Annotated in this window: 38 protein-coding genes and 1 pseudogene; 6 read left to right on the top strand and 33 right to left on the bottom strand. The window is 40.2% G+C overall.

Annotated features, from left to right (window positions below; all coding sequences use genetic code 11):
- Nucleotides 1-50: 50 nt before the first annotated feature.
- The 22 genes from AACS98_RS17570 to AACS98_RS17465 form a co-directional block, all read right to left on the bottom strand.
- The gene (locus AACS98_RS17570) at nt 51-1,436 is read right to left on the bottom strand and encodes an MFS transporter (RefSeq protein WP_232317169.1); all 1,386 of its coding nucleotides are present in this window, start codon (nt 1,434-1,436) and stop codon (nt 51-53) included.
- Nucleotides 1,437-1,438: 2 nt separating this feature from the next.
- Entirely contained in the window at nt 1,439-2,686 is a 1,248-nt protein-coding gene (locus AACS98_RS17565; RefSeq protein WP_066382153.1) for a glycosyltransferase family 4 protein, read from the bottom strand.
- Between the two features lie 254 nt (nt 2,687-2,940).
- On the bottom strand, nt 2,941-4,455 hold the full coding sequence (locus AACS98_RS17560; RefSeq protein WP_066382152.1) for an MBOAT family O-acyltransferase: 1,515 nt from the start codon (nt 4,453-4,455) through the stop codon (nt 2,941-2,943).
- A gap of 13 nt (nt 4,456-4,468) precedes the next feature.
- On the bottom strand, nt 4,469-4,735 hold the full coding sequence (locus AACS98_RS17555) for an acyl carrier protein (protein ID WP_066382151.1): 267 nt from the start codon (nt 4,733-4,735) through the stop codon (nt 4,469-4,471).
- Nucleotides 4,736-4,740: 5 nt separating this feature from the next.
- Nucleotides 4,741-6,372, bottom strand: a complete 1,632-nt coding sequence (locus tag AACS98_RS17550) for an amino acid adenylation domain-containing protein (protein WP_066382149.1) — start codon at nt 6,370-6,372, stop codon at nt 4,741-4,743.
- Nucleotides 6,373-6,442: 70 nt separating this feature from the next.
- Nucleotides 6,443-7,087 carry a hypothetical protein gene (locus AACS98_RS17545; RefSeq protein WP_066382147.1) on the bottom strand — a complete coding sequence of 215 codons (645 nt, stop codon included), beginning with the start codon at nt 7,085-7,087 and terminating at the stop codon, nt 6,443-6,445.
- Nucleotides 7,088-7,144: 57 nt separating this feature from the next.
- Nucleotides 7,145-8,257: a hypothetical protein gene (locus AACS98_RS17540; RefSeq protein WP_066382146.1), complete on the bottom strand. Its 1,113-nt coding sequence runs from the start codon at nt 8,255-8,257 to the stop codon at nt 7,145-7,147.
- A gap of 39 nt (nt 8,258-8,296) precedes the next feature.
- On the bottom strand, nt 8,297-10,099 hold the full coding sequence (locus AACS98_RS17535; RefSeq protein ID WP_066382144.1) for an ABC transporter substrate-binding protein: 1,803 nt from the start codon (nt 10,097-10,099) through the stop codon (nt 8,297-8,299).
- Nucleotides 10,100-10,260: 161 nt separating this feature from the next.
- Nucleotides 10,261-11,037 (bottom strand): SDR family NAD(P)-dependent oxidoreductase, encoded by a 777-nt coding sequence (locus tag AACS98_RS17530; RefSeq protein ID WP_066382142.1) that lies wholly within the window; start codon nt 11,035-11,037, stop codon nt 10,261-10,263.
- 131 nt (nt 11,038-11,168) lie between these two features.
- Nucleotides 11,169-16,085, bottom strand: coding sequence for a non-ribosomal peptide synthetase (locus AACS98_RS17525; RefSeq protein ID WP_066382141.1), 4,917 nt, complete (start codon nt 16,083-16,085; stop codon nt 11,169-11,171).
- A gap of 50 nt (nt 16,086-16,135) precedes the next feature.
- Entirely contained in the window at nt 16,136-16,930 is a 795-nt protein-coding gene (locus AACS98_RS17520) for an SDR family oxidoreductase (RefSeq protein ID WP_066382140.1), read from the bottom strand.
- 13 nt (nt 16,931-16,943) lie between these two features.
- Nucleotides 16,944-17,651, bottom strand: coding sequence for a cupin domain-containing protein (locus AACS98_RS17515; RefSeq protein ID WP_084386932.1), 708 nt, complete (start codon nt 17,649-17,651; stop codon nt 16,944-16,946).
- Nucleotides 17,651-18,253 carry a LysR family transcriptional regulator gene (locus tag AACS98_RS17510; protein WP_157087533.1) on the bottom strand — a complete coding sequence of 201 codons (603 nt, stop codon included), beginning with the start codon at nt 18,251-18,253 and terminating at the stop codon, nt 17,651-17,653. The genes AACS98_RS17515 and AACS98_RS17510 overlap by 1 nt, the downstream gene beginning before the upstream one ends.
- Before the next feature lie 52 nt (nt 18,254-18,305).
- Entirely contained in the window at nt 18,306-19,211 is a 906-nt protein-coding gene (locus tag AACS98_RS17505) for a DMT family transporter (protein WP_066382139.1), read from the bottom strand.
- 123 nt (nt 19,212-19,334) lie between these two features.
- A complete protein-coding gene (fni, locus tag AACS98_RS17500; protein WP_066382138.1) occupies nt 19,335-20,396 on the bottom strand; it encodes a type 2 isopentenyl-diphosphate Delta-isomerase in 1,062 nt (353 codons plus the stop codon).
- On the bottom strand, nt 20,393-22,555 hold the full coding sequence (locus tag AACS98_RS17495) for a Rieske 2Fe-2S domain-containing protein (protein ID WP_066382136.1): 2,163 nt from the start codon (nt 22,553-22,555) through the stop codon (nt 20,393-20,395). Before AACS98_RS17495 ends, fni begins: the two co-directional genes overlap by 4 nt.
- A gap of 174 nt (nt 22,556-22,729) precedes the next feature.
- Nucleotides 22,730-23,305 carry an adenylyl-sulfate kinase gene (gene cysC / locus AACS98_RS17490; RefSeq protein ID WP_066382383.1) on the bottom strand — a complete coding sequence of 192 codons (576 nt, stop codon included), beginning with the start codon at nt 23,303-23,305 and terminating at the stop codon, nt 22,730-22,732.
- A gap of 21 nt (nt 23,306-23,326) precedes the next feature.
- A complete protein-coding gene (locus tag AACS98_RS17485; RefSeq protein WP_066382135.1) occupies nt 23,327-23,707 on the bottom strand; it encodes a nuclear transport factor 2 family protein in 381 nt (126 codons plus the stop codon).
- Nucleotides 23,708-23,821: 114 nt separating this feature from the next.
- Nucleotides 23,822-24,484, bottom strand: a complete 663-nt coding sequence (locus AACS98_RS17480) for a hypothetical protein (RefSeq protein WP_066382133.1) — start codon at nt 24,482-24,484, stop codon at nt 23,822-23,824.
- 252 nt (nt 24,485-24,736) lie between these two features.
- Nucleotides 24,737-33,355 (bottom strand): non-ribosomal peptide synthetase, encoded by an 8,619-nt coding sequence (locus tag AACS98_RS17475; RefSeq protein WP_066382131.1) that lies wholly within the window; start codon nt 33,353-33,355, stop codon nt 24,737-24,739.
- A 1,455-nt stretch (nt 33,356-34,810) separates the two neighbouring features.
- Entirely contained in the window at nt 34,811-37,570 is a 2,760-nt protein-coding gene (locus AACS98_RS17470) for a GAF domain-containing sensor histidine kinase (protein ID WP_066382130.1), read from the bottom strand.
- A 1,091-nt stretch (nt 37,571-38,661) separates the two neighbouring features.
- Nucleotides 38,662-39,153, bottom strand: coding sequence for an NADAR family protein (locus tag AACS98_RS17465; RefSeq protein ID WP_066382129.1), 492 nt, complete (start codon nt 39,151-39,153; stop codon nt 38,662-38,664).
- A gap of 173 nt (nt 39,154-39,326) precedes the next feature.
- On the opposite strand from AACS98_RS17465, the pseudogene AACS98_RS23645 reads away from it, so the two are divergent.
- Nucleotides 39,327-39,458, top strand: a pseudogene (locus tag AACS98_RS23645) (DUF2243 domain-containing protein); the annotation flags it as partial.
- A gap of 70 nt (nt 39,459-39,528) precedes the next feature.
- Here AACS98_RS23645 and AACS98_RS17460 read toward each other — a convergent pair.
- The 9 genes from AACS98_RS17460 to AACS98_RS17420 form a co-directional block, all read right to left on the bottom strand.
- Nucleotides 39,529-40,317, bottom strand: coding sequence for an ADP-ribosylglycohydrolase family protein (locus AACS98_RS17460; protein WP_066382128.1), 789 nt, complete (start codon nt 40,315-40,317; stop codon nt 39,529-39,531).
- Nucleotides 40,318-40,683: 366 nt separating this feature from the next.
- Nucleotides 40,684-42,039: a (Fe-S)-binding protein gene (locus AACS98_RS17455; protein WP_066382126.1), complete on the bottom strand. Its 1,356-nt coding sequence runs from the start codon at nt 42,037-42,039 to the stop codon at nt 40,684-40,686.
- A gap of 39 nt (nt 42,040-42,078) precedes the next feature.
- Nucleotides 42,079-43,344 carry an FAD-binding oxidoreductase gene (locus AACS98_RS17450; RefSeq protein ID WP_066382124.1) on the bottom strand — a complete coding sequence of 422 codons (1,266 nt, stop codon included), beginning with the start codon at nt 43,342-43,344 and terminating at the stop codon, nt 42,079-42,081.
- 59 nt (nt 43,345-43,403) lie between these two features.
- On the bottom strand, nt 43,404-43,817 hold the full coding sequence (locus tag AACS98_RS17445) for a PIN domain-containing protein (RefSeq protein ID WP_066382122.1): 414 nt from the start codon (nt 43,815-43,817) through the stop codon (nt 43,404-43,406).
- Entirely contained in the window at nt 43,817-44,044 is a 228-nt protein-coding gene (locus AACS98_RS17440) for a hypothetical protein (RefSeq protein WP_066382120.1), read from the bottom strand. The genes AACS98_RS17445 and AACS98_RS17440 overlap by 1 nt, the downstream gene beginning before the upstream one ends.
- 291 nt (nt 44,045-44,335) lie before the next feature.
- Nucleotides 44,336-45,754 carry a hypothetical protein gene (locus tag AACS98_RS17435; protein ID WP_066382117.1) on the bottom strand — a complete coding sequence of 473 codons (1,419 nt, stop codon included), beginning with the start codon at nt 45,752-45,754 and terminating at the stop codon, nt 44,336-44,338.
- A 91-nt stretch (nt 45,755-45,845) separates the two neighbouring features.
- The gene (locus AACS98_RS17430) at nt 45,846-46,211 is read right to left on the bottom strand and encodes a hypothetical protein (RefSeq protein WP_066382115.1); all 366 of its coding nucleotides are present in this window, start codon (nt 46,209-46,211) and stop codon (nt 45,846-45,848) included.
- A gap of 266 nt (nt 46,212-46,477) precedes the next feature.
- Nucleotides 46,478-47,845 carry an NAD(P)/FAD-dependent oxidoreductase gene (locus AACS98_RS17425; protein WP_066382113.1) on the bottom strand — a complete coding sequence of 456 codons (1,368 nt, stop codon included), beginning with the start codon at nt 47,843-47,845 and terminating at the stop codon, nt 46,478-46,480.
- 346 nt (nt 47,846-48,191) lie between these two features.
- Nucleotides 48,192-49,553, bottom strand: a complete 1,362-nt coding sequence (locus AACS98_RS17420) for an NAD(P)/FAD-dependent oxidoreductase (protein WP_066382109.1) — start codon at nt 49,551-49,553, stop codon at nt 48,192-48,194.
- A 470-nt stretch (nt 49,554-50,023) separates the two neighbouring features.
- On the opposite strand from AACS98_RS17420, the gene AACS98_RS17415 reads away from it, so the two are divergent.
- The 4 genes from AACS98_RS17415 (at nt 50,024) to AACS98_RS17400 (ending at nt 54,100) form a co-directional block, all read left to right on the top strand.
- Nucleotides 50,024-50,608: a TetR/AcrR family transcriptional regulator gene (locus AACS98_RS17415; RefSeq protein WP_066382107.1), complete on the top strand. Its 585-nt coding sequence runs from the start codon at nt 50,024-50,026 to the stop codon at nt 50,606-50,608.
- 122 nt (nt 50,609-50,730) lie between these two features.
- Nucleotides 50,731-52,023 carry an ABC exporter membrane fusion protein gene (locus AACS98_RS17410; RefSeq protein WP_066382105.1) on the top strand — a complete coding sequence of 431 codons (1,293 nt, stop codon included), beginning with the start codon at nt 50,731-50,733 and terminating at the stop codon, nt 52,021-52,023.
- A gap of 85 nt (nt 52,024-52,108) precedes the next feature.
- Complete coding sequence (gene devC, locus AACS98_RS17405; protein ID WP_066382099.1) at nt 52,109-53,275, top strand: ABC transporter permease DevC; 1,167 nt, start codon at nt 52,109-52,111, stop codon at nt 53,273-53,275.
- A gap of 72 nt (nt 53,276-53,347) precedes the next feature.
- Nucleotides 53,348-54,100, top strand: coding sequence for a DevA family ABC transporter ATP-binding protein (locus tag AACS98_RS17400; RefSeq protein WP_066382098.1), 753 nt, complete (start codon nt 53,348-53,350; stop codon nt 54,098-54,100).
- Nucleotides 54,101-54,228: 128 nt separating this feature from the next.
- Here AACS98_RS17400 and AACS98_RS17395 read toward each other — a convergent pair whose 3' ends face one another.
- Both AACS98_RS17395 and AACS98_RS17390 read right to left on the bottom strand, forming a co-directional pair.
- Complete coding sequence (locus AACS98_RS17395; protein WP_066382097.1) at nt 54,229-55,443, bottom strand: FAD-dependent oxidoreductase; 1,215 nt, start codon at nt 55,441-55,443, stop codon at nt 54,229-54,231.
- Nucleotides 55,444-55,500: 57 nt separating this feature from the next.
- Complete coding sequence (locus AACS98_RS17390) at nt 55,501-57,039, bottom strand: phytoene desaturase family protein (RefSeq protein WP_066382096.1); 1,539 nt, start codon at nt 57,037-57,039, stop codon at nt 55,501-55,503.
- Between the two features lie 378 nt (nt 57,040-57,417).
- Here AACS98_RS17390 and AACS98_RS17385 point away from each other — a divergent pair.
- Nucleotides 57,418-57,671, top strand: a 254-nt coding sequence (locus AACS98_RS17385; protein WP_157087538.1) for a LysR family transcriptional regulator, incomplete at its 3' end; no start/stop codon positions are given.

Genomic DNA, 57,671 nt, shown 5'->3' with positions numbered 1-57,671 from the left:
CATCGTAAGAGAAGCAAGCTATATCTGCGTGCATCTGCGTGCATCTGCGTTTAATTCTGACTTCCCACTGTGGGTCTAGCAGAAATACTTACGTCTGGTGTTGCTAAAGTCACCTCATGAGTAATATCAGGTAGTTCATCTTCTACAAGTCTCAGACGAGGATAGAAGTAAGCAATACAGGTTGTCGAAATAGTTAAAATTCCCGTGATGACTAACAAAAGTCCCATACCGCGACCTGTACCGACACCAATAACCTGTCCGATACTACCTGCTAACAAACCGTCACTAGACATCAAGGGTTCAAAAACCTTTTCTGCTAGGGGGCCAATGGTAATGTAGCCCAGAGGTAAACCTACAGCTTCGATCGCACCTTTGATCGAAAATACTCTACCCTGTACTAATGGTTCTACCTTCGACTGAAAAATCGCTTGAGTTGAACTAGCAATTATTGGTCGAATCAAAAAGAATAAAAAGATACCCGCAATAAAAACCACAATAGAAGCTTGAAAACCAGCTATCATCAATAACGCACCCGTGAGCAGCATACAGGTGTATATCACATTCATGTAATTTTCCATACCTCCCCAAATACCCATGAGCAAGCCTCCTGCTAAAATGGCTACGCCAAAGAGGGAAATAATAGTTCCCAACACTGTTACAGGCGCAAAAGATAATACTAGGGGTGTAGTGATCACCTGAACAGTTCCGACTAGAAAAAGGCTATAAGCTGAGATGATTAACAATCCTAGTAGTCCTGGTCTAGCTAATAAATAGGTGAAGCCATAAGTTGTTTCTTTAAAAAAAGAACTTTCTTCACTGGTAACAGCAGCGTTGGATTTTGGGAACTGAACCAACAACAGGAAACCAAGACTCAACAAGACAGTGGTAATATGCAGTATAATAATTCCTTGCAGAGAAATCAGACCTAACAGCACACCGCCTAAAGGTGGAGCGATAACCCGCGCTGTACCGTTCATAAAACTGAGCATTCCATTAGCCCTACCGAGGTGTTGTTTTGGAACTAGGAGGGTGATGGAAGCAATGAAAGCTGGCATCTGAAAAGCCATGAACACAGCACTTAACGTATTGGCTAAGTAAATTTGCCACATTTCCAACCGACCGAGGAGCAATAAACCTGCGATCGCCACAGTTGGTAAAATTGCCAGTAAGTCACTGATAATCATTGTCCATTTACGATCCCACCGATCCACAAATAACCCAGCTACGGGCGCAAGTAAAATCAGAGGTAAAGTATTAGCCAGGGAAATCAAAGCAAATTGAGTCACAGAACCAGTTTGTTCATAAACCCAAACATCCAAAGCAAATGCGCTCACGGTGCTACCAATGGATGCTATCAGTTGTCCCACCCAAACAATGATAAACAGTTTCATCTCACGGAAAATAGTCAGTGGCATTTTTTCCAAACTTGCCAACATGATCAACCCCTCATTGTCTGATAGTGGTGTAACAGTTGTTGCGCCTGATGATCCCAATCAAACTTTTCTACTGCTTGCTGCCTGCCTGCTTCACCCATTGCTTGACGCAGATTATCATCTAAAAGCAGTTGCAGCATAGCCTCAGCTAAATCATCTACATCCCCACGTTCCACTAATAACCCTGTTTTTCCATCCTTCACCAGTTCAGGAAAAGCACCCCCACGGGTAGCAATCACAGGTAATCCCATTGACATCGCTTCCACAACAGGCATCCCAAACGGCTCATTCCAGACAGAGGGAAAAACGAATATATCAGCTTGTTGATAATATTCCAATAGTTGGAAATGGGGAATTTTACCCAAAAAATCAACTGAACTAGCGGCGTTATCAGCAATTCGCTTTTGCAATTGCGATTTATAGCTACCTTGATAATAAGGACGCAGATTTTGAGTTTGTGGGTCTTGTTTATCAAGCATATACCACGGTACTAATGCGTTTTCTGCACCAACAAGTTTTAGTTGTACTTGGGGATAACGAGATACTAATTTATTAAAGGCATCAATTAAAATATGTACACCCTTTTCTGGGGAAATTCTGCCGACAAATAGAATTTGTTTAATATCTTTTTTATCTGTTTCTCTATTATAATTATTTGGGATAGTAAAGTGACGAGTATCTACGCCATTATAAAGAGTTTGGCTATTAACTTGAGGTAAGTATTTACGAACTTGATTTATTACGTAATTGCTACATCCAACTACCAAATCAACTGATTTAAGGTGCTGTTCTACCATTACTGGCTCTAGCAACGGCAGAAAATCACTATGTATATGTAAGACTATTTTTGCGTGGGGATTATAAGCACGCATCATGGGAACAAATTGAGAAACAATGTTGATATGGATGACATCACATTGTTGTGCTTGAATATCCTGAGCGATTTGGCGGTAAAATTCAGGAAAAAACAATTTAGAAGCATAAAAAGGTCGTTGAGAATTGGAGATATTCCAACTATCAACAACACTTAATAAGTCTAAAATTTTATCGAGCCGTGATTCCGGGATGCGACGATAGGTGATGCCATCTTCTTGATATTCCCATTCTTGATAGTGACCTTTTGCACCATAGAATAAAACCTGATGCCCAGCACGAGCTAAACGCAGTGCCAAGGCATAGGATACGAGTCTTACTCCCCCAGTTTTCGGGGGTTCAGCTAGGGTAATTGGATAATCAAAGAAGGCGATTTTCATAATTTTGATGACTTGCTTGAGAATTGGTAAATTCCCTATTTGCTCTCATTGAGAACAGTTAAATTATTTTTTACCAAATCTGCAATTTTCTGCTTGTAATATTCCTTGGTAATAATTAGTTCTCTTGATTAAACGCAGAAGAGCGCATTCGCGTAGCGTCTCGCAGAGAAGTTAGCGCGGAGGTACGCTGAGTTAGGCTCAATTTCATCGGTTACTTAGGAGAAAGACTAATTCTTTAATCCCTGTTTGGCTCACTAAAACTGAAAGTAGACAAAGGGTTGAGGACTGATAGCTATCAGCCTGAGTATGGTTGAAACTAACACCCCGTAGAAAACCGCAAAACTCCATTGAGGAATTTTTTCCCACCAATCTTTGAACCAATTTTTATAGGCTGCCCAGTGTATGATAATTAAGGGGATAAAAATTAATCCAATTTGCAGGTCTAGATTTTGCGAGCCTGGAGAATTGAGCAAAACAAAAGATTTGGTAATTTGCAAACCACTGGCTAAATCGTTACTTCGCAAGAAGATTGTTGAGGCACAAACCCAATAAAATGTTAAAGGGATACCGAGAATTTTTCTTAATGGTAAAAGTTGTTTGTAGGGAGCAATCCACATTGACCATTGCTTGTGAAAAATTAAAGCTATGCCATTCAATCCTCCCCATATTACAAAATGCCAAGCTGCTCCATGCCATAAGCCTGATAGGAGCATTGTAATTAAAATATTGGCGTATGCTAGCAGTTCTATGTGTTGACTTTTGCGGAATTTAATCATCAACGGGAAGTAAACATAGTCTCGCAGCCAACTGTAGAGGGTGATGTGCCAACGTTGCCAAAAATCTGTGATATTGCTGGAAAAGTAGGGAAAATTAAAGTTTAGCGGTAGCTTGTATCCCAGTAACCCTGCACAGGCGATCGCCATATCTGAATAGCCAGAAAAGTCGCAGTATACTTGTATAGCAAAAGCAATCACTGCTAACCAACAACTCAAGGCTGTATAAATTTCTGGATGAGCAAAATACTGATCTGCTAAGGGCGAAAGATTGTCTGCAATACAAGCTTTCTTAAAATATCCCACGAAAAACAGTATTAAATATCCCCTGATATCAACCTCATCTAAGGTTTTTGGTGTTAGCAGTTGCGGTAAAAAGCTGGATGCACGCACAATTGGCCCTGCAACAAGTTGCGGGAAAAAAGATACAAACAGAGCGAAATCAGCAAAATTTCGGGTAGTTTTGAGTTTACCTAAATAGACATCAAAGCAATAACTCAGAATTTGAAAAGTGTAAAAACTAATCCCTACTGGCAAAATGATTTCCAGAGTTTTTACGCTAACAGGTATCCCCAAAAAAGTTAATAAATTTGCGGCTGAGTCAGCAAAAAAATTATAGTATTTAAAAAATCCTAATATTCCCAGATTCCAGACTAAACAGAATGCTAACCATGCTTGGCGTTGCTGTTGATTCAGTGGTTTAGCCAGCAGTGCATCCCAATTCAGAGAAACTAGGTTTATCCATCTATTCTGAGTTTTTCCATTCTCTCCTAATTGGCTCTCTTGCTCCTGTGGTTTAGACAGAATTAAACCGACAAAGTAGCCAATGGCTGTTGAGAGAAATAGTAAAGAAAGAAAACGCCAGTCCCAAGCACCGTAGAAGATATAGCTACAGACTAGCAACCAAAATTTTCGATGATTGTGTTTTTGCAAAGCCCAATAGATGCAAAACACCATCAAAAAGCACAATAAAAACCGAAATTCTGTAAATACCATGTTTATTTAGGGCTTACATTTTTTTGACAACTAAAGACTTGACAGCATTAACTGTTGCAAAGTTATCTGTCACAAATTCGTCAGGATTTAATGTAAATCCAAACTTTTCTTCCAGAAACCCAGCCAGTTTAAAAAGACTCATTGAGTCAATAATTCCTTCGGCAATTAAGGGTAAATCATTGTCCAAGTTAACATGAGGTTGATTGTACATAAACTTTTGTACAATATGGTCTTTAATTATTTGCTCTATTTGTGAATCGGTGTAATTGTTGATTGCCATAATTCTTACTTTCCTTGTCCAACTGTGTTCAACACTTTTGTAGGTTTTTCAATTGCTTCTGTACGCAGTAAATTTCTATCAATTTTACCTGTGATGGTTTTCGGCAAAGAGTTAAGCCGAAATTCAATTTTCTCAGGAATCATGTATTTTGGCAGACGCTCTGCACAAAAATATTGTAAATCATGTTCTTGGAGATTGCTTCCTTGTTTGGTAACAACTACAGCCTCAATGCGATTGTTGATTTGCTCATCAGGAATAGCAATCACTACTGCTTCTTCAATATCGGGATGACTGTAAAGGGTAGTTTCAATTTCTCCTAATTCAATCCGATATCCACGACTCTTGATTTGATGGTCACGACGACCTATATAAATATAGTTGCCATTTGTATCTTGTTGGACAATATCGCCAGTACGAAAGACAATTTCTGCACCTAGATGGGGATTGATGACATAAGGAATCAAAACTTCTTTGGTTTTTTCTGGGTTTTTCCAGTATCCTTTCATCAGTGATGAACCTCGCATACAAAGTTCTCCACTTTCTCCAGGCTGAACAATTTGATTGTTGTCATTCATGACGAATAAATCAATATTAGGAAAGGCTTTCCCAATCGGAATTTTCGTCATGTCTGGGGAAATATTTTCAATGAGATAGCAGGTACGCGGGAATGCCTCGGTTGAACCGTAAAGTTGATAATATTTAGCTTGAGGAATTGACTGCATCAGTTGATGAAGATATTTTTGGGGGAAGGGTTCACCACCAAATATAATGATTCTCAAATCGGGAAATTGATATTGGTCTATATTTCCTCGGAGTACAAGTTGGGTGAGCAATGATGATACTGAAGACCAAATAGTAATTTGCTGGTTGACAGTAAATTTGCTTAATTCTACTGGCAAAACGGCGAGTTCTGGGGGAACTAAAACTAGGGTAGCACCTGCCTTAATTGGCAGAAAAATATCAAAAACTGAGCCGATGAAATAGATAGAAAATAACCCGGCTATCCGATCAGTAGGCTGGATATCAAAACCTTGATATAGACAGTTAACAGAAGTCAGCAAAGCTCGATGACTAATCATCACGCCTTTAGGTTGACCTGTTGAGCCGGAAGTGTAGATAATAGTGGCTAAATCTTGGTCTATTAGACCAGTTGGTGATAGGGGAGTGTCAGGCGATCGCAACATTTCCTCCCATGTCACTACTTTGGCTGGGGAAAACTCGCTTGCTATCTTACCTCCATCTTCAAGGATGACGCATTTTAGATGTTGAGAAACATCATCTGCTGCATCTTTATAGAGGTTGGTAAGCTTGGTGCTGGTAGTTACTAGAGCTTTTAGCTCACAATCTGTAATCAAAAATTTCAGCCGCTTGACTGGAGCTAATGGATCTATGGGAACATAAGCAGCACCAGATTTTAGTATGCCGTAAATAGTGGCTACTGCTGCAATGGATTTGTTGAGACAAACCCCCACGCGATCGCCTTTACCTATTCCCGCATCATTAAGTACACGCGCTAACTGATTAGAAACTTTATCTAGATTCTGATAAGTAATGCTTTGATTTTTATAAATTACAGCTTCCTTATCTGGATAATGATTTGCACTGATTTCTAAAATCTGTTGCAGTAAATATGCCATGCTTATCTTCCTAAAAGGTAGTTGTTATATGCAGGATTTATTACCAATTTCTCCTTCATACTCTGTAGATTTATCTTGCATAGGTTTGATATTCTAATCTTCTGTATTCACTGTAATTACTAGAGATACCAAATTTTTTCCCTAAATTCAGCATTAAGCAGCGATTAGATGTGACAGCAGAGTGAAACACACCTTGAGGAATCACCAGAATGGGAATATTATTAACATCCAATTCTTGGGGCGCGGCTAATTCAATGATTCTAGTAAATCCAGCTTCTTTAAGTTCTTGGTAACTCTGATAGTTAGTCGCTTGAAGGCTAGCAAGGTTAATAGGCTTGTCTTGGGATTTTAAATACATCACATCTTGGTAGACAGATTTTAAATCAATTTTTGGTAATTCAATTACTTCAACCTTGTGTGTGCCTTGCAATAAAGCTAACCAGTCTTCCTGCAATCCATGCCAATCAAAATCAGCGTTATCTCCTCCAGATATTTGCACCCAATTTTGAATATTTCCGGGATGATTGGCACAAAAAAGCTCCAGTAACAATTCTCCTTTTTCAATTTTAAAATTAGTGCAGTATTCCGCAGGAGTAGTTACGTAAGCTTTCGGAGATACAATTTCTTTCAATAAATACTCATTGAGAATAACTTCACAATCTACTCGGTTTTTATCTTGGTTATATATGCTATTGTTTTTTTCTTCGGTTTTCATAGTTTTTCACTCAAATTACAGAACTACATTTTCAGAATTTGTAAACATCAATTAAAGCTATTGCAGGTGTTGAGCAAACTTTTCAGCCAAAGTCAGCGTAAATTCTTGCGCCCCTTTGTGATTTAGATGTCTACCATCACTGCGGTTATCAAGATTATAGAAATTAGGGAAAGTATTAGGATTATTGAAAGCCAACAGGGTGGGAATATACCCTAAATCGTAAGCTTTCATAATAGCAGCATGATCTACATCGGCCTCTAAAATTGGAGGAATAAAGAAAATAGCCTCAACTTGATTGTTGCTAATCTTCTCAAAGTTCTCAATTCTGTCAACAATATTCTTTATTATTTTGATTCCATAAGAGTCAGGTGTTAATGTATTATTTTGTTCATAATCTCCTAATTTCGCTTGTTCTAATCTCTTTAGATATCCGTCTAAATACTTGGTTTGAAAAGTTTTTTGCCATTTTTCACTATTTTCCATCCAATCCATTGCATAATATCCCTCTTCCTGGAGCATTTTGTCAGTGGATGCTATTTTTTGCAGCCCCTCTGGTAAGTTTTCTTCTTGATGATGTTGCCAAAAGTTATAAAAATAACCAATGCCTAACCATCGATAAATAAAGCTTGTTGAGTTGGCATAAATGCCGCTTATTTTTTCTTTTAAAGAATAGTTAGAACTGAGAATAACTTGAAAATTTTCTATCGTTTGTAAAGGTGTATGCCAATAAACATTTCTAGCGGAAGTGGGAGCAATTAAAATAAAATCATTAACTAAACAGTCTAAAAATATCCATTTTAATTTTGCTGGTTTTAAATCTAAAACTTTTTGCAAATAGAAATCTAATTCGGCTACATTGGCAGCCATGATCCCAAAATTGAATGATTTGATATTCTTACCATTCGCTGTCATTGCTTCATCAAATATTTTGGGAATAACTTCCTGATATGTGGTACTTGCTCCAAAAAAAACGGCATCATAATCATCTTTGTGTTCAGTAAAGTATTGCCATTTAATAGCGATATCTTCAAGATTATGCGGATTGTTATAAGCTTGTGAAACTATATTGATAAATCCAGAAGTAAAAATCAAAGTTAGCATAAAGATTATGCTATAAAAAAACATGATGACTGGTTTCGGCAAGACTTTTTTCAAAATATATACATTCATGGTGAATTATCTAAATATTATTAAAGAATCTTATTCTGATTAAGAAGATGCTTTTAAAGAATTGATTTTCAACTCATAAACATTCCAAAATGTTCCTTGTAAAGACGAGTGTTTCACCCCCTGAATGCGATTTTTAACAGACACCATTGATAAAGAGTTCACGAGATAAATAAACGGTAGATATTCCTGACTGAGCTTTTGAGTTTCTGCATAAATTTGTTTTCTTTCTGCTTCATTTGCTGCTGCACCTTGAATATAAAGGTCAGAAATTTTTTGTTCCCAATCTGCTACTTGCTGTCCAGTAATCGGTATTTGTCCCGCTTGGGGTTGACGATTAAAAAAGTGCCAATTTCCTTGAGTAGACCAAAAATTGATGGTTTCGTGGGGTTCTATTGTCATCGGAAAACCATCAAGAAGATGACAATCCCAATTTAAACGATTTGTTAATTTGTCTACAATCAATCCCACTGGAATTAAATTTACATCTACTTGTATCCCTATCTGACGCAAATCTTCTTCAATCAAAAGAGCAATGTTCTGCATAACTTTATTAGCAACATTGGCGGTGAGTGTAAACCGGACGCGATGTCCATCGCTATCGAATAATTCACCTTGATTGTTGTATCGAAAACCTGCTTTGATTAGTAATGCTTTGGCTTTTTGTGGGTTATATTCGTAGACTGGTAAACCTGCTTGTGGAGCAAGATAGTAAGGGCTTTGTGCTGCTATCGGCGAGTTTTGCATGGCTCCCACCCCCGCAAATATGTTGTTAATCATCCGGGGGCGATTGATGCTATATGCAACAGCTTGGCGGAATTCTACTGTATTGAACCAGCGTGATTTAATTGGATCAACTAAAGGCTGACCGTTTCTCACGCCTGTATTCAAATTAAACATCATTGCTGTAGTTCCTAGTTGAGAACCACCGTTATAAATTGTGAATTTACCCCTTTTTTCTTCTCGTTTTAATAAGGAAAAATATCTGGAATTTACATCTATATAATCCAGTCCACCAGAACGAAATTGAATTAATGAAGTATCATTATTATTGACGGTACTGATAATAATGCGTTCAATATAGGGCTGAGATTGATTGTGAATATCTTTACGCCAGTAATAAGGATTTTTACGTACAATTATCCGCTCACCGGGAATATAAGAATCTAATTTATAAGCACCGTTGCTGACAATTTGGTTGGGTGGTGTATTTGTACCCCAAGTTGAGAGAAATAACGGTCTACCTGCGGAGTCTTTTTTGATGATACTATCTCGTAGAATATGAGCAGGTAAAATTTCTAGTTTTGTTGTTCGCAGAAAGGGTGCAAAAGGTTCTGGAAGGGTAAACTCAACACTCCAAGTATCCAGTTTTTTGACGGTGGGAAAACTGCGATTTTTGCCTATTTGTAAAAAATCTTTGGCATAGGAAGGAATAGCAGGGTTAGTGTAAATATCTTTATAAGTAAAGACCACATCATCAGCAGTTAGGGGTTGACCGTCTGACCATTTTAGCCCTTTTCTGAGTGTGAAAGTAATGCGCTTTTGGTCTGCGGAAATGTCCCAAGATTCGGCTAAGGCTGGTTTAATTTCTCCTTGTCCATTTTCCCTAATTAACCCTTCATAGAGTAAATTTAAAATACCAACTCCCTGTTCCATGAGTTGGGGATTAAAAGTGTTAGGTTCAACGGGACTACTGAGAATGATTTGAGAGTCGTTGACTGGTTTGGCTAACAGTTGAGTAGGCACACAACTATTTACTGCGATCGCCACAATTCCCAGGATGAATCCTAGTATAATTGGCAATCGCCAACGGCGATTAGAAGTAAATTTCCTCAATCTTGCCATAGTTGTGTTCCCAAAAATTTCAGTTATGCCAATTTGAGAAAAGAATGCAACAGATACACAGCCCTAACTCCTTGTGATGTTTCGATTTTTTAGAGTAAGTTTTCAGCCATCCTCTTAATTTTGAATTTTGAATTTTGAATTTTGAATTTGTATTACCTGCCCTACATGGCACTGTATCCCCCATCCACCATCAAAATTTCTCCTGTGACATAAGAAGCTGCTTCTGAGGCGAGAAATATGACAGGGCCGATCAGTTCCTCTGGTTTACCTCGTCGCCGCATGGGAATTACCGCATTTAGATGTTGCTGATCTTCTGCTGGTGGACGGCGAAATACTTCTGTACCTTCCATAATGTTGTCGATATAACCGGGAGCAAAAGCATTAACGCGAATATGATGATCTGCCCATTCTAGTGCTAGCGATCGCACTAATAAATTTACACCTCCTTTTGATGCTGTATAAGCCGCCGAGCCACTAATACCCACTACACCACCAATGGAGGAGTTCATAATAATTGAGCCGCCTGTTCCTTGTTCAATCATTTGTTTAGCGGCTAATTGAGCGCAGTGAAAATACCCTTTAAGATTGATGTTAATGATGTTATCCCACTCCAATTCTTCTAACAAAGCTGCGGATTTGATGATATCAATTCCGGCATTACACACCATAATGTCAAGTTGATGATAATTGGCGATAGTTTGCTCAATTAGGTGTACACAATCTTGACGATTTCTGACATCGGTGGGGATAGCGATCGCTTCGCCTCCAGCCTCCTGAATCATTTGGGCAGTTTGTTCGGCTTCTGCTGCTTTAATATCAGCAACTACCACCTTTGTACCTACAGATGCTAATCCTTGTGCGATCGCTCTGCCGATACCTCGTGCAGATCCGGTGATAATGGCTACTTTACCTGTTAGGTCAAAAAGGGAGGGTTTCACGGTTTTTTAGTTTGAATAAGGGTGATTTAAAGATTATTTATCACGCAGAGACGCGGAGGCGCAGAGAGAGTATTAATATTGTGTCAATTCTCAGTTTTCCACTCTTTTTCTTCCCCTCTTGAAATAAATATTTATCCCAAAGGTTCACTATTTAGTAAATGGCTGATGGTTTCTGCTTGTTGAACAATGGTAGGTTTTTCAAATGGGAAAGTTAAGGGTAACTCTATTTGCAAAGCTTGCTGTAATTTATAGATGACTTGTAAAACTAGGGCTGAATGTCCTCCAATTTCAAAAAAGTTATCTTCGGTGCTGATGTGTTCTAATCCTAAAACTTCTTGCCAAATAGTTAATATGACTTCTTCAATTGAGTTACTTGGTTGAGTAAATTCTTTGACAGTTTTGTTGTTAGCTAGTGGTAATTGATGATTTTGAATTGGTAATTTCTTACCTTCATTTAAAAAGGGCAGTTCCCCAAGTCGTTGGTTAGGATTAGTAACTATATGTTCTAGCAATTTTTGAAATACTTCTACCATTCTGGTAATAGTAGTATCTGCAAATAAATCGGTTTTGTAGACTAACGCGCCTTCAATTCCCGCAGATGTTTCTTGCAGGGTTAAATTTAAGTCAAATTCGGCTGTGTCTTTGGTATCTGTGGCTATAAACTCCTCTTTTAAAGTTAAATTGGCGAGTTTTAAATCATCTTCTGGAGTGTTTTGGAAGACAAACATCACTTGAGCTAGTAGTGTGTGACTAGCATCTCTGACTGGTTGCATTTCTTCTACTAGCTTGATGAAGGGCATTTCTTGATGTGCATACACTCCTAAAGCTACTTCTCGCACTCGCCGCAGTAGTTCTCTGAAGGTGGGATTTCCTGCTAAATTCGTGCAGAATGGTAGTAAGTGGACAAAGAAACCAATCAATCCTTCTGTTTCTGGGCGGGTACGATTAGCAACTGTGCTACTAACAATGATGTCTGGTTGTCCTGTGTAGCAGAAAAGCAATGTCTTGAGTGCTGCTAATAAGGTCATAAATAGGGTTACGCCTTCCTCCTGACTCACGTTTTTTAATGCTTTGGTTAAGTCGGGAGAAATTACCAAGGGATGACGCGCACCTGTGAAGGTTCTCTGTTGTGGGCGTGGATAGTCTGTTGGTAGCTGTAAGATGGGAGGGGTAACACCTAGATGTTGTCGCCAAAATTGCATTTGTGATTGTAAAATTTCCCCCTGTAATAATTGCCGTTGCCAATGGGCAAAGTCTGCATATTGTATGGGTAACTCTGTAAGTGGGGAAGGTTTACCTTGAGCAAATGCTTCATAAAGGGTTGCCAATTCTTGAGTCAATACACTAAAAGACCAACCATCAGCGACAATATGGTGGGTAGTGACAATCAATAAATGCTCGGTTTCACTTAATCGCCACAGTTTACTCCGCAATAATGACCCTTGTGCTAAATCGAAAGGCTGTTTAATCTCTTTTTCTGCTTGTCGTTTTACTTCGGTTTCGGAAATGGTTTGTGCATCTATAACTGCAAAGTCAAATACAGGTTGAGGGGAAATTGCATAAACCACTTGTCCGTTTGCAACTTTAAAGGTGGTTCGTAATGTTGCGTGTCTTCTGACAATTTCCTTTAAACTCTGCTCTAAAGCTTGCACATCCAGCCTACCTGTGACACGATAAACTAGGGGCAAGTTGTATACAGGATTACCGGGGTAGAATTGCTCGAAAAACCAAAACTCTAACTGAGTTAAGGAAATTGGTAGGATTGTGTCTTCTGTGCGCTCGACTTGCACAGGTACAATTTCCGGCAAAGATTCTTGCTGAATAGCTGTTTCGACGGTTTTGGCTAAGGTGGCGATCGCCGGATATTCAAATAAACTCCTCAGAGGTAATTCTATCTTAAAGGCTTTGCGTGTCAGTGAAATTACTTGAGTAGCTAGTAAAGAATGTCCACCTAAGTTAAAAAAGTTGTCGTAAATACCAACTTGTTCTAACCCTAAAACATCCCGCCAAATACCCGCTAAAATTTCTTCTGTGGGAGTACGGGGTGCAACAAAGGTTTGCGCTAATTCTGGTCTGCTAGCGGTTGGTTCTTTTAAAGCGCGACGATTAACTTTACCATTAGCAGTTAAGGGAAATGACTCTACCTGCACAAAAGCCGATGGAATCATGTAATCTGGTAACTGGTCTTGCAGAAAATCACGCAACTGTTCAACAGTAATTGTCTGTCCTTGAATGGGGACAAAGTAAGCAACTAAATATTTTTCTCTGGCACTTTGTCCGAATACCTTAGCAACGGCTTGGTTGATTTGGGGATGTTTGCTCAATACCGCTTCTACTTCCCCAAGTTCCACCCGAAAACCCCGGACTTTGACTAAATCATCTATCCGTCCCAAAAATTCGATGTTGCCATCTGGTAAATATTTAGCTAAGTCGCCTGTTTTGTATAGTCTTTTGCCTTGGAGGGTGTAGGGGGAAAAACCTTCTGCCTCCTGCCTCCTGCCTTCTGCCTTCTCAAAGGGATTGGGAATAAACTTCTGTTGTGTCAAATCTGGGCGGTTGAGGTAGCCACGGGCTAAACCGTCACCGCTAACGTAGATTTCCCCAGGGACACCAATTGGTACGGGTTGCAGATTGCGGTCTAATAGATAAACTTGGACGTTAACGGCAGGTTTACCAATGGGGGGATAAATTGGCCATGTTTCTGGTTGCTGGCTGAAGGTATAGGCTGTAACTAAGTCTGCTTCTGTAGGGCCGTAGAAGTTGTAGAGTCTACAATCTTCTAAACGTTGAAACAGCTTAATCATGGGTTGGGTAATTTGCAACTGTTCCCCACAGGCGATCGCTTCTCTAATGTGTTTAAATAGATGCTCTTCTTCTCCGTATATTTCCGCTAATTGTTGCCACAGGGTAACGGGAAGAAACACTTTTGCAATTGGTTGTGTTGCGAGTAAGTTAATTAGTTTATCTAAGTCTTTGCGATCGCTTTCGGGAATCATGTACAGTGTACCGCCCAAACCCCACGCCGCAAACATTTCATGATAGCTAACATCAAAGCTGAGGGAGGCAAACTGAAGCACACCTACGCCTGTTGCCATCTGCGCTTGATGGTGTTCTACTAAATTGGTGAGTGAGCGATGGGGGACAAGAGTACCTTTTGGTGTGCCTGTAGACCCGGAAGTATAGATGATGTAGGCTAAATTATCTGCTTGTGTTTGGGTTTGGGGATTGATATCAGATTCTTTGGCTATCTCCTGCCATTGTTCATCTAACAGAATTAGATGGTGGTGAAAATCCTGCTCCAGCAATGGCTTTAAACTAGCCTGAGTTAAGACAACACTGGCGCGACTATCTGCCAGCATAAATGCTAAACGCTCTGACGGATAGGTAGGGTCAAGGGGAAGGCAAGCACCGCCAGCTTTCAAGGTTGCTAAGATGGCAATTGCGGCTTCTAGAGAACGTTCTAAACAAATCCCTACAGGTGCATCAGGTTTGATACCCAAACTTTTTAGATGGTGGGCGAGTTGGTTGGCGCGTTGGTTTAACTCTTGGTAGGTGAAGCTGTGATTCTCATATACCACCGCTACATCTGCGGGTGTTTTTGCAACTTGCTGCTCAAATACTTGATGAATGCAATCTGTGATCGGATGGGTGGCTGGGGTAGCGTTCCATTCTACTAACAGTAAATTTTGTTCTGCTGGTGTGAGTAGGGGTAGTTCGGCTGCACGACGATGGGGGTTAGTGACAATTCCCTGTAACAGTGTGAGCAAATGACCAATCATCCGGTCAATGGTATCTGCATCAAAGCGATTGCAATCATAATTGATTTTGATGGCTAGTTCTTCACCGGGAATTGCAACCACAGTTATAGGATAATTCGTTTCGCCCAAGGCTTGGCGATCGCCTATTCGCAAATTATCAGGAAGTGCTTGCAGTGTGGCGTTAACAGGATAATTTTCAAACACCACAATGCTTTCAAATAAAGGTTGATTGCGAGGAATTGCACTCACACCTTGAATATCTACCAGTGAGGTGTAGGAATACTGCTCCCGTTCTATATGTTCTTGTTGCAACTGCACTAGCCAAGGTAACAAATCATCTGTTTCTGGGATTTTTACCCGCACAGGTAAGGTATTAATAAACAACCCTACCATTGATTCCACACCAGATAAATGATGCGGACGACCGGACACTGTAGCCCCAAATACTACATCAGATTCATCACTGTAGCGACTCAATAACAAAGCCCAAGCCGCCTGTACTAAAGTTGAAACAGTAAGATGATGTTGTTGAGCAAAAGATTTAATTTTTGCAGTTGCTTCTGCTGATAAATTTTGATGTCGAATATAACTATTTTGTGGCTGAGAAACCTGCCCTACAGTTTGTTCCACAACCAAAGGTGTAGGTGTCGTAAAACCTTCCAGAGTCCGCCGCCAAAATTCCTTAGCAATAGACAAGTCTTGTTGCTGCAACCAATTAATATAATCTCGGTAAGGACGAGATGGAGTTAAATATAATTTTTGATGATTAGTGATGCCATCGTAAACAGCAAATATTTCTTTAAACAGAATCGGCCAACTCCAACCATCAAGTAATATATGATGAAAGCTCCAAACAAAATGATAAGTGTCGTCTGCCAACCGAAATAATACAAACCGCATCAAGGGAGCTTTATCAAGTTGAAACCCTTGCTGTTTATCGTTGGTTAAAAAAGCATTAATTTCTGTTTGCTGTTCCTCGTTTGACAGAAAACGTAAATCTTGATTAATCCAAGGTAAACTAACTTGTTTACGTACTATTTGTAATGGCTGTTTACGGTTATTCCAAACAAACAAAGTCCGTAAAGACGAGTGTCTTTGTACCACCTGTTGCCAAGCTTGCTCAAATGCACCTGGATTTAAATCACCATGCAGCGTAAAGCGAAACTGTTCAAAGTAGATTTTTGATTCTGGCTGATAGAGGGTATGAAATAACATCCCCTCCTGCATTGGCGAAAGTGGGTAGATGGCTTCAATATCTTTATTTTTATTTTGTTGTTGTATAGCTACCATTGTTATTTGTTTATATTAAATAAATTTACTAAAAATTGTTTTTAAACTAATTAAAAAGCTGCCGTGGATAATCCACCATCAACGGGAATAGTTACACCTGTGATATAACTAGAACGTTCTGAACTGAGAAAAGCCACTAAATCAGCTACCTCCCTAGAAAGTCCACGACGACCTAGAGGAATGCTGTTATCTATTCCCTCTATAATCGTCTCAATATTTCGGTCTTCTTTTTGGGCAAATACTTCTAAATATTCTCGATGTCTGGGTGTATCAATAATACCGGGGTTAACAGCGTTAACTAATACATTCCACTTGGCGACTTGGGTAGCTACAGATTTAGTAAAGTTAATTAATGCTGCATTCGCTACTCCTGATTTAATTAAACGTGGTGAAGGTTCTTTCCCGGATGTACCAATAATGTTGATTATCCGTCCCCATTGTTGATTTTTCATGGTAGATAAAACCAAATTGGTCATACGGATATAGCCCATTAATTTCCCTTCAAATACAGTTGACCAATCTTCCTCAGATATATTTTCAACTGCAACGCTGGAAAATTTAGCTCCATCAGAATTATTGACCAAGATATCGATTTTACCAAATTGATTCAGGGCTAACTCAACTAATTTTTCTGAGTCGGTGGCTTGGTGAACATCAGCACAGCAAGTAATAATTTTACCGGGAGAATTAACCAATTTTTGATAAGCTTGTTCTAAGCGTTCGGTATTTCTCCCGCAAATTACTAAATGACAGCCTTCTGCTGCTAGTTTTTCAGATATGGCATAACCAATACCAGCACTAGCACCTGTCACTAAAGCTACTTTCCCTGTTAGTCCTAAATCCATGCTTAATAGTCCTCTAGGTTGCAGTTAGCGATCGCGCAGTTATTTTTTTCAAATCAGCTTCTTGTTCCGATAAATCAGCACAAGGTAAAATTGAAATTTTCACCAATGTTACTGTTTCCTCAGAAGTATTATATCCTCCACAAATCACATTAGCTGGAGCATAATAAATACTACCATATTCTATTAGTTTCTGTTCCTCTCCCACAGTCATCATCAATTGACCATTTAGGATAATTCCCATTTCTTCCTTATCAGATTGATGGATGGGTATTTTTCCTGCTGGTGGAATGTTGATGATAACAATTTCAAACCAAGAAGCTACAACATATTCAGAGGGTAAGCCAGTAATTTCATCTTCTTTAGGCGATACCTTCAGAAATACTTCGTCGTTGTTGGCTGATGGCAAAGTATTTATAGTACGTTTGACATCAAACACCAGGGCTGTTTCTGGAAAAATATTCACAGAACCATGAGGTACAAAAGCATTAGCAATGTAAGCTTGTTGTAGTGGTTCAATAATTTCTGTAATGCCATTGACGTTCATTTCTAAACGTCCAGAAATTATCATTCCCATCTGACTTTCAAGATGTTGATGTAGTGGGAAAGTTGCTCCAGGTGCAAGATACACGAGTTGTACAAGGGTATCTTGACAATCGAAGGCGATTAATTCTACATCCGCATTCAGTTGTGTAACTTTGGGTGTGGGAAAAAATTGACTCATTAGTTTATGCTATTTTTTTTATAGAAAATTGACCAACTCATAGGAATTTTGCCATAAGTAGAAATAAACTCTAAATCATAGGCTTCAACCGCATTTTTATTAGTAATCGCTAGAGTCGCTAAACCCTTTTGTACTTGAATGGCTGCATCGCTAGTTGAAGCAGACAAATCAACTTGAATTTCTGATTGATCTTCCGATTCTGGTAAAAGTTGGGACAACAAAGGTAAAGGTGCAGGATGGGTAACAATTCTCGCCCCTTTAAAAGTTACATCTGTATTTTTCTTTTTAGCTAATCCATACACTGGAGTTGGATAGATAAAAATGAAGCCTAAATCAAAACTTGGCTCCATATAAAATTCATTAATCGAGTCGTAAGCATGAGGAACTACAGCCAAATCAATCTGGTTTTGTAGCAAGGCTGTTTTCACATCTGGAAAGCTATCAAATAACTGAATTTCTCCAGTCAAGTTTTCTGCTTCTAATTGTTTGACTATATAACTAGAAGCATAGTCACTACTCGTACCACTAGGGCCTAATGTACCGATAACTAAAGTTTTTTCAGCAGGAGTAGGAGGTCTAAATTCAATGGAAAATTTCAGCATAGTTTTAACCAAAATCTGATATTTGAAGTAAAAAAGTTAAAAATATTAATGTTTAAACATCATCTGCACCCAAGATTAATTTTCGGTCTATATATTCAGACTTACTCTGACTTAAAATCAATGCAGTTAGTACGAGAGCCGTGCCAATTAAACCACGTACTCCAAACTTCTCACCGAGTAGCCAAAAGGAAAAAACAGAGGTAAGTACCGGATCAAGGGTACACATTAGCGCAGCTTCAGAAGCGGAAATCCATTGCTGGCCTATAGTTTCTAACCAGATACAGGCGGCAGTTCCGACTAAAGCCAGGTAAAGAATAATACCATAGTTATGGGTCAGAGTCTCAAATTGTCCAACTATCTCCGGTGCAGCCCAGACTGCACTTAATACTGCTATGAGCCAAAGTTGGATGGCAGTGAGAGATAGGGTTGAGTGCCGTTGTACGCTTCCCTGAAGTACCAGCATATACACCCCGTAAACGAAGGTATCGCCAAATAACAGTAAATCCCCTATGCCTAGTGAACCATTTTCCCAACACATAATGCCGATACCTGTGAGGGCAATACCGGCGGCGAGTAGGGTTTTCAGCAGCAATGACTGACCAAAGAAAGCACCTAGTAAGGGTACGATGATCACATTCAAGCTGAAAATAAATCCTCCTCGGTTAGCATTGGCAGTTTCCAGCCCCAACGCTTGGCAGGTGAAGCAAATAAACAGCAGCAGTCCTAAAACTAGGCCATCGCGTAAGATTTGCGGATTGAGTCCGCGTAGGTATGGGGTAAATATTGCTGCTGCAACGGTGAAACGGCTAGCTGTGAGTACAGCTGGTGAAAAGCTAGTGACTGCATTTTTAGTTAGTGGAAAAGTTGTTGCCCAGATGAGACTAACGATCGCGATCGCTATTAGTCCTTGAATATGCAGGGCGTTTGGCGTGGGTTGGTTGCAGTCATCTACTTTCATGTTACATTTATCACTCGTTGACAGCAGAAGGCAGGGGAGGAATTAATTCAAAATACTCCTAGGTCGAAGCAAGCTACAAAATTCAAAATTCAAAATTCAAAATTAAGAATTTCTCAGGACTCCTCACTTTTGGACAGGTTGCAATACACCAGAACTTCTCAGTTCTGACAAGGTGGTATTGCCAGTACAAAATAGTGCTGTTTCCAGTTCAGCAATGAGGATTTCGACCAATTCCTCAACGGCGGCTTCTGATTGTACGGCGGCTGCTAAAAAAGGTCGGGCTAATCCTGCTAAGTCTGCTCCTAATGCGATCGCTTTGGCAACATCCAAGCCGTTGCTTAGTCCACCAGACGCAATCAAGGGAATTGTCAGGTTACTAGCCCGGATAGAAGTTATACACTCTGCGGTTGGTAAACCCCAATCGCCAAAGGTTTGTCCTAAACGGCGTTGTTTGTTGTCTTGAGCGCGTTGGCTTTCTACCTTCGCCCAGGAAGTTCCACCAGCCCCAGCCACATCAATCGCTGCTACTCCCGCATCAATTAACTTTTGTGCCATCACCGCAGAAATGCCATTGCCCACTTCTTTGGCAATCACCGGCACGGGTAACTTTTCACAAAGCTGGGCAATTTTACTTAATAAGCCCCGAAAATTTGTATCTCCTTTTGACTGGACACACTCTTGCAAGGGGTTAAGATGTAAAATCAGGGCATCAGCCTCTAGGGAGTTTACCAGATGCAAACACTCATCCAGCCCACAGCCATAATTTAGTTGCACCGCCCCCAAGTTAGCTAACAATAAAATGTCAGGCGCAAAGGAACGCACAGCAAAGGTAGGGGCTAAATGAGGTTGTTCAATCGCAATTCTTTGTGAGCCAACCCCCATTGCTAATCGGTAGCGTTGAGCCACTGTAGCTAAACGAGTGTTAACTAACTTCGCTAACTCTGTCCCCCCAGTCATGGAAGAAATCAACAAAGGCGCACCGAGATGCTTACCTAAAAAGGTTGTTTGCAGGTTAATGTCACTGCGGTTGATTTCCGGCAGACAATGATGAGTAAAGCGATAGCTTTCAAATCCGCTAGTTACTTGCTGAAACTGGACATCTTCTTCTAAGCAGACACGTAGGTGGTCAGCTTTGCGAGTCTCAATTTCTGTTGCAGCATTGACTGATGGTACAGTAGTAGTCATAAGGGTTTCTGGTGATGACTGGTGATTGGCAGCTTCAGGCGGATAGCCTCCTGAAACTTAGCAACATCATACTCGGCAATACTGAATACACCTGTTTTCTCAAACAGCCGTGAGGAAACGCTGTCTTGACAGATATAGTTAACGCGAATGTCCTCATGTAGCGATTCCACCAGTAATTGAATATTCGCTAGTCGCGCTTTTTCAATGGCTTGACTGTGAGGATCGTTAGAGTCAAGGACATGGCCATAACTACGCACGTGAAAACGGCATTCTCTCGGCCCGGCTGGCACTAAGGAAAAAGTTTGTACGTGTTCAGGAAATACGCTCAAGGAAAAAGGCATGGGTATTTCTTCTTGAGCCGACATGGAACAGAAGGCTGAAAAACACAGGGTTTCGGGTAAAGCCTGGTTTTCCGCCGCAAATTCTTGTAATTCCTGCTCACGTTCCCAAGAATGACGAGCGATCGCCTTAGCAGCATCATAATATTGTCGCTCGATGGGGGTTAAACTGGGTGAAGCCGGGTCACGCATGGGAATAATCATACCGTTGATGCCTTCACAATCACTCGACACTCCAAAGCGACGAGTTAAACCTTTGTGCATCATCGGAAAGTGGTAATCTTCTAGGAAGTTCTCCCACAGTAATTTATAATCCACCTCCACATTAATGCAATAGTGACCGATGCTACCAATCGGTTGCATCTTTTCCAGTTGGTAGGGTTCTAATAAGCCGGGTTGATACCAACTTTCGGCTAATCTTGAACCTTCCCAAGTAAAACGAATGAAAATAAAGCCATAAAAAATGTCAATGTCGATGGGTTCTAAACCGTAATTGGGTAAACCAAATTGCGGATAGTTCGCCCGTTGGGTAACATCAGGAAGTTTACCCGCGAAAATTTCACCGCTTGCGGTGCGAATGACGTAGGCACGTTCACCTACAATATCCAACCAAGTAAAGTTACCTGGTTGGGGAATTTCGTTAATATGACAAACAAATTGCCAAGTTGGTTTAATTAAATGCTCCACTTCCAGCGCGAATAACGCTGCATCGCCATAAATCCAAATTGGTAATGCTTGTCTTCTTTCTTCTGCTGCAAAATCTTCTCGATGCTCAGGCTCAACTTTCGGGTATTCTCTAGGCTGGCCAATTAACTGCTGTTGCTCATCCAGGCTGTAGATTCGTTGCAGCACTGCATCCAATTCTGTAGTTAAGCCATCACTATCAACGGTGAGGATAGCTTGTTTTAGTTCCCCAATTAATGAATCTAAAATTAATTGCTGGCTAAGGTTGGTTTCTCCTTGGTTGATGTCTGCAATTAGCTGCTGTAGTTGCGCTTCTAAATAACCAATTCTCAACCACAGGCGAATTGTTTCTGGAAGTGTGGCGGTTTCCCCATCTGCATAACCAGGACTGACAGAATTGAGCAGATTTGTAATTTCTACGCCGATGTTTTGAGGGCTTGGTGGCGGTGTTTCTGCCTGATGCTGATGATTTTGAGCAATTCTGGCAAAAACACGTTGATTGTCAGCAATTTTTGTTTCAAAAACTTGTAAACTATAATTTTTTAGGTCAAAATCTGCTCCAAACTCTCCCCTATTTGCCCCTGGTGCATTCTTGCAATGACCATCTGCGCCAAATGCCCATCCATGATAAGGACAAAGCACTGATTTATCTGCACCTATACAACCTTTACCCTCAAATACTGGTGATTGGCGATGAGTGCAAACGTTGAGGAAAACGCGAATCGTTCCGTCTGATTGACGTACAGCTACCAAAGGTTCTTGAAAAATCTGCACAGTCACAAAATCCCCAGGTTGGGGAATTTCTGTGGTGTGACAAATAAAATACCAGTCTTTTTCTAATTCCGATGGTTCAACAAATATGGAACGCAGAATTTTAGCGACAAAATAATTATAAACAATTTTGATATTGACCTCTGGCTGATGATGTTGATTATATTCATCAACCGCATTTGTTAGATATTTATAGGCTGTTTCCACAGCAGTATCGTGCTTTGCTGCTAGTAGATTAGTAATAAAATTATTCCAGGCTAGTTCATCATTTTTAGCGAAATTATTACCCATAGCAGCAAGGTTATATTGCTGCCTTCCCACTTCCACAAAAAGTTTACATAGTTCCTTTTCTTTCACTAAAACCATCTCATTTATTCCCTGATTTTCATTTTATAACAAACTGGTTTTTTAAAGATGCTTAAAAAGTTTTTTTGTGTTACTTCGCCTACCGCAAGCGGTTCAGCTTGAGTGGATGAGAAAGCTTCAAATTATTTTGTTTGTTAATCACCTAGTGGTAAGGAATAGTGAGAAACTATCGTCTTACACTCGCAATGAGTTGTTATTTAATTGTGGCACTACTAAAGAATCAATGTAACCTAATTGTTCTAACTTGTTTAAAATTTTATTAGCACTTTCGGCAACACTTTCTTGATTAGTTTTGCATTCAATATCTGGTGTGAGAGGTATTTCGTATAAATCATCAATTCCGGTGAAGTTTTTGATTTCCCCGGCTCTAGCTTTTTTATACAAACCTTTCACATCTCGCTGTTCACAAACTTCTAAGGGTGCATTGACGTATACTTCAATAAAATCACCGATTTTTGCTTTCACTTCTTGGCGAACTGCTCGATATGGTGAGATGGCTGAAACCAGGACAATGACGTTATTTCTAGTTAACAGGTGAGCGACAAAACCAATGCGCCGAATATTTTCGTCCCTATCCTCCTTGCTGAAAGTTAAACCTTTACTTAAGTTTTGTCGGACTACATCGCCATCTAGCACTTCCAGTTTATAACCGTGCGATCGCAGTTCTGTTTCTAAATACTGACTGATGGTAGTTTTACCAGCACCACTCAAACCAGTTAACCAAATTGTCACACCACGTTGTTGTTTCACCACCCCACCTCTACAATTTTCCTAAACGGCTGGTCTAAAAAAGTGTGTTTTGCGAGTTTTAATCTTACCTTTCTCAAAAGAGTAGACATCAGCAAAAAGTTCATCTATTTGACAAGCTTCTTTGCTAACGCCCACAAATCTCCCCCAACAAGCTCCATAACTGCCATCAATTGTAACACGCTCGATGTAATGTTTACCTGATGCAATTACTCTTTCCATTTTATAAAACTTCAGCAAGCGTTCAATGCCAACAAAAGCATTGTAACCCGGACGCTCATAGATGATATTTTTATCAAAAATATTTGTGAGATTTTCCCATTGACAGGCATCAACAGCATGAAATAAATCAATTACTAATTCACTGTAATCTGTGAGGATTTGCGAGTTACCATTGAAATACATAATTACACTCCTGTTATGTATTTTGTTTCGCTGCTTCAATCAGTTGCTAATAACCAATACCGGATATTAATCAATAACTAGCAATTGGCTATTAGCCATAAGCAATATTTGATATTATTCTTCCAGAATTGGTTCAGGAATCACGGGTACTGGATGGTCAAGTCGATAGGCATTCCAAGGTTTGAGAAAAGCTTCTCGTCTCATTCCCGAAAACCTACTGATTTGTTTATGATATAGACTTTCGTAAAAATCTAACTCTTTCTTTAAGTAATAGGGAGCTTTTTCCCCATAAATTTTGACAAACATTCTATAAGTATTATAATGTTTAGCGGCCACATCCTCTGTATAAGACATCAAATCATCCTCGATGTCATTTAAAACTTCTAAAGGCCACATCAGTCTTAGTTCTTCATTTAACTCATCTTCTTGGTAATTTAAACCTAACATTTTCAGCAAAGTACAGTGCAGAATTCGATAGTCAGAAGAACGCAATTCTGCCGCCTGTTTAATCATGCCATGAGTCACATGAGAACTAGATAATAACTTTGTTTCTAATTCAAAATACTCGCCTAGCTTCTCCATATAAAATTCAACTTGGCAATGTTTGAGATTATATTCTTCCAAAACAGCTAGAATCATTTCCTGTTTTGCTTGCCAAGGGGAATTTTGCAGTTTTTCACAACCATCATGTTGGATTCTTTCTACTTCGTCATCAGTTTGATAAACCAGAGCTTCGATAAAACCTAAGATGGGATAAAACCGAAAGAAGTCATTCATTGAGAGATTATAAATTGGAAAATAATAAAGGATAAATTCTCTCAATACTCTGCTAGACCGCCGCATACTTTGATAAGAAATGCAGGAGATTTTGGAAGCGAGTTTATTAACTAAAACTCCTGAATCCCGCGTGGTTGTGAGTGTTGCTTTCGAGATTGTCATAAACAATGAATATTATTGGTATGGAAGAAGGAAAACAAGGGACAAAGTGATGACAAATCTTCTCTTAATAGAGATGAGTTGTGAACTACTTTATTCAATTTCTGCTAGCAGTTCATCCAAGGCTTCTTGACTCAAATTAACTTCGGGAAAATCTGAAGGTGTATAACCTCCTGCTTCTGTTGATAAACAGTGGTCAATAATTGCTTCTAGGGTTTTCACATAGTTGTTAGCCAAGTTTTCTACTGTAGACTGGTGATGGAAAGCCGAGCTATATTTCCACTCCAGTTGCAATCTGCCCTCAATCACTAATCCATTCACATTCAACAAATGGCGGCGTTGTCCTTTGGGAGAGTGAATAGAACCGCTAGATTCTTGAGCATATTTCCAACCCAGAGACGCTAGGTGTGTTTGGTCGAATTGACCTAAGTAGTTGAAGCTGACCTGAGCTTGGGGAAGTAGCCCAAGTTGCTGATTGATGGCTGCATCCCGGCTGAGATACCGCAGGATACCGTAGCCAATACCTCGGTTGGGGATGTGTCGCAGTTGCTCCTTGACTGACTTAAGAGCTTCTCCAGGGTGGTGAAGACCTGCTTTTAAGCAAACGGGAAAGATACTGGTAAACCAGCCGACTGTCCGGGACAAGTCTACATCTGTAAATAAGTCCTCCCGTCCGTGTCCTTCTAATTCAATCAGTAGAGAATCGTAGCCTGTCCATTGGGCAAAACTTTCTACTAATGCGGTCAATAGTACATCGTTAATTTGGGTGTTGTACGCGACCGGGACATCCTGTAGCAGAGCGCGAGTCTGTTCTATACTCAGGGATACAGAAACAGTGCGACTTGAGCCGACAGTGTTGGCTGATGCAGTAGCGGGAAAGTCTAAGGGTAAAGGAGCAACTGCGAACTGCATGGAGTCGAGCCAATAGTCTATTTCCCGGTGCAGTTCTGGATCTGCTGCATAATTCTGCAATCGAATTGCCCAATCTTTAAAGGATGTGGTTTTTGCAGGGAGTTGGATGTGATTTCCACTATCTAATTGTTTGTAGGCTTGAGATAAATCTTCTAGCAATATCCGCCAGGAAATCCCATCTACCGCTAGGTGATGGATGACAATTAGCAGCCGACTAGGAGAAGATTCGCCTAAGTTAAACAGCAGGACTCGCATGAGCGGCCCATCTGCTAAATTTAGCGATCGCTGGATTTCCTCTGCCTGACTCTCAATAGCTTTTGTTTGTGCTGCTGGAGCAAGATGGGATAAATCAGCGATCGCTAAGGATAGGTCATCGCACACATCACTGTTGTACTGCTGCCATTGCGTTGCTTGCTGCACATACCGCAGTCTTAAAGCATCGTGATGGTATAACAGCTTTTGTAATGCCTGTTCTAATAATTCCGGCTTGATATGGGGCGGAACTTCTAGCAGGACGGATTGGTTAAAGTGATGGGGTTCGGCTAAATTCCGCTCAAAGAACCAATGCTGAATCGGTGTTAAGGGAACATTGCCTGTAACTAAGCCTTGTTCTGCCTTTTGGGTGGTATTTGTCACCGCTACGGCAGCTAACTCAGCGATGGTTTGATGCTGAAATAGCTGTTTTGGAGTTAATTTTAATCCAGCTTGATTGGCTCTGGCGATAATTTGGATACCGATAATGGAATCGCCACCCAACTCAAAGAAGTTGTCATGAATGCAAACTTGTTTCAATAGTAAAACATCTTGCCAAATTTGCAACAGTATTTTTTCGTTATCGGTGCGGGGAGCAACCAAGCTATTGGAGTCATTCAACTCAAACTCTGGTACTGGTAAGGCACGACGGTCTACTTTACCATTGGGGGTAATTGGTAAAGCTGCCATCACTGTGAAGGATGCCGGCACCATATAATCAGGTAGCTTTTGCTTGAGGAAGGCTCGCAACTCGCTACTGGTGGGCTGTGTTCCTTCGGGGATCAAGTATGCTGCTAAACTCTTGCTCCCCGGTTTGTCTTCTCTGGCAATCACCACAGCATCCCGTACTTGGGGATGTTGAGTTAAAACCACCTCAATTTCCGCCAGTTCTATGCGGAAGCCCCGGATTTTTACTTGGTTGTCAATGCGACTGAAAAATTCTATATTCCCGTCGGGTAAATAACGTACTAAATCCCCAGTTTTATACAGGCGATCGCTCTCTGGATGTCCAAAGGGATTAGGTATAAATTTTTGCTGATTAAGTCCGGGACGATTCCAGTAACCCCTAGCTAAACCAGCACCACCCACACACATTTCACCCCAAACCCCGACGGGTACAGGTTGGAGATTCGAGTCTAAAATATATACCTGGGTATTACCAATCACACGCCCAATGGGAATTGACTTCTCAAGTTGAGTATCCGGCGTGACCGGGAAGCAAGTAGTAAATACTGTGTTTTCCGTAGGGCCGTAACCGTTGAGGAATTTACAATTTTTCAGTTCTTGCACAACTTTTTGAACGTGAGCTACAGATAATACATCACCACCGCTCATCAGTTGACGTACAGGTTGTAAATCTGACAACCTTTCATCTACCATCAGATGGAATAAGCTGGCTGTGAGCCATAAAATACTCACCTGATAGCGTTGAATAATTTCCCCTAACTCTTCTAAAGATGGCTTTTGACTTGGCATCAAGACAAGCTTTGCACCATTCAAAAGACAAGGCCAAATTTCTAAGGTGGAAGCATCAAAGGACAGGGGGCCAAGTTGCAAAAAGACTTCTTGGGGTGTTAATGACGCATAGTTTGTTCCCTTAGCCAAGCGGACAACATTTCTATGGATAATGCAAACACCTTTGGGGATGCCTGTAGAACCAGAGGTATACATGATGTGAGTCAGGTTGTCTGGTGTCACATCTGTTTTTAGGTTCTCTGGGCTGTATTGGCTGAAGATTTCCTGATCTGTGTCTAAACAAATCACCTTAGCTGAGTTGGGGGGTAATAATCCTCTCAACTGCTGTTGGATCAGTAGCACTGATACCCCTGTATCTTGGAACATATAAGCCAAGCGTTCTTGGGGATAGGCAGGATCAAAGGGAACATAAGCACCCCCGGCTTTGTTGATGGCTAGGATACCGATGATCATTTCTAGCGATCGCTCAACGCAAATCCCCACCAATACTTCTTTCTCAACTCCCAAGGTTTGTAAATAGTGCGCCAGTTGATTGGCGCGATCGTTCAATTCCCGATATGTTAAACACTCATCTTCATACACCACCGCTACAGCATCGGGTGTTTGTTCTACCTGTTCCTCAAATAGCTCATGAATACACTTGCTATCAGGATAAGGTATATGAGTATCATTCCATGCCACTAACAACTGATGAAGTTCGCCCTCAGTCAGCAATGGTAAAGTAGCTATCGATTGCTGTGGGTTGGCGACAATTCCCGCTAATAATGTTTGGAAATGACCGCTCATTCGAGCAATTCTGTCTTCGTCAAACAAATCGGTGTTGTATTGCCAAAACCCTTGTAAGCAGTTGCCTTGTTCCCACATTTGTAATGTCAGGTCAACCTTGGCATTAACATTATCTAGATGTAGAGGATTAACAGCTAACTCAGGCGTGTCTAACTGTTCCATTGGCGCATTCTGCAATGCAAACATCACCTGGAATAAGGGACTGTGGCTGAGACTGCGCTCTATTTGTAAAGCTTCGACAATCTGCTCAAAGGGTACGTCTTGGTTAGCGTAGGCATCCATAGAGGTAGAACGTACTTGAGTCAGTAGTTCTGAGAAACTGGGATTGCCTTCTAGGCGAGTTCGCATCACCAAGGTATTGACAAAAAAGCCAATTAACCCTTCTATATCTTGTTGATTGCGGCTAGCGATGGGTGTCCCTAACAGTATGTCTGTCTGTCCACTGTAACGGCACAACAGGGTAGCATAAGCCGCCATCAAGGTCATAAATAGGGTAGTTCCTGACTTTTGGCTGAGTTCTTTTAGGGATGCTGTTAGTGTTGCATCTATCTGGAAGGAAAAACACCAACCCCGGAAAGTCTGCACGGAGGGACGCGGCCTGTCTGTCGGTAGTTCTAAAAGTGGTGGTGCGTCGGCTAACTGTTGCTTCCAGTAATTGACTTGGGTTTGTAATGCTTCACCTTGCAACCATTGACGCTGCCAAATCGTAAAGTCGGCGTATTGAATCGGTAACTCTGGCAGGGGAGAAGCATCACCCACTAAGAAACTGCGATACAAACTTGATAGTTCTTTGATGAATACTCCCATTGACCAACCATCACCGATGATGTGGTGCATGGTCAATAATAAAGCATAGGATTCTGGCTCTAGTTGGACTAAGGTAACTCGCAGTAAAAGTCCTTTGGTGAGGTCAAAGGGTTGTAGTTGATCTTGGGTGGCTACCAGTTGCAGTTGTTCTAACTGTGCTTGTCCTGAGAATTTCTGCAAGTCCACTACCGCAAGTTTTATAGTTGCCTGGGGAGCAATTACTTGTGCAGGTGTACCTGCTACAGAACTAAAGGTAGTGCGTAAAATTTCGTGACGGCGGATAATCTCGTTGAGGCTACTTTCTAAAACTGCTATATTTAAGCGTCCATTCAAACGAACCGCTTTAAACATATTGTAGAAAGGGTTGTCAGGCTCTAATTGAGCTAAAACCCATAACCTCTGTTGGGCGAAGGAAAGAGGAAATTCTTGATATTCTGTGGTACTTCCCCGACTGACTGGCGGAATCACAAGGTTATTTCTTTGATTATCTGTTCCCTCTTCCCTTTGATATCCCAAAGACTCTGCTACTTGCCAAGCTATATTACTTAAAAAGTCAGTCTTGTAATACTGCTTCCAACTCTCGGCGGTGTCGGGATTAATGCTTTGATGTTGGTGAAATTTCACATCTCCCACCATTCTCGACTGGGCGTAAATACCATCAGTCATGCGCTGCTTTTTCTCTTTGTATGGTTGCAGCATCTCAGGATGGAAGTCTACCCCTAAAAATTGGCAGAGTCTTTCTACAGTAGTCTGTGGTTGATTAACTATGTCTTCAAATTTGAGTTGATACTGTCTTTCTGGTGGAATTTCTTGCAGGAATTGCAGAATATTTTGATGGCTAATTAACCATACTAATTCAGCGAGTTGTCGTCTATTGAAAGGATGTTGATAGGGAAATGTTTGTTCTACTCTGGCTTCTTCATAAGAGCGCATCGTTGCTAATGGATGGCGCACTAAATGAATGTAGAGTGGGTTTTGGAAGTTGATTTCTGCTCGTTTAAGGGTTTCTAAATCTATGGAATAGGAGGGGGTTTTGTCTACTAAGATTTTATCGCCTAGCCATTGCTGGATCAGGTGGTAAAATTGCTTGGTGGTGAGATTTTGGGCTTCCAATTCCTCCATTAGTGCGATCGCTTCTTCTGGACTACACCCTTTAATTTGCATGATGGTGCGAATTGTCCCTTCTGCCCAAAAGCTATAACGTCCAGAAAATGCGGCTTTTCTGTCTGCAAGGGTATTAAATGTCAGCAGTTCCAATTCTGGCGGTGCAAACAGTTGCGGATTTCCCCCCAGGATGACGCGCAGTAAGGTTGAGCCGCTACGATGAGGCGAAAGGATAAAGATGGCGGGTGGGTTTTTCTCTGTGTCTTTGTCTATTGGGGGAGCAATGGCGGGTATCAAGGAACGCATTTGTAAAACTTTTGTTTCATCGATGCGTTCTTGTGGTATGTCAATAATTGCTGTGGTTTGTTTACCTAAGAGTTTGGCTGCTGTCTGTGGGTAGTTTTCTTCTATGTATGCTGCTAGATTTGCTACTGTTTTAGTATCAAATAGAACAACGAAGTGAATGATTTCGTTTAATTGGGCTTGCAGTTTATTAATCAGAATCGCTCCCCGAATGGAGTCGCCGCCTAGCTCAAAGAAGTTATCATTGATACCTACTTTATCAAGTTTGAGGATTTCTGCAAATAGGTTGGCGATCGCTTTTTCTATGGGTGTGCGAGGTGCAATAAATTCTATCTCTAGCTGGGGTCTTTGGCGTTGTTGTCGGGATGCTATCTCTTTTTGGATGAGTTCGGGGGTGTAGAGATTTCGGGCTATGCGTTGATAGAAGTCGGGAGAAATTTCACGCAGAGGCGCAGAGGCGAGCCAGTGCGTTGGGCGGCTCCGCCGACTTAAAGCAACTGGCGTGCGGAGAGTTTGAGAAGAGTTTGCTGGTTGTTTAACTGGGGTGTTGGTTGTGGGGGTAAAGTTGATTTGAGATGCTGTCTCAGAGGGAAACTGGAATAACCAACTATGCTCTTTTTCTTGTTGGAATTCTCTACCGACGCTAGTCAGAAAGTCCCAGGCTGGTTGATTCTTTTGTGTGGGTGTGTATGAAACTTTGAGTTGGCTTAGTCTTTTTTGTTGTGCGAGGTTTCCTAGATAAGCCAGCATTTGATGTTCTACACCACGCCCCAATACTCGACAACTTAGTAAAAATGTGTCTACGACTAGGCTCGTTTCTGCTGTTGCAAATAACATTAAACCTACTAAGCCATAATCACCGAAGCGGTCTTTAACTTTGACTACTCGACAGTCTAAGCTTCCTGATGTCAGTAGTTGTTGAATTTCTGTCTCAGACCGTCTGATTGTTGTCAGGTTAAACTGATTGGTGCGTTGAGTTAGTTGAGCAACCCTTGTCAGTTGCTCGTTTTGCATGGGGGAAATTTCAATTTCTAAGTTGAGTTGGGCAAGGAAATCAGCAAAGGAAAGCGAATCTTGTTGTAAGCGTTGGCGTTGGATGTTTTGTTGATAGAGGTTAGTTCTTTGTTGGTCTTCTTGAGTGGTTTGCAGTTGGTCGAAAGCCCATGTATGTTGTAAGAATTGGGGGATGCGATCGCTTTGTTGGGGAAGTTGTAGAGTCAAGATTTCTGGACAGTTGGCTCTCACTTCTGCACATTCAACTGGGTTGTCATCTATGAAAATGAAGCTGTCTAAACTCAGTTGCAATTCGTTAGCTAAATGTTTCAGATTCTCTGATTTCGATTGCCAATTAATCCGCCAATTCACGAGATGATGGCGTTGCAGTACCATATCTGGATGTTGCTCGAAGACTGCAAAGACATCTTCTTCTTGGTTCTTACTGCACAAACAAATTAGTTTGCCGGTTGCTTGCTGCTCTAGGATAAATTGTTGTAGGTTTCTAAATGGTGGCTCGATTTTGACTCCTGCAACTCCATCTTCTCCACAAACACCACTCCATAAGGTATTGTCACAGTCAAGGGCAATTACTTTGTAGGGACTGCTGTTCAATGCCAATATCTTCCGCGCTAGCATTGTCCCCAAGGCGCAGAAAAAGGTTGGTGTGTAGGGGATGTGTCCGAGTTCGTCGCCGTAGGGATCGTAGTAATTCTCTACTGGGTAAATACTGCTCAATTCTTGACTCTTGATCAGATACATCCCGCTAACATCTTTGAGTTCTGCTGATAACAGTTCTTGCATTCTCTCATATATACTGTTAGTTGCTGCATCATTATTTGCAGATGGAGGACATATACAAATCAAATGGGGAATTGGCGATCGCGTTGCGGCTGTTTTTAATGCGCTACTAAAATCCTGAACGGTTTTCTCTAATTGGGCTGTGTTTTTAGCAACTTGTTGTAATTCTGAGTGCTGGTTTTGGTTGTGGCGTGTCGCATAAATATTAAAGAGTCCCGAACCGTGTAGGAGAGACTCTTCATCAACAACATATTTAAAGCCTTTTTCGGTCAGCAAGTGCAGAACTTGCCGAATGGTGCTACCTTCTTGATCATGCACCTCCATCACAATCTGCTTAATCAAAGGCCAGTGATGCTCTTTTATCCCTTGGAGAATGGCTAACTCGCTTTTCTCTGCATCGAGTTTGAGTAAATCAATCTTAGCAATCTGATACTCTTCAATAATTTCGGAAAGACTCCGCAGTTGAGCCTGATAGGTTTCTCGCTCTAGTCTATCTTGGAGGAATTGATCAGCTAGACGTTCTAATGAGTCTGCATCCAGAGAGTTATCCCGTTGCAGCATATTGATAATGACTGAGCGAATAGCTTTTTCATCTTGCTCTGCATCAGCCGCGAAACTGGAGAAGACTGAGGAACGAGGGTAAAATGTGAAGGTTTCTTGTCTAGATTCACCACCTAAGCCGCAGTTAAATAGATGGGCATTTTGACAGTAAAGCTGGGCGTTTGTCTGTAATTTATCAAAAGCGTGGGGTGCAGGTTCAAAGGCGTAAATACTGCCTTTGGGGGCTTTTTGCTGGGCAAATAAGGTAAATAAACCAATGTTTGCACCCACATCAATAATACAGTCGTCTTCATTAAAGACTATGCCATGCTTGAGATAGACGCGATCTACGAAGATTTCTTGGTATAAATATTCGGTTTCGTATTGGTTGAGGTGCGCGATTTCTATGTGATTTGGTAGGATGTGACGTAGGCGATCGCCCAAAATTTCTGCTTTGAGAGTATCATCAACTACCAGATGTAGACGATATTTATTTGCTTCCCAATCCTCAAACCTCACCAGAACTACATTAACGCCATCGTGATTACTAGCCAAGCGGCTGGCTGGATTCAGCAGTTCTTGAAATACCTGGTTGTAAGGAGAAAACTCTATGGCATAAGGTAGCCCTATCTCTTGAAGCCAATAAGCTAAGGAATCTTCTATTAATTCACTTGTAAATGTTGCCGCAATAATAATTTTCTGGTGATCAATTTGGTTGAATAAATCTAATCCAGACATAAAACTGATTGTTAAAATTTTGTTATGTGCGTATTAAATTCTGCAAGAATCAGCAGACAGAAAATTCAGAAAATTTGAAATTTAAAGTCGAATAAAGCAATCTATGTCTTGTGATATATGACAGTTTATTTATCCATCTGGTTTGATAGGTAAATACAATAGACAACATCAGGTATTTTCAGGCATTGCCGAAAATACTCGCAGCAGCTTTGGGCTTGACTTTCAACCAAAGTAAGCTGACCAATCACAAAAGTTAATGAAGAAAATTGTGATTCCACAATTTCCAGCTTGCTGGCAGTCTTCACCTCTCAGGTATCAATAGTATCAGATTAGGTTAGTTTTACAGATTTGATTTACTTAATTAAACATTAAATTTTTATACATACTACTATTTGACGCTTATTGAACAAATACATAATCTCAGCTTTGTCAATAAAACGCAATAGCACTTAACTGTACTTTAGCTTCAAGAACAGCGAGAATTAAGGGGCTTGTATCCTTTTTTCGCAGGCTCATTCTTCTCCCTGTACCCTGCCGTTGGCGCAGCCTTTGCTACGCAACGCTACCGCGAACCCGTAGGGTAGGGGTTTAGGGAACACCACAAAATAAATTATCCCTATCGACTGTTAGTAGTTAGTAGTAGTTAGTAGGGTGCGTCAGGATAAATATTTTCTTGGTATGGCTAGGGTTTCTCCCACTGACGCACCCTAGTCTTAGTAGTTAGTAGGGTGCGTCAGGATGAATATTTTCTTGGTATGGCTAGGGTTTCTCCTACTGACGCACCCTACATTTTAGATATTTTTTGATCTGGAAGTCCCTGAGAAAACTTCAGGTTGAACCCTGGATTTAAACGTTTGTAACAGGTTATCAAGCGCAAAATAGCTTTATATTATAGTCTAAACGTTGGCTTATGCAAAGTAATTGTAAAGTTTTTAACCTCTAGCGCACCAGACTAATGTCGCAGTTGCCTAAGTTTGAGTAGAACACATAACACAACAACACCCAACATCTACTCGTTGTTTTGATTTCCTCTCCTTGTTCATGTTACTCAGGGATATAATCAGTTTCATTATCTGAAATCAGAATGAAAAACAGTTACATTGCCCTCATTTTTGGCTACTTGAGGAAATATCAACTTTCGCGTTGGGTGTTGTCGGTTGTTGACGAGACAGACATCAAATTAAACAGCGTTTTTTACCTCTTTTACTAACTACACTCTAGCTGTTACATCTGCCAGGGAAGCCTTGTGGCTTCAATTAATAGATTAGCACTTCTAGATTAGTATGGTAGTGTTTGCAAATAAACTTTACTTTGTCATAATGGCAATTTATCTCAAAGCCTGAATATAGCTAAGTTTAAGCCAGAAAAAATATTTCAAACTTAGATAATCAGTTGCAAGTAAACGCTCATATATTTTGAAGTTTTGAAAATTATAGCTATGTGTTGCCTATGGTCTCACGATTTCAGAGCAGGTTTGTTGGCTATGCTGCTGTTATGGGCGTTATCTAGGGGTTTAACAGGGATTTCAATCCAAAATTCTGTACCCTGACCGATTTCTGAGACACACTCTAAAACTCCGCCGTGTTTTTCTACCACAATTTGGTAGCTGATTGCTAAACCTAATCCTGTCCCTTTTCCTACTGACTTAGTAGTGAAAAATGGGTCAAATATGCGCTTTTTCACTTCCGGCGACATTCCTGGGCCATTGTCAGCAATGCGGATCAAAATCCGAGATTGATTTGGATCAAATTGGGTAGTAATGTTAATTTGCGATTTAATAGACTGGTTTTGTGTTGAATGCTCCTCTAGGGCATCAATGGCATTAGCCAGTACATTCATAAATACTTGATTCATCTGTCCGGCATAGCATTCTATCAATGGTAATTCGCCATAATTTTTCATAATTTCAATGCCAGCAAAATGAGCATTTGCTTTGAGTCGATGTTGCAAAATCAATAAAGTGTTATTGATACCTTCATGGATGTCAACATACTTATTTTCTGCTTCATCTAGACGGGAGAAATTGCGTAATGACAAAACTAAAGAACGGATGCGATCTGCACCTACCTGCATAGAAGAGATAATTTTGGGTAAGTCTTCGATGACAAAATCTAAGTCTAATTCTTCTAAGGCTTGGGAAATTTCACGGTGGGGCTGAGGATGGTATTTTTGATAAAGTGTTAAAATTTGCAATAATTCTTGAGTATATTCGCTGGCGTGGCTGAGATTACCATAGATAAAGTTGACAGGGTTGTTAATTTCGTGGGCTATCCCTGCTACTAACTGTCCCAAGCTGGACATTTTTTCATTTTGAATCAATTTGGTTTGGGTGTCTTGCAGTTGTAGCAAAGCTTGTTCTAATTGGGTGGCTTTGGCGGTGGCTTCTGCTTGTGCGCGACAACTGTGTTCATATAGTTGTGCTTGATAAATGGCGATCGCTGCTTGATCTGCTAGTTGTTGTAACAAATCTATCTCCGCATCTTGCCAATGTCTCGGTGCATCGCACTGGTGAGCAATCAGTAAACCCCAGAGTTGCTGACTCATCTTAATGGGTACAATCAAGTTAGCTTGTACTTGTAAGCTCTGTAAAAATTCTTGATGACAAGCACTGATAGAATCAGTAGCTACATTGTCTATGGCTCTGACTCTACCTCGAAAGTAAAGACTGGTGTATTCATCAGGAAAGCATCCCAAAGGCAATTTTAAGCCTAAAACTGACACCCAATTCCCATTTAGCTCTTCGACAACTACCTCACCCTCAGACTCGCTCAAGAGTTGGTAAATCACTACTCTGTCGGAATTTAATAAAGAGCGCACTTCCCTGACAATGGTTTGTAGAGTAGTTGCCAAATCCAAGCTACTACGCATCTGCTCGGTGACTTGCTTGAGTACCTTGGTAATCAGGTAGGATTTTTCTAACTCGGTGGTTTGTTCTTTTACCTGACGTTCTAAGTCAGCGTTGAGTGCTTGGATTTGTTGGTTAGTTTGTCGCTGTTGAATGGCGATCGCAAAATCATATCCTAAAGCTTGCGCTAAAGAAACATCTTCCTGAGTCCATTGGGGTGCTTGTCCTTTTTTCTGTTCGCGCCACACTTCAAAGGAAAGTCGCGGTAGCTGTTGTCGTTGATTTTCCTCACATTTTCCCGCCCAGAGAATTTCTGTGTCAAATTCCGGGCGTAAAATCGTGATCACTCCGATCAACTCTTGGCGATAATGTAGGGGCATCACCAACATTCCCCGAATCCGAGTAGACTGAAACGCAAAAGCTAACACCCGCAACCGAGGTTCTTTGTAAATATCAGCAATTGCCCAAACTTCACCCGGTTTCGATTCAGCCATCCAGTTACGCCATACGGGATGTTCTTCCATCACACTACTTGCTGATGCTTCTGTTATCTGTGGCTGCTCACCCCATGTATACATTTCTTGACTTTTATGCAGATACAGTCTGCCACTGATACCATTTAAAGCTTTAATCGTGACTTCTAAAGCTGGTAGTAATTTGATGTGAGATTGCTTATGCAGCAGGGTTGTGACTTGGTTAATAATCACTTCGCGTTGTTGCTGGGCGCGAGTTGCTGTGAGGAGATTGTTGTGAGTGATTGCGATCGCTAGTTGCTCACTGACTTGTTGAACGATTTTCAGTTCCCGTTTTAAAATCGTGCGTGGTTGACTGTGGTGTGACACCAACAATCCCCATAATTCCGACTGACTTGATGGTTCTGGCAAATCACACAAGACAATCGGCACTACCAACGAAGACTTCACACCCATTGCTTGTAAATATTGCAGATGACAAGCGTCTACTTGTCTATAGTAGATATTGTTATTTAATAAAGGTTGTGCTGTGGTAGGTGATTGTACTGAGGATAGCCCAATTTGTCCACTCGCCACATCCACAATTGAGCGTTGACGCGCCAAGAGAAACATTTCTCTGGCTTCGGCGGGGATATCATCGACGGGAAACCGTAAACCCAATAGCGATGGTAGACGCTGTTGATGAATCGATTCTGCAATTACTTCACCACTACCATCCGTATCAAACCGATACACCATGACTCGGTCTGTGGCTAAAAAGCTGCGGATTTCCGCAACTGTAGCTGTTAAAATATCTGGAAGTTCGAGCGATCGCCTCATCCGATTAGTGATTCGATGCCATAAACTGTCTTGCTCGAAAGCTGGTGGCAAACTACCTGAGTTATCCGTAAATGTCATTACCTAGCACACCTAAACAAGTTTAAATTTTTTCTTTGACCTGATTACTACACAGATAATTTTAAAATTTATTAAGAATTCTTTTAATTTTATCTGCTGCATTATTTATATGAATTCCGTGAAATTATCTAAATTAGATACTTGAAAATATTTCAGCATGAAAGAAAAATCAAGTTATAAGGCTCGCCATTATACCAATTTTCTCAAATCAAGCAACTGATCCAAATCACAACAGCTAAATTACATCTGACTGCCTGAATTGTGAATTTTGAATTGCTATGACTTATCAGTTCTAAAAAATTGACCAATCTTTGATGTAATCTCCTCTAGGCTAGTTCCCAGCTTGAACAAATTTGTATTTTGTCTCAGTATTGATCAAGCTGAAATCAATCTTGAGATAGATTTCATCAAATTAAAAAATGCTGTGAATAGTTGTGGTTAACTATGTACACTAAGCAGATAAAAAAGTTATGCAGGTGAGATGTTAGGGAACTCCAAAAAAATAAATTATCCTGCTGAAAGTTGCTGACAGTTCACTGTTAACTGTTAAATGATGGGAGATTTTTGACTTGGAAGTACCTGGAAATATTTCATACTCCCTATCAAAACATAGTGGGAGTGTGAAAACCCCTACTCTTTAGAGAGGGGATGTAGCTTGCTTCCCCGCAGGGGTAACACGACTCAACAGGTTAAAACCTGTTGTTTTAAGACGAGACTTCTGGTAAATTTTTACTGATGATGTTGGTGAAAAACCCATAACAAAAAGCATCATAAGTTGACCAAAAGTAACCGTACAGCCAAGCAATTGGTCGAGGCGGGTAGGACTGTTTGAGCCAGTCAAAGCCCCTTTGGGGCAGAACAAACATTGCGTAGTCTGCTTATAGCAGGCGTAGCAATATCAGTTCAGAATCCTGGTTTTTCAAAGCCAGGAGAGTTCAATCCCACTGCATCAGCAATCAAACTTATCAGCCTTCAGGTAGGGAACAGGGAACAGGTAACAAATTTACTGTTGTCTGTTAGCTGTTTTGGTGATTAACCAATTGATATGAGTCATCTATATCCAGGGACAATTAGAAAATTAACAACTAACCTTAGCCTTTATTTTCCTGACACTCACAGGAAAATACTGTCAGTTCCTGTAACTTGCGGATATCTTCACGTACACCCATGAGGATTTTACCGAGATGGTTTTGTCCGGTTTGCTCTGCACCACAACCCCAAAAATAATCAGTAGGTGAATTCTCTACTAAAACCTCATCCCCGGTACTCAAAAGAATTTCTTTGATATCAGGATGAGTCATAAACTTTTGCCATACAGCAGTTTGCATAACTGGAATTTTGACTAAATCCCAATCTGCGCGCAGTCGGCGACTGCTACAACGTCCCAAAGCCGCAGCTTCTTCTGGGGTTTTAGCTGCCCGGATTAGGGGTATGATCATAGCATCTGCGCTACCGACAAACTTTTGTGCTTGATAGTAATGCTCTACCGTTGACCAGTAAGTACCCTGAATTTCAATGTGATGGGGGGAAAAATTAGAAAAACAACCGTAAGGCTGCCAAAGTTTATAAAAGTAAATGGTCATGTGAAATTTCTCTGTTATATTATATCTCAATTTCCATAATGCCTGTAAATGTCAGTAGTCAGCGATCCACTGAGGATTGAGAACTACTACTGATCTTCAGACAGAAGATATTACTAACAGAATAATTTTATCTTGATGAGGAAACTGTCTGTAGGGTTAATCAACGGTGGAAAATGACAGCTAGTAGTTCGGTTTTGCGTGAACGTCTACCATTGATTACTGGTGGGATTTTTTGAGGTTTAGAGTTGGGTGGCTTTGTAGATGGTATCCTGCTGCATCAAATTCTCCAATGGCATCAGCAGATATTGCCTAGTGTAGCTTTAGCTCACGTAGCAATATCAGTTGGGAATCCTGGTTTTTCAAAGCCAGGAGAGTTCAAGCACAATACCTATACATAAACTTTTCGGTGATTGTGCATAGATGCTCATCCAGATGAGATAAAGTATGATCAGCGATCGCCTTGGGGACACTGCCATAATATGCTTGAGCTATACCCCCAGCAATACAAGCAATAGTGTCACTATCACCACCCAGAGAGACAGCATTACGAATGGCATCCTCAAAGTTAGTTGATTCTAAAAAAGCGATAATTGCTTGAGGAACAGAACCCTGACAGGTAGCATTATATTGATATGTTGGTCGAATGTCGTCTAGAGAGCGTTCCAGGTCATAACCAAAGGTATTCTGAATGTAGGACTGAATTTTTGCCTTATCATAACCTGTACGTGCCAGAAAAATGGCGGTAGCGGTAGCTTGCGCGCCTTTTATCCCTTCAGGATGATTATGAGTCACTTCTGCACTGCGTTGGGCTAATGTTAACACAGTCTCTAAATCATCGAAAGCAAAACCGATGGGACTAACACGCATAGCTGCACCATTGCCAAAACTATTGTATGGTTGACGACTGTGAGATTTAGCCCAATTGCTAAAGTTGCGCCCATACCCAGCATACAAATAGCAACTATAGTACCACTTAAATTGGTCAATGAACTTACCACTTGCGGGCAATGGCTCTGTGTGCAGAATCACATCTGCTACCGCTACTGTTAACACTGTGTCATCAGTAAAGCGGCTTTGCCTATCAAACAGGGGGAAATTTTTCGATTTGATACTTTTACCTTCATAGACTGAACCAATGATGTCACCTGCGATCGCACCCAGCATAATCTTTAATTGTGTTATAATACGAAGTGAGTTTTTGCCAACGGACTACAGCGTTATAGCCTGATACACTTCAAGCGATCGCTTGCTCTTGTCTAGAAGCAAACTACCCGCCTGAATCGGTGTACTATAGATTCCTCCTGGCAACTCACCCAGTTGATAATCAGAATTACTTTATCATCATCTTTTCAGCCTAAAATCGCCCCATCTAGAAGATTTACCTAGGCTTAACAGAAAGCATCCCAATTTTAAACACCAAACACAAAACAAACCTTCAACCTCTGCGAACCTCCGCGTGAACTCTGCGAACCTCTGCGTTAAAAAATCAAACCCCCAAGCTTTCCAACCAGGGGGCTAATATCAACCTATTTACCTCTTCAACCGCAAACCCCGAATCGAATAATCCAACAACTCCATCGGGTGCATTACAGAAACTACCTTACCTTGCAATTGTAAATGCTTAGTAATTTGCAAAGCACAACCAGGATTAGGAGAAGCAATCAACTCAGCACCAGTATTCAGCAAATTCTGTACCTTTTGCCGACCTAATTCTTCAGCCACCTCTGGCTGTAGCATATTATAAACCCCCGCACTACCACAACACAAAGCAGCATCTAAAGGTTCTTTTAAACTCACCCCTGGAATTTGTCTTAATAACTGTCGTGGTTGCACACTAATCTTCTGACCATGCAACAAATGACAAGCGTCTTGATAAACTAAATTCACAGGTTTATCAGTCACAGGTGAAAGTTTCGCCGTTAACCCCACCGTAGCTAAAAACTCCTGAGCATCTTTAACTTTAGCCGCAAAAGCTTCAGCCTTCTCTCGATATTCTGGGTCATCTGCTAAGATGTGACCGTATTCTTTCAACGTATGACCACAACCAGCCGCATTGATAATTACATAATCTACACCAGTATCAGCAAAGCTGTCAATCATCTGTCTAGCTAAAGCTTTTGCCTGTTCTGTTTGTCCTTGGTGTTCAGGTAATGCTGCACAACAACCTTGAGATTTAGGGATAACAACTTCACAACCATTCGCCGTGAGAACTCTCACCGTAGCTTCATTGACAGGGGAGAAAAACAAGCGTTGCACACAACCCAAAATTACCCCGACACGATAGCGTTTTTTACCCTGTGCGGGGATGACAGTAGGTAAATTATCTTGAAAAGATTTGATGGTAATTTCTGGGAGAATTGACTCCATTGCTGCCAAACGTGGCGAGATTTTTTTAATTAAACCTGTAGCACGTACAAGTTTAGAAACCCCCGACTTTTGATAAACAAACAACGGAATTAGTAAGATGCGTAAAATATCCGGGTTGGGGAATAAAGAAAATATCAGTTGACGGATTAATTTATCAGAAAAACTGCGGTTATAATTTCGTTCAACTTGGTGACGAGTAGCTGAAATAAGTTTATCATACTGCACACCTGAAGGGCAAGTTGATACACAAGCTAAACAGCCTAAACAAGAGTCAAAATGTTGAACTGTTGCGGTATTTAAAGCAATTTCCCCTTCATTAATTGCATCCATTAAATAGATACGTCCTCTAGGGGAATCCATTTCTTTACCTATTACCCGATAACTGGGACAAGTGGAAAGACAAAAGCCACAATGTACACAACTATCAATTAATTTCGGATCTGGGGGATGATTTGGATCAAACCCGGTTAAATTTTTCAAACTGGCAGTATTATTAGTAGAATTATTGGAAACTTGCATTTTTATTCTTCCCCTCTCTGTGTCTTTGTGGTTACTTGTTTAAATCCCACCAACAAACCGACCAGGACTTAAAATATTTTTGCTATCAAACTGTTGTTTAAGGCGGCGCATTAATGTTAAAGCATTACCTGTGTATCCCCACACATCTATTTGTCGTTTCACCGCCACAGGTGCTGTCATTACCGTTAAGAAACCGTGATGAGATTGACAAAGCGATCGCACTTTTAAAACCTGATTTTTATCATCAACCTGCACAACACCCAAACCACTGCTGAGATGCACCAGTCCAATTTCCACTACTTTCAACACCTCCACAGCAGCAGTTGGTAATATTCCTATTTTGCAGGTAATCGCCGACTCTGTGACAGGATGATGTATTTGTTCTGGCAATCTCTGCCATAGATAATCTTCATCTGCACCAGAATAGACTGCTGTTGTTAATCCTAACGTTTCTCCTAATTCTAAAACTCGATGAGATTGTTCTTTAACACTTTCGTTAATACTTTGGAAACGTGCAATTAATCCCAAACCTGCACCCAAACCTAAGCTAGATACTAATTGTCTAGATAATAAATCAGCTTGAGTGGGTGTCAAAGCCGAACCGCGTAAAGTATTAGCTGCTTGAGATATCGCCTCAGCGTCACCAGTTAACACCACAGTTCCCGATGCTTCCTGTTGGGGATACACCCGAAAAGTGACTTGGCTAATCATGCCTAATGTACCATAAGACCCGGTAAACAACTTCATCAAATCATAGCCAGCCACGTTTTTAACTACCCTGCCGCCAGCTTTGGCAATTTCACCATCAGCACGGATAAAGGTGATACCTAAAAGTTGATCGCGCACACTACCATAACGTTGTCGGAGGGAATTAGTATCAGCAGTGGCGACAATACCGCCAATGGTGGCTAAATCTGGTTTTGAGGGGTCTAGAGCCAGAAATTGCCGTGATTGTGCCAAAATCTGTTGAAGATGGGAAAATTTCATACCCGCTTCCACAGTGATAGTCAAATCACCTACAGCGTGTTCAATTAATTGATTGATGCGTTCTGTACTGACGACTACATCAATATCTTGAGGTAAACCACCCCAATTAAGTTTACTGCCACTACCGCAGGGAAGCACACGCCAGTTATGACTATAAGCCGTGGCGATAACTGCGGCTAATTCTGCTTGAGTTTGGGGATAGACAAGACAACTGGCGGGTTTTGTGCCAATCGGCTGTAAAATATGAGCATTGTCTTGTGGGTGTACGGTATTTTCTGCGCCAACGATAGATGCAAGAGTAGAAGCAATGGCTGTCATCAGTTTATTATTGAGTCCCTACATCTCATTTTCTGTGATGATGACACAAAATCGACAACCTAACCCAACTGCTGCAATAGCTGACGCACTGATAACACAGGTACTGGTGAACCCAAAAAGCCCTGTTGATCACGAGTAGCGATCGCGTCTAATCTTAGAGCTACTGCACAAGCAATTTGTACTGCATCTTCAAAGTCACTCAAGCCGGATGACAAAGCTGCTTCTAATATAGCTTGATTAACTGAGCAAATCACCATTACAGTTAGTGTAGTTGATATAGCTTGTCTAGCCAGTTCAACGTTGCGTGTTTGTCTACGGGCAATATAGAAAATATCAGTCACTGTTGTAGCACTAACGTATCCGATAACTTGACCAGAACCAATTTTGTTAAACAAAGCTTCTGCATCCTGGAAAAAAGGCTCTCGCTCTAGCAAATAATCTAAAACGATATTGGTATCAATCAACACTCTCACTAAAGATACTTCTCCACCCGACGTTCTTCTAGCATGGCTTCTACTTCTTCGTCAGTCGGTGCTGGCTGATTAGTTTTCAATAAACCTTTCATCTGCTGGATAATGCGTGTTCGGTCAGGATGTGGATTTGGAGGAGCTTGTAATGATTCAATGATATCATTGATCAGTTCTAGGCGGTCACTTACAGGCAGTTGACGCGCTTGCTGTTTGAGTTCTTGAAGAGACATAGATATTGACTCCACCATACGTCGGTTATTAAATTTTAATATGAGGATGGAGAAAAGATATTAGTAACGTGATCGTCTCGGTAACAATCTATTTTGAATCAATCACGTCAAAGCATCCAAGCTGGAAAATGGCTAACTACTGATGCGGTTTGGGATGCTGTAGAACAAAGTAGTGAAGATTCAGAAGGGTAATAGGTTGGCACGTAGTGCATTAAAGGTGTCGCCGTTTTAGTAACCAAGATTCATCCAGATATAATTACTTACGATGTTTACCATAAATCATCATAAAGTTTACCTGTTTTTGCGTCTTCTATAGTAGCCACTGACTGGGGTGCCATCTTTCCTCTGATAAGGTCTAACATACTCATAATCAGACTTATTAATTATTCTATGGTATTCTTCTGGAGAAATTCTTTTCCTAGTTTCTCTAATAGGCTGTTGTGCTGTTTTATCTATTGAAACATCAGGACGTAAAACCTTAATTTTTGTAGATTTTTTTATTTGCTCCTTTAATTTAGATATTTCATTTTTTTGTTGTTGATAATCTTGAGATAATACTTGGTATTGTTTTTGCAGTCTTGCTGCTTGGTAATTTAAACTATTCTTTTCCTGCTGCAAAGTTTCAATTTCAGATTCTTTTGTTTTCAGCTTGGTAGAAATATCTTGAATTATTTTACTCAACTCTTCTTTTTGTTTATTTAGTTGATATAATTGATTTTGCAGGTAATTTATTTGATATTTGTCTTTTTGATTTATAGCTGCTGAATTATCAATATCACTTTGTAATCTACTGATTAAATTTTGCAACTCGTATATTTGAGCCTGGTTTCTTTGAACTAACTCTACTAGCTCTAAGTTATTCTTTTTTATAGCAACTATATGAGCATCTTTATCTGATAGTGTATTCTGCAAATCAGAAATATTATTAGTAAGATTATAAATCTCATGAATACGCTTATTTAACTCGTTAGAATCTTTTTGCTTGCTTCTAAGTAAGCTGTTAAATTGCTCAGATAATAAATTTATTTGAGTGCGTAATTCATTCACCAGCTTTTGGTACGAGCTATCAGTTCTGTCCGTATCGGAGGTTAAAATTATTTTTGTTGATAAAATTTTGATTAAATCGTCGATTTTATAGGCAAGACGAAGACGATATGGACTAATTTGATTAGCGTATTGTGCTATTTCTAAAGCTAATCTTCCCGTTACTTCAGAAAGGATGAACTGTGATGGCGGCCTGCTTCGTGTAAATAAAACTAGGTTAGTTACAATCATTTCAAGTCTTTCATAATCCTTTTCAGCCTGACTAGCTAAAAGATAACGAGCAGAATCTTGTATTTTTTCTAAAATACGGTATCGCTGTGGTTTGCGAGGCTCTAATTCTTGTAAAATTTCACTTCTCTTATATTCTAAGGCTTCCAGAGTCCTTGCTATCTTTTCGTGATTTGCAGAAGAATTTTCCACAAGACGCTCTAGAACACCTTGATAAAGCCATGCTTGAGATTCTAGATTATTGAGCTTTTTAAGTTGTTGGTGATTTTCTAGCTGAGAAACTATATCTGTCCTTTGTAATTGAAGCTGTAAACTGTTAATTTGTGCTGCAACTGTACCTTTGAAACAAGCCAGCAATAATTCTAAGGCTTGAGCAAAAGGAAAGGAATAGTCAGCTAACCAGCCAAAAATAACCCAGAATAATAAAGAGCATAACAAGAATATGACTACTTTAATGTAGTTTAAAATTTTATAAAATAAATTCCTATTCTGCTCTATATCTGAGTTTTGAAGATCAAGGTAAATCTGGTTAACGAAAAAATTGGTTTCCTATTTGTTGACCTATAATCGTCCCTGGGTTGTTGTTAACATTAAGGTTAACACCTGATGCAGTATTCTGAGAAATATTAGAGGTATTTTGTAACTGGTTATATTGAGTAACTAATCTTTCTAAATATTCTTTAAATTCCTTATCTGACTCTGCTTCACTTACTATTGCAGCCTCTAAGAGTTTTGGTTGGTGTTTAGCACTCTCAATCTGAAGTCTATCTTTAAATCTAGTTTTTAGGAAATCTAGAACATCTGCTCCAGCTTTCTCCAAAACGCCACCAGTAGCTTTGTCAATTGCATAAAGTGCAATATTTACCGCTTGTAGAGCTAGTATAGATAACTCCATGTTAATAATAATCCTGTTTATCAAAGCTTTGCTAATTGATAGAAAATTGAATCTTACACAAACGACCGCTATAGGTTATTTGCATTGAAGAATGAAGCTATAATAGCTTAATTATCTTGATATTATACTAAAAAATTGTCTTTATTAAAATATTAGGCAAAAAATTAATTTTTTTTGCAAAAAACTGTAAGTTTACGAAATTAATACACACAAAGAAGAAAGGGTGTACGACTGTACACCCCAACAAGGAAATTATGAGCAGAAAACTAAGCATTGACTGTTTGTCTATTGTTGGCTGTTGTATACTGACTTTTACCATTAGTATTTTCAACTTGTGCCAACGCCAAAGATTCTTTACCAGTAATCAATCTCGCGCCACGTTTGCGGGTGACGTAGTTCCACGCCCATTGAATCATTACTAGGAGTTTTTGGTTAAACTCAATCAGGAAGTAGATGTGAATGAATAGCCAGAATAACCAAGCAATGAAGCCTTGCAACTTGACCAAGCCTAAGTCTACAACGGCTAAATTTCGCCCAATCATGGCTAGGTTGCCATAATCAGTATATTTAAATTCGGGCAAAGTTTTACCACGCAGACGTTGTTTCACTAATGCGGCAACGTATTCACCTTCTTGTTTGGCGACTGGTGCAACACCAGGAAGGGGTTTACCGTTTTGGTGGGAGAAGTGAGCTAAATCCCCAACTACGAAAATATTGTTATGTCCCTTAATACTTAAGTCTGGTTCTACAATAACTCTGCCGGAGCGATCGCACTCTACACCAGTACGTTCTGCTAATACTTTACCCATTGGGGAAGCTTGCACACCTGCTGCCCACAATATAGTTTTTGAAGCAATTTCTTTGAATTGATCGTTTTGTTTGAGGGTAACGATATCGTTGTCAATATTGGTTACTCTGGTGTTAGTTTGGATAATTACACCTAATTTTTCCAGAGATGCTGCTGCTGCTTGCGATAACTCTGGTGCTAAAGCTGGGAGGACGCGATCGCCCCCTTGCAATAGTAAAATTCTAGTCTCGGAAGTGTCGATGTCGCGGAAGTCTTCTTTGAGAGTTTTGTATGCTAACTCGGCGATCGCACCCGCTAATTCTACCCCGGTAGGGCCACCGCCCACCACTACAAAAGTTAACAAAGCACGGCGTTTTTCAGGATCAGTTTCTTTTTCTGCTGCTTCAAATGCGCTAAATATCCGCCGACGTATTTCTATCGCATCTTCTACAGTTTTCAAACCAGGAGCAAAATCTTTCCAGCTATCTTTACCAAAATAGGAATGCTTCGCGCCTGTGGCAACGATTAATGTATCATAAGGTACTACTCTATCACCTAAAATAACTTGTTGGGTAGTTGGATCAATATCTTTTACTTCTCCCAACAACACTTTTGTATTCTTGCTTTTGCTGAGTATGGAACGCAATGGTGCGGAAATATCAGCAGGGGATAGCATACCTGTAGCAACTTGATATAAAAGCGGCTGAAATAAATGAAAGTTACGTTTATCAATGAGAGTAACATTCACATTCGCTTGAGCAAGTGCCTTTGCTGCATACAATCCACCAAAGCCACCACCAACGATGACAACCTGATGTGGTGGATTCTTCTTAAGTGAAGCTACCATAACTAATATTTCCTTGTGTTAAGAGGAGTGTAACTATTCTTAATAAATGTGTAACAAACTCGTGATACAAGTTGCCGTTTATGATGAACACTTGACAAAATTCACAATTGTCATTTGAGATACTATTTAGTTATTAGTTATTAGTCATTAGTCATTAGTCATTAGTCATTAGTTATTAGTTTTTCTCCCCTGCTCCCCCTGCTCCCCCTGCTCCTCTGCTCCCTCTGCTCCGAAAGCTGCCCACAAAAAAAATAGTGGAATCAGCATTTTACCTCGATGAAGCAAAATACCTATTCCACAAATTTTCAGCAAATTTTCAGCTAATACTAGCTACATAGCCAAAATTCTAGACGTTGACTGTCAGCCTATTTTCTTTGGGCTGGTAATGACTGCTATTGTTAACAGTTTTGACTCCCGCAGCAGCTTCTTGCCCTGTAATTAATCTCGCTCCACGATTACGAGTCAAATAATTCCATGCCCACTGAATCGTAACTACTAACTTATTGTCAAACTCAATGAGGAAGTAGATATGAATTACTAGCCAGAATAACCACGCAAAGAAGCCTTTCAACTTGATAAAGCCTAAGTCTACAACGGCTGCATTCTGCCCAATCATTGCTAAACTACCGTAATCGGTGTATTTGAATGCTGGCAAAGTTTGACCTTGTTGGCGTTTTTGAATTAATGTGGCGACATATTCACCTTCTTGTTTGGCGACTGGTGCAACGCCAGGAAGGGGTTTACCGTTTTGGTGCGAGAAGTGAGCTAAATCCCCAACTACGAAAATATTGTTATGTCCCTTAATACTTAAGTCTGGTTCTACAATAACTCGTCCGGCGCGATCGCATTCTGCACCTGTGCGTTGTGCTAATACTTTACCCATTGGGGAAGCTTGCACACCCGCAGCCCATAATACAGTCTTAGAGGCAATTTCTTTAACTTCATCGCCTTGTTTAAAGGTAACAATATCATTTTCAATATTCGTTACCAAAGTTTTGGTCTTGACATCCACACCTAAATCTTGTAAGGATGCTTGCGCTACTTGTGATAATTCTGGCGCGAAAGGTGGCAACACTCGATCTAATCCTTCTAGGAGAATAACTTGCGCTTCTTTGGTGTCGATGTTGCGGAAATCTTGTTTCAGGGTTTGGTATGCTAATTCAGCGATCGCACCCGCTAATTCTACCCCGGTAGGGCCACCACCCACAATCAAGAAAGTCAACCAAGCTCGCCGTTTGGCTGGATCTTTTTCCTTCTCTGCCGCTTCAAAGGCTGTAAAAATTCGCCGACGCATTTCAATCGCATCTTCTACAGTCTTCAACCCCGGCGCGTATTCTTCCCAATTATCTTTACCAAAATACGAATGCTTCGCACCAGTGGCCACAATTAAAGTATCGTAAGGAATTTTCTCATCTCCCATGACCACTTGTTGCGCTTCTGGGTCGATATCGTTCACTTCTCCTAACAATACTTTTGTATTCTTGCTCTTGCTCAATACGGCACGCAAAGGCGAGGAAATATCGGCTGGTGATAGCGTTCCGGTGGCGACTTGGTAAAGAAGTGGCTGAAATAGGTGAAAGTTACGTTTGTCAATTAGGGTAACTTCTACCTTCGCTTTAGCAAGTGCTTTTGCCGCATAAAGTCCACCAAAACCACCTCCAACAATCACGACTTGGTGCGGTGGGTTGTTGTCAAGTGCATCTACCATAAGAAAATTTCCTTGTGTTACGGGTGCTGTAACTATTCTTAACAAATTTGTATCAAAATTGTCACAAATTTTTCTGTTCAGTCTGCACAGATGAAAAAATTGTGAAAGTAATTAAAATTACGTTTTATAGGTGATTAACTATACATGAATCATCTGGTTATGTTTCTCTACTATTCATCTGCTAGGGTTTGCGGCTTTATGCAAGTGTAATTAAAAATTTTTACGCACACTACAACATAGAGGCTGAGTATCTATGTTGACAAAGCCAATACTAAATATTACATTAAGAAATGTGAATTTGTAAATTTACAAAAATTTAATTTTTCAGCGATCGCTCAGAGAGAAAGCGATAAATCAGGACAATATCGGCTAAAAGCTTAACCTTGATTCATTTTGCTTATAAGTTCTTGACGAACATCTCAAACTGAGTTTTACTAAAAATAACGAGCGTTCGATATAAAAAAGACATTATGCCCAAAGTTGTCGATCATGAGCAATACCGCAAAGAACTGCTCGGTAAGTGTTTTGATTTATTTGCCTCTAAAAGCTATGGTTCAATCACCATGAGGGAAATTGCTCAAGGCTTAAGCGTTTCCACAGGAACGTTATATCATTACTTTCCTAGTAAACAGGCATTGTTTGAGCAATTAGTAGAAGAAATTAGCCAGCGAGATGTGAGTGCAGCCTTAGCGGAGATGGGCGGTGCAAAAACTGTAGAAGCGGCGATGACAGCCTTGGGCAGATATTTAGTCAAAAACCAAGATTACTTTATTAAGTGGACTTATGTTTGGGTTGATTTTTGTCAGCATCAAGACATAGATGAATTACGCAATAATCATGTATTCAAGCGTGCAAATAGAAATTATCAGCAAGCAGTTTGTGAGTTATTAGGTGTACAAGATACAGCCTTAGCTACCTTTGTATTGAGCTTGGTGAATGGCTTAATTTTAGAAAAGCTGTGGTGTAATGAAACGATTGATTTTGTTGAGCAATGTACATTGCTGGGCAAAATGATCACGGCTTATTTAGGGCAGAGGCTAGAGGTTAGAGGTTAGGGGCTTTTGATCAGTTGGGTGATTTGCTGGGCATCATAAAAAATACTCTGTGTCTTGGTGTTGAAAAGTTATTTAGCACAGAGGGATAGAAATACAAAAAAATAATGTTTATAGAGGGGAATATGAGTCAAAAAGTGTTATTTAAAGGAGCCAATCAAGGGTTAATTGCATTAGTAATGGCAGCTACGGCTGTGACTGGTGGAATTATTTTTTATGTAGTTTCTCAGTTTGGGTACATTGGCAAAACTGCGGCATCAGATACTAATGTCCAAGCGGAAGCTAGCGCACCGAAAGTTACAGCTTTAGGTAGATTAGAACCGGAAACAGAAGTAATTAAACTATCTGCACCCTTAGCTTTAGATGGCGATCGCGTGGCTAAAATCCTTGTCAAAGAAGGTGATACTGTCAAGGCTTTTGAAGTCATCGCCATTTTAGATTCCGAAGCCCGTTTGAAAACGGCTGTACTGCAAGCCCAAAAACAGGTGAGAGTTGCCCAAGCTAAACTCAATCAAGTGAAAGCTGGAGCTAAAAGCGGCGATATTTTAGCACAGCAAGCCAGTGTAGAACGCTTACAGGCTCAATCGCAAGGAGATATTACAGAACAAAGAGAAACCATTGCTCGGATTGAGGCACAATGGCAAGGAGACAGAATCGCCCAAACCGCCACGATTAGAAAGCTAGAAGCAGAATTAAAAAACGCCGAAGCAGAATACAAACGTTATCAACAATTGTATGCAGAAGGGGCGATTTCTAGCTCTGCCTTTGATGGTAAACGCTTGAGTGTAGAAACCGCCAAAGAGCAATTAGACGAAGCCAAAGCTATACTTAACCGGATAAACGCCACCGCCAGCAAACAACTAGCAGAAGCGAAAGTTGCACTCAACCGGATAAACGCCACCAGTACAAAGCAAGTCAGGGAAGCGAAAGCCACACTCACCAGTATTGCAGAAGTGCGTCCTGTAGATGTGCAAGCAGCGCAAGCAGAAGTTGAGGAAGCGATCGCCTCACTCAAACGTGCAGAAGCAGACCTAGAAGCAGCTTACATCAAAGCACCAATAGCGGGACAAATTCTCAAAATTCATACAAGAGTCGGCGAAAAAATCAGTGATGATGGCATTGCAGACTTAGCCGAAACCGAGCAAATGATTGCGATAGCAGAAGTTTATCAAAGCGACATCAGCAAAGTCAAACTAGGACAAACCGCCACAATTACCGGACAAGCCTTTGCGGGAGAACTGCGTGGTAAAGTGTCTCATATTGGCTTGCAAGTCAACCGCCAAAACGTATTTAGCAACCAACCAGGAGAAAACCTCGACAGCCGAGTAATAGAAGTTAAAATTCGCCTGACTCCTGAAGACAGCAAAAAAGTTGCAGGTTTAACTAACTTGCAAGTGCAAACAGCAATTGAATTATAAGAAATAGGGAATAGGGAGTAGGGAACAGAAGAGAGAATTATTTCCCAATACCCAATACCCAATACCCAATACCCAATCCCCAATTATGTTATCTAAAATTTTGCGGAAAACGCCGCTAGCATGGCGGCAATTAATGAAAGAAAAAACACGCCTAGCGGTAGCGGTGGCAGGTATTACCTTTGCGGATATGCTGATGTTTATTCAGTTGGGATTTGAAAGTGCGCTGTTTGATGCTGCTATACAACCCCATCGGAATTTACAAGCGGATTTGGTGCTAATTAATCCGCAATTTCAAACATTATTTTCAGTGAAAAGTTTTTCGAGAGAGCGACTTTATCAAACACTAGGTTATGAAGGCGTGCAGTCAGTCAGTTCATTGTATATTGGTACTGGACAATGGCGTAATCCTGAAACCCGACAGGATAGAGCTATCTTAGTTTGGGGTATTGATCCAACGACATCTGTATTTAAGTTTCCCGAAGTGAAAAGAAACCAGGATGGGATTAAACAATTAAATCAGGTGTTATTTGATCAAGCAGGTCGTCCTGAATACGGTGCGGTTGGTGATATATTTCAAAAAACAGGTAAATTTCCCACAGAACTGAATAATATAGCCGTTAATGTTAAAGGCGTATTTAGTAACGGTGCATCCTTTGCGGCTGATGGTAATGTTATCGTTAGTGATTCTACGTTTTTAAGACTATTTCCAGAACGTAAAGCAGACAGAATCGAAGTAGGGTTAATTACTTTAAAACCGGGTGCAGATGTAGAAAAAGTGCGATCGCAACTAGCCGCAGGTTTACCCAATGATGTGAGAGTCTTGACACCAGAAGGCTTTGCCCAAACGGAAAAAGAATACTGGGCTAACGGTACAGGTATCGGTTTTATTTTCGGCTTGGGTACGGGAGTAGGGTTTATTGTCGGCATTGTGATTGTATACCAAATTCTTTACTCTGATGTGTCTGACCATTTGCCAGAATACGCCACCCTCAAAGCAATGGGTTACACAGACGGTTATTTACTCATAGCCCTATTACAAGAAGCATTATTATTAGCCTTCTTTGGATATCTTCCCGCCTTCATTTTTTCCTTTGGATTATATCAAGTCACCTACGCTGCCACCATGTTACCCATTGCCATGAAATTAGACCGGGCAATCAATGTCTTTATTCTTACCATTATAATGTGTAGTGTTTCGGGTGCGATCGCCATGCGAAAACTACGTTCTGCTGACCCAGCCGACGTGTTTTAGCTTTTAGTCATTAGTTATTAGTCATTAGTCATTAGTTATTAGCTTTTCTGTCTTCCAATCCCCCATTAAACAATGCTGCAAGAATTTATACCAGTTAATTCGGAATTGACATTTTCAACTTCAGAACCTGTGATTGCTGTGCAGAACCTCAATCATTATTTTGGGTCAGGTGGGTTACGTAAACAAGTCTTATTTGACATTAATTTAGAGATTCAAGCCGGGGAAATTGTGATTATGACAGGCCCTTCCGGCTCAGGGAAAACAACGCTGTTAACTCTCATGGGTGGCTTGCGTTCGGCGCAAGAAGGGAGTTTAAAAATATTAGGCCAGGAAATCTGCGGAGCTAGTAAACAGCAGTTAACTAAATTGCGTCGCCAGATAGGTTATATTTTCCAGGCGCATAACTTGATGACATTTTTAACAGCTAAAGAAAACGTGCGAATGTCACTGGAATTGCATGATCAGTATTTAAATGATGATATCAACGCCAAGGCGATCGCCATGTTAGAGACAGTAGGATTAGGGGATCATGTAAATTACTACCCAGAAAATTTATCTGGTGGGCAGAAACAACGAGTTGCGATCGCCCGTGCTTTAGTCAGCCATCCTAAAATTGTCTTAGCAGACGAACCCACAGCCGCACTCGATAAAAAATCTGGACGCGACGTTGTAGAACTAATGCAGAAACTAGCCAAAGAACAAGGCTGTACAATTTTGCTTGTCACCCACGACAACCGCATTTTAGATATTGCTGACCGAATTATCTATATGGAAGATGGTCAACTCAAAACCGACGATGTAGATATTGCTACCACAATGCACTAAACTTATCACCTTGTGGCAGAGCCAGCAATTAGAGTTGCAAAACCCTTTCAAAACCTTGTAGAGACGTTGCATGCAACGTCTCTACACTGTGTCTAATTAACTGAAAATTGCCCCCTGCAATTCTTCCCTCATCCGATTAATTGGGCAACCCTAAACGCAGAAGTGATAGCCCCTTCATGTAAACCATCTCCTAAATAAGCCCCTGCATGATAAGTATTATTCTCACCATTAGTCATAATAATTTCGTTTCTGTACCTGAAAGATTCAACCGTATATAGGGGAGTATGATGATTTTGAATGTGAATAATTTTGTCTTGAGCAATCAAATCATCTAGATTAAAAGCCAGACTGTATTTAACAGAAGATGACACTCCACAAAGTTGGTTGAGATAAGCATTATATCCCCATCCTTTATGAGTAGGGAAAAAATCAAATTCCGCAGGTTGTTTAATTCCCCGACTACCATACATTGAATTATCTGTGTGAATGATAGTTTTTGCATGGTTTTTCTGCCATCCTGAAAATCGCTTAACTTCTTCTTCAGTCGGAGGCGATAATAACTTAATAACTTGGTCAGGTGGCGTTGCAAAAACAACTTTGTCAAAAAGATACTTTACACCATCTGACAATACTATTTTTACAGAATTAGCTTGTCTAAAAATCTCTGCTACTTCCACATTGAGAAAAATTTCACCTCGGAAACGTTCAATAATTTTTTCAATATAAGTATACACACCTCCTTTAATCCTCACCCACTTCACAAAAATATAATCTCTTAATGTAGGAATAGCCATCTCAGCAGGAAAGTTATCTATTAAATTAAAGTCCATTGAATAGCTATACATTAGCAATAATTTCAGCCAATCGTTACGTATACACTGTCTAGTTAAAAATTGACAAATTGGCTGATTATATAATTGCTGCATTTGGGTAAAATGCGTTTTTAACCATAACCCAGCAGCACCAGTATACAGAGTATTTAGCTTCAGAGATTCAATTACACGCTGTATACCTGTAAAGTTGTTTTGAATCATCACAGATGAAAGAACGTGATTACCATCTTTTAAAAATATTCCTGAACCAATATCAACGGGTTCTAATTCTACCTCTAACTCTTGCATTAATTTTAAAAAGTGGTGAAAATTTAAGGGAAATTCCAGTACACCACCTTCTAAAATTTGCTCACAGTCAGATTGATTAGGTTTAACATTTTTATTTAATGTCCGAATATGTCCGCCCAAAATAGGTTGTTTTTCAAAAATCGTGACATGATGACCTTGTTTATCAAGTAGGTAAGCTGTTACAATACCACTCGCTCCACCGCCAATAATCGCGATTTTCATATTGCACCACCACAATAAGGGGATGTTTTGACAAATCAAGTTTTTATCGAGCTTTTATCAACCCTTGGATAAAATCACATCTCCCGATAATCTTTGATAAAGAATAGCCCCAGTCCAAAACGTAGGCGCAAAACCTGGGTATCCAGACGAAGCATTACAAAAATAAAAGTTATTTAAAGATGTTTCGTGATTTAATCTACCAATTCCCATATTTTTCGGTGTCAGATTAGAACCATAAGAATTACCTTGAGGACACCAACAAAATCGCTCATTAGTGGTTGGGCTACCAGTAATTTTAAAAACTAAATGTTTTCTCAAATCAGGAATATAGTTTTTTTCTACTACATCTAGAATGTAATTGAGAATTTCTTGTTTTTTACGTCGGTAATCCTTTTTATTAGTTTCTCGCAACTGTTTAAAATAATCATAATTAGCAACTGTCAAAAATTCGATAATTTGATAACCCTCTGGACAGTCACGTTCAGAATTTGTCAATAATGTAGGTGTAGTAATGGCAAAACTGGGATTAGAATAATCATGCTTTTCATACATTTGATAAAATGCTTCATTTAAATTACGATGTCCAGTATGAAAAGTATTCCATTTACCAAATCCATAATCACGCAAATCAATATCCTTCACAACGCAGTAAGCCATAAAGTTAGAAGGAGAATAATCATAATTTAGCTTTTTACGTATTTTTTTAGAAAAGTTTTCTAATCCAATCATCTGGGCAGCTTTTTGAGGGTCTATATTGCAAATAATAGTGTTGGCAGTAAATTCATATTTTTGATGATTGATTCTATTAACTGCTTTGACTCCTGTTACAGTTTTATTGCTGAGGATAAAATCAGTAACCTCCAAATTAAGAAGAACATCGCCGCCATTTTCTTCAATAACTTTAACTAGAGAATTAATCACATGATCAAAATGATGTGTCGGATAAAAAGCACCGTTTTGATAGTTAGTGAATAAAATCACCCAAGCGTAAAAAGAAAGTTGATCAGGCGGTAGTAAAAAGTCTGGCCATTGCAATGCTAAAAGCGTTTGGGCTGCTTGAGGTAATTGGAATTTATCAAAAACATCCTGAAGTGTACTATGCAAATACTTAACAGCAGATGATACTTGACCAAGATGTTTAAATACTTCCCTAGGAATGATTGGGGGAGATAGTATTTTTAAGCCTTCACTTGTCTGTTTAACTTCCAGAATAAATTGCCGAATCTGCTCGCTATTTTCGGGAAAAAGTTGAGATAAACGGCGGATTAATTCTTGCGAGTCTGAGGGAATATCTAATGAGTAACCGGGCATTCTCATGTGGTCGAAACCATCAGGTTCGTATCGCTCAAAGGTGACTTGTTTATCCAAGTTCAATTTTTTCAGAACTCGATTGACAGTGTATCCTTCGCCACAATCCCAAACATAATGCAGTTGAGCATTAAACTTATATTTTTTTGCCATCGTAAACGTATGTCCAAAGCCCCCTGGATGCTCATGGGACTCTAAAACTTGAACTTTTTTACCAGCTTTTGCCATTAAAGAACCAAAGACCAAAGCTGACAAGCCACTACCTACAATCAGGTAATCTGTTTTCATCGCTTACGAGTTAAAACAATGTAAGCTAAATGTGCATTACCTTTATGTGGTTTTTCATGAATCCTGAGAGGGATTTACAAAACAGAGGGGGAGCAGGGGAGCAGGGGAGCAGGGGAGCAGAGAAGAAAAACTAATAACTAATGACCAATGACTAATGACCAATGACTAATGACCAATGACTAATGACCAATGACCAATGACTAATGACCAATGACCAATGACTAATGACCAATGACTAAATTTTGCATTGGTATAAGTGTTTATCTATCTTTAGATTGTAGACATCTGAAATCATCTTGCATAAGATTAGTCTTGATTATTACTAAATATATATAAATTTAAGCAAAGTTCAGTATACATTGAAACATATAATTGCCCATGAAAATTTCTCAACTTCGCGCCGTTATTGCAGTAGCGGAGCGCGGTAATTTTAGTGAAGCAGCTTTAGAATTACAACTAACCCAACCGGCTGTTAGTCATGCGATCGCTACTTTAGAAGAAGAATTAGGTGTACCCTTATTTGCTAGAGGTCGTCATGGTGCTGTGCTAACACCTGCGGGTGAGCGCATTTTACATCATATCCGTCAGGTGATGCAGCATTTAGAGATGATGCAGCAAGAAGCCAACCTACA

The sequence above is a fragment of the Anabaena sp. CA = ATCC 33047 genome, assembly GCF_963870205.1.
Classification (GTDB): Bacteria; Cyanobacteriota; Cyanobacteriia; order Cyanobacteriales; family Nostocaceae; genus Trichormus.
Note: the sequence above shows the minus strand (reverse complement) of the source record. Positions and strands in the feature narration are given on the sequence as shown.

What these genes read in the sequence shown, in the direction of transcription:
- AACS98_RS17570 (WP_232317169.1), bottom strand. Translation starts at nt 1,436, where the DNA reads ATGTTGGCAAGTTTGGAAAAAATGCCACTGACTATTTTCCGTGAGATG.
- AACS98_RS17565 (WP_066382153.1), bottom strand. Translation starts at nt 2,686, where the DNA reads ATGAAAATCGCCTTCTTTGATTATCCAATTACCCTAGCTGAACCCCCG.
- AACS98_RS17560 (WP_066382152.1), bottom strand. Translation starts at nt 4,455, where the DNA reads ATGGTATTTACAGAATTTCGGTTTTTATTGTGCTTTTTGATGGTGTTT.
- AACS98_RS17555 (WP_066382151.1), bottom strand. Translation starts at nt 4,735, where the DNA reads ATGGCAATCAACAATTACACCGATTCACAAATAGAGCAAATAATTAAA.
- AACS98_RS17550 (WP_066382149.1), bottom strand. Translation starts at nt 6,372, where the DNA reads ATGGCATATTTACTGCAACAGATTTTAGAAATCAGTGCAAATCATTAT.
- AACS98_RS17545 (WP_066382147.1), bottom strand. Translation starts at nt 7,087, where the DNA reads ATGAAAACCGAAGAAAAAAACAATAGCATATATAACCAAGATAAAAAC.
- AACS98_RS17540 (WP_066382146.1), bottom strand. Translation starts at nt 8,257, where the DNA reads ATGAATGTATATATTTTGAAAAAAGTCTTGCCGAAACCAGTCATCATG.
- AACS98_RS17535 (WP_066382144.1), bottom strand. Translation starts at nt 10,099, where the DNA reads ATGGCAAGATTGAGGAAATTTACTTCTAATCGCCGTTGGCGATTGCCA.
- AACS98_RS17525 (WP_066382141.1), bottom strand. Translation starts at nt 16,085, where the DNA reads ATGGTAGCTATACAACAACAAAATAAAAATAAAGATATTGAAGCCATC.
- AACS98_RS17520 (WP_066382140.1), bottom strand. Translation starts at nt 16,930, where the DNA reads ATGGATTTAGGACTAACAGGGAAAGTAGCTTTAGTGACAGGTGCTAGT.
- AACS98_RS17515 (WP_084386932.1), bottom strand. Translation starts at nt 17,651, where the DNA reads ATGAGTCAATTTTTTCCCACACCCAAAGTTACACAACTGAATGCGGAT.
- AACS98_RS17510 (WP_157087533.1), bottom strand. Translation starts at nt 18,253, where the DNA reads ATGCTGAAATTTTCCATTGAATTTAGACCTCCTACTCCTGCTGAAAAA.
- AACS98_RS17505 (WP_066382139.1), bottom strand. Translation starts at nt 19,211, where the DNA reads ATGAAAGTAGATGACTGCAACCAACCCACGCCAAACGCCCTGCATATT.
- fni (WP_066382138.1), bottom strand. Translation starts at nt 20,396, where the DNA reads ATGACTACTACTGTACCATCAGTCAATGCTGCAACAGAAATTGAGACT.
- AACS98_RS17495 (WP_066382136.1), bottom strand. Translation starts at nt 22,555, where the DNA reads ATGGTTTTAGTGAAAGAAAAGGAACTATGTAAACTTTTTGTGGAAGTG.
- AACS98_RS17485 (WP_066382135.1), bottom strand. Translation starts at nt 23,707, where the DNA reads ATGTATTTCAATGGTAACTCGCAAATCCTCACAGATTACAGTGAATTA.
- AACS98_RS17480 (WP_066382133.1), bottom strand. Translation starts at nt 24,484, where the DNA reads ATGAATGACTTCTTTCGGTTTTATCCCATCTTAGGTTTTATCGAAGCT.
- AACS98_RS17475 (WP_066382131.1), bottom strand. Translation starts at nt 33,355, where the DNA reads ATGTCTGGATTAGATTTATTCAACCAAATTGATCACCAGAAAATTATT.
- AACS98_RS17470 (WP_066382130.1), bottom strand. Translation starts at nt 37,570, where the DNA reads ATGACATTTACGGATAACTCAGGTAGTTTGCCACCAGCTTTCGAGCAA.
- AACS98_RS17465 (WP_066382129.1), bottom strand. Translation starts at nt 39,153, where the DNA reads ATGACCATTTACTTTTATAAACTTTGGCAGCCTTACGGTTGTTTTTCT.
- AACS98_RS17460 (WP_066382128.1), bottom strand. Translation starts at nt 40,317, where the DNA reads ATGCTGGGTGCGATCGCAGGTGACATCATTGGTTCAGTCTATGAAGGT.
- AACS98_RS17455 (WP_066382126.1), bottom strand. Translation starts at nt 42,039, where the DNA reads ATGCAAGTTTCCAATAATTCTACTAATAATACTGCCAGTTTGAAAAAT.
- AACS98_RS17450 (WP_066382124.1), bottom strand. Translation starts at nt 43,344, where the DNA reads ATGACAGCCATTGCTTCTACTCTTGCATCTATCGTTGGCGCAGAAAAT.
- AACS98_RS17440 (WP_066382120.1), bottom strand. Translation starts at nt 44,044, where the DNA reads ATGTCTCTTCAAGAACTCAAACAGCAAGCGCGTCAACTGCCTGTAAGT.
- AACS98_RS17430 (WP_066382115.1), bottom strand. Translation starts at nt 46,211, where the DNA reads ATGGAGTTATCTATACTAGCTCTACAAGCGGTAAATATTGCACTTTAT.
- AACS98_RS17425 (WP_066382113.1), bottom strand. Translation starts at nt 47,845, where the DNA reads ATGGTAGCTTCACTTAAGAAGAATCCACCACATCAGGTTGTCATCGTT.
- AACS98_RS17420 (WP_066382109.1), bottom strand. Translation starts at nt 49,553, where the DNA reads ATGGTAGATGCACTTGACAACAACCCACCGCACCAAGTCGTGATTGTT.
- AACS98_RS17415 (WP_066382107.1), top strand. Translation starts at nt 50,024, where the DNA reads ATGCCCAAAGTTGTCGATCATGAGCAATACCGCAAAGAACTGCTCGGT.
- AACS98_RS17410 (WP_066382105.1), top strand. Translation starts at nt 50,731, where the DNA reads ATGAGTCAAAAAGTGTTATTTAAAGGAGCCAATCAAGGGTTAATTGCA.
- devC (WP_066382099.1), top strand. Translation starts at nt 52,109, where the DNA reads ATGTTATCTAAAATTTTGCGGAAAACGCCGCTAGCATGGCGGCAATTA.
- AACS98_RS17400 (WP_066382098.1), top strand. Translation starts at nt 53,348, where the DNA reads ATGCTGCAAGAATTTATACCAGTTAATTCGGAATTGACATTTTCAACT.
- AACS98_RS17395 (WP_066382097.1), bottom strand. Translation starts at nt 55,443, where the DNA reads ATGAAAATCGCGATTATTGGCGGTGGAGCGAGTGGTATTGTAACAGCT.
- AACS98_RS17390 (WP_066382096.1), bottom strand. Translation starts at nt 57,039, where the DNA reads ATGAAAACAGATTACCTGATTGTAGGTAGTGGCTTGTCAGCTTTGGTC.